We start from the raw sequence: 44,404 nt of genomic DNA, 5'->3' as shown, positions 1-44,404 counted from the left end.
ATGAGATTGTTCATGTATTTAAGTGATTGGTAGTCAGGTAAATATACGATTTTTTAATCAAATGAACAATCTTTTTTCCTATATTTCTAAATGCACAACGGGTTAGAAAATATTTATTTTAGCGTCCTAAATTAAAATAAATTTTATGAAAAAAATCTTTACCATTTTGGTTCTTACAGCATCATTAAATGCCATTGCACAGAAGCAAATTTTTGAAGCACCAAAACTAAGTGAAAAAATTGCAGCGCAAAAAACGGTCGCAATCATTCCATTTGAAGTAACAATCAATTACAAAAAGCAACCTAAAAACTTCAGTGCTGAAGCAAATAAGGAGCAAGAAAGAAAAATGTCTCAAAGTATCCAAGCGAGTATGTATACTTTTCTCTTACGAAAGCGTGATAAATACAGCGTTTCTTTTCAAGATGTGGATAAGACAAATATTTTATTGAAAAGAGCAGGTTTATTAGATAAATTAGATGAAACAACTAAGGATGAACTTGCTGCGATTTTAGGGGTTGATGCAATTGTAGGTGGTAATTATGAAATAGAACAAACAAAATCAGAAGCAGGGGCTATTGCAACTGCCGTTTTATTTGGTGGCTTTGGTGGAAAGACAGGAACTGGAACTTTAACTTTAACGATTAACGACGGAAAAGATGGAGAATTACTTTGGAGATTTTTCAAAACCTTGGATGATAGTATTGCTACATCAACTGATGACGTAGTAGAACGTATGATGAGAAAAGTTTCTAGAAATTTCCCTTACGATAAAGAGAATTAATGAAAATTCATAAATACTCTAAAAATATTAGTTTAAGTCGGATTTTAGTCCGACTTTTTTATATCGTAAAGAATCGAATGAAAAGCTTTTTATAGTATTAAAGCATGTTAAAAATATATAATGTTTGAAACCATCAGAAATAATTACCCTAAATTTGCCAATGGTTTCTAAAAATAGAAAACTTTAGAAATCGACTTTAAATGAAATGCAGAAAAATCAGTAAATGAAAAAATTCACAGCCCTTGCGCTTCTTGCTATAACCCTAGCTGCCTGTAAAAAAGAAACCAAAACCATTTCCAAAATAGATCCCGAAACCGGAAAAACAATGACGATAGAAGTTCCGGTAGGAAGTCCTTCAGATTCAGTAAAAATGGAGAAAGCTCCAGAACAGGTTTTGGCGATTAAAGATTCTTTGGGAATTTACAAACAGACTTTTAAACTAGAAAAAGGGCAAACTTATCCTTTAGTTACGTTTCAAAAAGATGTACAAACCATGACGGCTCCGGATGGGAAATCCCAAAGTGGAACCAGCGAAATGACCGATGAAATGTCATTTACCGTGAATGATTTTAAAAATGGTATTTATGATATCACGATTAATCTATCTGGGAAAAGAAATTCGCAGTCTGCCAATGGAAAAACAGTTGCAGTTGACACCAAACAAGCGGAACCAAAAGATGAGCAATTGAAAATGATGTGGAAAGTGAACAAAGCTTTGGTGGGAAATAAATTAAATTTAAAAATGACCGAAGCCGGAAAAGTAATTTCTATTACAGGTTTCGATACCGTTTATAATAAAATTGCAGCGTCTGTTGGATCAACAATTAAAGATACTAAAGATAAAACTGCTTTTATCAATAGTTTCAAACAGAGTTTCAACGAGAAAATGTTGAAAGATCAATTCACGAAGAACTTGGTTTTGATTCCTGCAAAAGGAGTGAAGATTGGCGACAAATGGTCTGCAAGTGAAAATGCAACGCCAGACGGAAAAATTAAACTGACCACCACTTATACTTTAAAAAGTGTAGCCAATGGACTAGCGGAAATCTCAGTCGCCGGCGGAATCCCAAAAAAATCGGATAAACAAACTCAGGAAGGCGTCACCAGATCGATGAGCTCTGAATTATCACAAAATGGAACCATCACGTTGGATCAAAAAACAGGCTGGGTAAAGAATCAAAACATCGCCGTGAAAACAACCCAGATTGAAACGCTTTCCGATGGAAAACAATCACAGACCATGAAATCAGTATCGAATTCTACGGTGGTGGTAAATCCTGTAAAGTAGTATTGCTCAGGAGTTTAAAAATAAAACTTTATCCTTTATCAAAAATAGAAAATGAAATATATATTAGAATTAATTCTAACAACGGTAATCATTTTTTTTGTTTGGAATTTTTTAAAAAGAATGTTTTTTACGAAAATTTTTAAATTTCCAAGGCCAAGAAATGAAGAAAATGTAACCCAGCAGAAAACCAATAAAAATTTGGATTCAAAAATTAATTGGGATGCAGAAACCGTGGATTACGAGGAAGTAAAAGACCCGAAAGAAAAGTAAATAAGTGTAAATCCTTTGACGATGTCGAAGGGTTTTTCTCAATAATAAACCTTAAGAATGTTAAAAAATAAAAATTTAATTTTCATTATCGGAAGCTTAATCGTTTTCGTTTTGCTGGCCGTGATTTACGCCAATCCTGTCTTAACCGGAAAGCAACTTTTTCAACATGATATTGTGCAGTATAAAGGCGGCGCAAAGGAATTGTTGGATTATCGTGCTGAAAATGGAAAAGAAACCTACTGGAGTGATTCGATGTTTGGTGGGATGCCGACCTATCAAATGGGTTCGCAATTTCGCGGGGATATTATTAAAAATATTGATAATTTACTGAACTTTTTACCCAAGCCAGCCAACTATATTTTTCTGCTTTTTTCTGGGTTTTTTCTTTTAGGTTTAGTTGCGGTAAGAAACTGGAAATACGCACTTTTGGGAGCGACTTTTTTCGGACTTTCCACTTATTTCTACATTGCACTTGCTGCGGGACATAACGGGAAAATCCATACGGTTGCTTATTTTGCACCACTTTTGGCCGGAGTACTTTTGGTGTATATCCGCAAAAAATATGTGTTAGGATTTATTGTCACCACACTGTTTATGGGTCTTCAGATTGCAGCAAATCACCCGCAGATGACATATTATCTGTTTCTAGCGTTGGCATTTTTATTCTTGTCAGAATTGATCCGTGCTTTTCTAGGAAAAACCGACTGGAAACATTTTGGTATTTCTACCGGAATTTTAGCTTTTGCTTTTGTTTTAGGGATTGGAATGAATTCTCAGCGAATCATGGCCAATTCAGAATATATCACCGAAACCGTGCGCGGCAAGCAGATTTTGGATAATGAAAAACATTCGGCCGATAAATCCGGCATGGATAAAGAAAGCATGTTGATGTGGAGTTATGGGAAATTAGAAACTCTGAATTTGTTTATTCCACGCTTAATGGGAGGCGCAAGCAACGAAGAGGGTTCAGAAGAGATGATGGCGAAGTTGCAACAGTTGGTACAGGAAAATGTATCTTCTCAACAAGAAATGGATCGAATTTCAAAAGGATTCGGTGGGTTAACATATTGGGGTGAACAACCGGGAACTTCTGGACCGGCTTATCAAGGTGCAGTAGTTTGTTTCCTGGCTATTCTAGGGTTTTTCTTCGGTTGGAAGAAATATAAATATTGGATTTTAGGAGCCTCAATTTTAACCATTCTGTTAGCATGGGGAAGTAATTTTATGGTGGTTTCCGATTTATTCATCGATTATGTTCCTTTCTATAATAAGTTTAGAGCCCCGAGCTCTATTTTAGTTGTGGTAGAATTATTATTTCCACTCATTGCGATTGTTGGATTATACCGTTTCTTTAACTCAAATGAAAAAATAGAAACCGCTACAGGAAATATTTTGGCAGAAGATTATAAAAAGAAAATCCTAATCTATGTAAGTGCTGTAGTCTTAGGAATTACCATCTTGCTATTGCTTTTTGGAAAATCGATTTTAGGTTTCTATACGCCAACAGAAAAAACATATCTACCGCCGTTTTTACTGGATTTTCTAGTGGAGCAGCGATATAAAATGTTCAGCATCGATGCCATGAAGGCCATTGCTTTTGTCACCATTACGGCTGGGGTTTTATTTTTGAGTTTAAAGAATAAAGTCACGCAAAACACAGCAATCATCATCATTGGTTTGGTGAGTTTCTTTGATTTATGGAGTGTTAATAAAAGGTATTTAAACAATGATAATTTCATTGATAAAGCTTTTACTGAAAATCCTTTCCAAACAGAAAATTCAGAACTGTTGATGCAGAAAGTAGGCGATAACACCAATCTAAAATCACTTTTGGATAATACCAATATGAACAAAACATTGGAAACCATCGCAGAAAAAGACAAAGGCCATTACCGAATTTACAATCAGGTTTTAGGTGCGTTTAACGAAACCAATACCTCTTTTTTTAAATCCTCGGTTGGCGGTTATCATGCGGTGAAATTAAGAAGATATGATGATCTGATCAATGAATATTTTGGTAAAATGGATACGGTAAAAGTTCCGCGAATTCTGAATTTGCTGAATACAAAATATATGATCTTCGGATCTCCTGATAAGCCAGAAGGGTTGACCAATGCTGATGCAAATGGAAATGCCTGGTTTGTTTCTGAGCTCAAATTTGTAAACACGCCCAACGAAGAACTGGATCAAATCGCAATTGTCAACAATAAAAAAGTGGCCGTAATTGCCAAAGAAGATCAAAAATATTTTGTGGAAAAACCCTTGAAACAAGATTCAACTGCTTTTTTAGATTTAAAAAAATATAAGGCAGACGAACTAGAGTTTACCTCCGAATCAAAGACGCCACAATTGGCAGTGTTTTCAGAAATCTATTATCCCAAAGGTTGGAAAATGTACGTTGATGAGGTCGAAGTTCCCTACATTAAAGCAAATTATTTGTTAAGAGCAGTATACGTTCCGGCCGGAAAACATAGCATTAAAATGATTTTTGCTCCAAAGGTGATCGCCCAAGGAAAAATTATTTCAATGATCGCCTTTGGATTGTTTTTGTTGTTGAGTGGCTTGGGAATTTATTTTTTATACCGCGAAAAAGACAGGAAAAATTTGGCTGTGTAAGAAACTCATCAGGTGCAAAACGTTTGTGGGATTTTCATGCTTTTAATTTTCTACCCAAAAAAGAGACAAAAGAAACGTGGCTTTTTAAGTAAATCAAAAGATTGCAAAATTGTAATTTAGCATTGATGATAACACAAAAATTTATCACCGATTTAACTTATAAAACTAACGGAGTCTGCATTGAGGTGCATAAAATTTTAGGTGCGGGTATAGCAGAAATTGTTTATCATAAAGCGTTAGAAGAAGAATTTAGGATGAGAGATATTCAATTTAAATCGGAGTTTGTTATTCCGGTATTTTATAGAGATAAAAATTTAGAGTGTGATTTTATATGCGATTTTTCAGTTGAAGATTTAATTGTCTTAGAAATAAAAGCAGTTAATCAAATCATAGATATTCATAAATCACAAGTATTAAATTATATGAATTTACTAAAAGTACCAAAAGGAATATTGATCAATTTTAATGTCAAGAATATTTATCATTTCGGACAAGAAACATTCATTAATAAATACTTTGATCAATATGATTAACTAAAAATGTATATTTTGCCATCTTTTGAATATCCTATTTTCGCATCAATCTTTTGCTTCTTTTGCGGTTAAAATTTATAATGAAACCAACTAAAAAAATATTAATCATCACGTATTATTGGCCCCCAGCAGGTGGGCCAGGTGTTCAGCGCTGGTTGAAATTTACAAAATATTTACCTGAATTCGGTTGGAATCCGACTGTTTTTGTCCCCGAAAATCCAAGCTATCCCATTGTTGATGAAACGCTGGAAAACGAGGTTTCTGATGATTTAGAAATCATTAAAACCAAGATTTGGGAACCATATCAAATCGCAGAGTTTTTCGGCAAAGACAATAAAAAATTCAAAGCCGGACAATTTGATGTTGGTAAAAATCAATCCTGGAAATCTAAGCTATCAATTTGGGTTCGAGGAAATTTCTTCATTCCGGATGCACGCGTTTTTTGGGTAAAACCATCCGTTGAATATTTGAAAAAGTATTTGAAAGAAAATCAGTTTGAGGCTTTTGTTACGACGGGTCCTCCTCACTCTATGCATTTAATTGGTTTGGAATTAAAAATGGAATTTCCTGATCTAAAATGGATGGCCGATTTCCGAGATCCATGGACGGAAATTTCCTATTACAAACATCTGAAACTCACCAAACCTGCGGATCAGAAACACAGAAACCTGGAAAAGCAAGTTTTTGAAACTGCCGATATTACCTTAGCCACCAGTTTTTCTGATGCTGAAAATTTAAGAAAAAAAGGTGCAAATGCGTTTTGTATTACCAATGGTTTTGATGAAAATGCAAATCTGAAAATCCGACAATTGGAGAATTTCAAATTTGAAAATTCGAAATTTACACTTAGTTATATCGGCGTTTTAGAACAACTTAGAAATCCCGACGTTTTATGGAAGGTTTTAAACGAACTTATTTTAGAAAACCAGGATTTTAAAAATACTTTTCAATTAAAGTTGGTCGGTAGAATTGATCATAAAATCCTGACAGAAATCGAACAATCTGCTCTTAAAAATTGCGTCAATAATTTAGGTTATCTTTCTCATGCTGAAGCGAATAACGAAATGCAAGACGCTGATCTACTCTTAATCACCAATTTTCCAGACGAGAGTTCAAAAGGAATTATCCCCGGTAAAATTTTTGAATATTTAGCTACAGGCAGGCCAATTGTTTCTTTTGGACCGAAAGAAAGTGATGTAAAAAAAATTTTAGAAGAAACCAATGCAGGAAAGCATTTTTCGTATGATGATGAATCAGAATTAAAAACATTCTTCCTTGAAAAATATGAGGAGTGGAAATCGGGAAAGTTGTATTCTCAAACTCAAAATATTCAGCAATTTTCTCGTAGAAACTTGACTAAAAAACTGACTGAATTTCTCTGAATCCTTCAAGGATTTTAAATCCTTGAAGGATTAAAGTTAAAACTTTTACAACCAACCCATTTCCTTCATCCATTCATCATTGTAGATTTTCCCTACATAACGCGAACCGTGATCGTGTAACAAAACAACAATCACATCATCTTTGGTGAACTGGTCTTTCATTTGAATCAAGGCAGCAATCGCACTTCCGGCAGAGTAACCACAAAAAATCCCTTCTTCTTTAGCGAGTTTTCTTGCATAAATTGCACCGTCTTTATCGGTCACTTTTTCGAAATGATCGATGACCGACATATCATAATTTTCGGGAATAATATCTTCGCCAATTCCTTCTGTAATGTAGGAATGAGCATGGTCTGGATGAAATTCACCCGTTTCGTGATATTCTTTTAAAATGGAACCGTAGGTATCTACGCCAATCACTTTAATTTCTTTATTTTTTTCTTTAAAGAAAGTTCCGCAGCCGGTGATCGTACCGCCTGTTCCTGCTCCCGCAACGAAATGGGTTAGTTGACCAGCTGTTTGCTCCCAGATTTCTGGGGCAGTAGATTCGTAATGCGCCAATCGATTTGATAAATTATCATATTGATTCACATACCAACCGTTTTCTACTTCTTCGCCCAATCGCTTTGAAACGCAGTAATACGACCTCGGATCATCTGGGGTTACGTCGGTTGGGCAAACGATTACTTCGGCTCCAACAGCTCTTAAAATGTCATTTTTTTCTTTCGACTGTTTGGCGTTGGTTACAAAAATACATTGGTATCCTTTTACGATTGCAGCCAATGCCAAACCCATTCCCGTGTTTCCGGAAGTCCCTTCGATAATTGTTCCTCCCGGTTTTAAGCGTCCGTCTTTTTCTGCGTCTTCAATCATTTTCAAAGCCATTCTGTCTTTTACAGAATTGCCCGGATTAAAGGTTTCTACTTTTGCTAAAACCAAGGCTGGAAAATCATCACCCAAAACTTTGTTCAGTTTTACGAGCGGCGTATTGCCGATGGTTTCAAGAATATTTTGTGCGTATTTCATAAGAGTATTTTTAATCTAATGCTCACTTTCGTCATCTATTTGTGTGTTTTTAAATGAAATCAAGTGCTGTTTTTGTCATTATTAATTTCGTAAAAATCGATAAGAAATTTACGAATTTGCAAAGATATAATTTTAAATGTTAATTGTATTTAATGGCTTTCACCGGAGATATTTTACTGATCAAATAACTGGGAAGAACCAAGGAAATGCCAGATACGATGAGTATGCCCAAAGAGATGAGTACAATATGCACGATGTTGATTTCAACGGGAACCACACTTAAATAGTAATTTTCTGGATTTAAGGTGATAAGGCCAAAATATTTTTGAATAAATAAAAATGCCAATCCAATTAAGTTACCAAAGAGTAAGCCCGGAATCATAATCATTAATGTATAATTAATGAATATCGTTCGGATTTGTCCGTTGGTGGCACCTAAAGTCTTCAACATTCCGATGGAATTGGTTCGTTCGATAATTAAAATCAACAAAACCATGATGATATTGATAATGACCACGATGAGCATAATGGTAATAATCAATGCAATATTGGTATCGAAAATCGCAATGAAATCCATGATTTGCGGATATTCGTCGGTCGCTTTCACGGTATAGTTTTTATAACCCACTAACTTTTCGACGAGGGGAGCATCTTCATCAATATTGTTAATATTTTTTAGGAAAATATCAATGCCACCGATTTCAGACTTTTCCATTCCTTGAATTTTGCGCGCATGATTGATGCCACCAATTACGAACAGGTCATCAATCAATTTAATATCGGTTTTATAAATGCCTACGATTTCAAATTTGCGATAAAGCGGACTTTGATTTTCTTTAGAAAAAATAGCGACAATACTGTCTCTTACACCCAAATGAAGATCGGTTGCAATTTTTTGGGAAATACAAATCCCATTGTTAAATCCATTTTCTGAAATTTTTGGTGCGCGACCCGCCACTAAAAATTTACGGAATCGAACGGAGTCAAAATCTTTGCCAACCCCTTTGAAAATAATTCCTGCAAAATTATGCTCGTTGCGCAAAATTCCGCTTACAGCCACGTACTTTTGGGTAGTTGCCACATCGGGCAGCGCCTTTATTTTTGGGAGTTCCAGTCCTTCATTGCTTAAAATAGAGGAGTTATAAGAATTATTGGATTGTTTTGATTTTACCGAAATATGACCGGAAAAATCAGCCATTCGTTCTTTAATCGCTTTTTTGGAACCCACCCCAGTTGAAACCGTAATGAGCGAAACAATCACACCTAACGCAACGGAAAGCCGACCAATAAAGACAATAACCCGTGAGAGATTATTTTTATTATCTTTGGAAAATGCAATTTTTTTAGAAAAATATAACGGAAAATTCAATCGTATGATTTTAAGCCTCAAAAATAAAGATTTACTTCTGATTGTGCTAATTTATTTTGGTTTTTACCAAATCAGTTTTGCCCAAAACCTTGATAAAAACTGTTTCGAAACCGGTGCAGACCGCCCAGAATTGTATCTTCCTTTATTAAAAAGCAAAACGATTGGAATCGTCACCAATCAAACAGGCTTACTGAAAGATCAAACTTTCCTGGTTGATTTTTTGGTTAAAAATAATATTAAAATAAAATCGATTTTTGCACCTGAACACGGTTTCCGTGGAGATGCTGATGCCGGTGAGCATGTGAAAAATGGAATTGATACCAAAACGGGAATTCCAATTGTTTCTCTATATGGATCGAATAAAAAACCAAAGCCAGAGCAATTAAAAGGAATTGATATTGTTCTTTTTGATATTCAAGATGTGGGGGTGAGATTCTATACTTATATTTCTACTTTGACTTATGTAATGGAGGCCGCCGCTGAAAATAATGTGGAAGTAATCGTTCTCGATCGACCGAATCCTCACGATGGATATATTGATGGACCTGTACTTAAAAACCAATGGAAAAGTTTTGTCGGAATGCATCAAATTCCCGTAGTTTATGGATTGACCATTGGCGAATATGGAAAAATGGTCAACGGTGAAAAATGGTTGGAGAAGGGTATACAGGTGAAATATACTTTAATTCCGATGAAAGGTTATCATAAAAAACAACGGTATGAAATGCTGGCACCACCCTCGCCAAACTTGCCGAATGACCAATCCATCAATCTTTATCCAAGTTTATGTTTTTTTGAAGGAACACAAGTTTCCGTCGGACGCGGAACTCCTGTACCTTTTCAAATCTATGGTTCTCCGTGGACAAAAAATTTGCCGTATGCGTTTACTCCGAAACCTTCTGCGGGAGCAAAAGATCCATTTCTAAACGGGAAATTATGTTATGGTGAAAACTTGGCAGACTATCCGGAAGATTTACGAAGTTTGAATTTAGACTGGCTTTTAAAAGCATTTAAAGATTATAAAAATCCACAACAGGATTTCTTTTTAAAGAATCTGTTTTTTGATAAATTAGCGGGAACTGATGAATTGAGAAAGCAGATCATCGCTGGAAAATCTGCGGCTGAAATCCGATCATCATGGAAAAATGATTTGGAGAACTTTCAGAAAATCAGATTGAAGTATGTGATATATGAAGACTAAGAAGAGCCAAAAAAAAAGTAAAAAGAGGCAAGGGGAAAAAGTGAATGGTTAATGGTCAATGGTGAATTCTGAATTCTCAACTTGTTTTTTAATCTAAAAAATCAGAAAATTTTTGCGCAGTTCAATTTCCGAAGGAAATCTTAATCCTCTTAATTCCTCAATGAACGTTAATGGTTAAATTTTAATTTGTGCAATTTCTGTCTCAAATTTTGGAGTGTTTTTTTGAAGGTTTCATTGAAAAGTTTAGAAATATCCGTGCATTCGTGCCCAAATATTCATACTTCTAAAAACTCGCTTTCACCTGCATTGATCCCATGTGAATCGTTCGTTCACCAGAATTTCTTCCTTCATAATTTACGTTCAGTTGAATAAATGAATTCAAGGCCTGTTGTAAAAATACTGACCACACCTGATTTTTCCCCGGTTTCAAACCATCGAGCATTTGGTTACCGACAATCGAAAAATTATTTCCGATGAAATCATTTTTAATAAAGGAGAAATTGCCGCGAACCGAAGTTTTCCGCCAATCCCATTGTAAACTTCCCGTAAGGTCGAACGTCTTTAAAAACTCGTCGCCATCAATTCTTTTTTTCTGACGAAAGGCCAAAGAAAGTTCAGACTGAATCGCTTCTGTAAACTTATACGTTGCTTTAGGTTTGGTTTCCAAATTTTGCAATTGGTAATCCCTGCTCTTAAAAAGTTGCGATGAATTTTCAATTGCATGAACCAAATTTTCCCAATCAATCCGGAAATCTTTCCCAAACCAATGTCCGATATTCAGGAAATGAGAAACTTGGGTTCGTTTTTCATTACTAAAGTTCGCATTGATCAAATTATTGTTGGCGATAAAACGGTAATTTCCGTTCCAGCCCGATTTGTCGGTAGGATTAAATTGCGCCGAAGCCAGAATATTTTGATTTTTTAGAATCTGATCTTCATTTTTTTCGAACGGATTCAAAACAAAAACCTTTTCTTTTTTCAAATATGAATTTTGAGAATTAATGGAAAGATTAAAGTTCCATCTTTTCAGAAACTGATTTTCAGAATCAAAAATTACGGAAGGATTGACGAACAAAGCCAACTGCATTTTATTTTTATTGGATGGAATATAATTTACGGTATTCGTGTAAATCCTGATATACTGCGCCAAATCTGCATATTCTGCAATTTCAAATTCGTCTAACTGTTGAATTCCATCCCCGTTATAATCCGTCCATTTATAAACGCCCTGTCCGTCGGTCACCTTGATATACTGAAATTCCCGTTGCGCTTCTTGGCCATTTCCCAATTCATAAAAAGCCTGCAAACGGATTCCGTTATTGAATAATTGTTGCTGATAAGTCATATTTCCAACGATGAAGTCCTGATTAAACTTGGCCTGTGAATCATCGGTTTTTTCAAAGAATTTTCGATAATGGAGCAGAGCAGATAAAGTGGTTTTTTCGGTTTTAATGATTTGACTTTCCGCCATAAAACCCAGAATTTGATTTCTGTTTTGCAAGGTATTATTTCTTACGGAATCATTATCTCTCAAATACATTTTTGCCAAAAGTTTAGTTCTCGCAGAGTCACCCACTTTTTTCTGAACGAAAACCTCTTTCCAGCGGTAACTCGTCACATCGAGCACCTTGGTTTCATTAAAGTTTTTTAAATTCTGCTCCATACTCGCACCGATTCCCCAACTTCCTTTTTTGGCAGCATATTCTGTGGCAATGGCAGCTCTTGTAAAGTTGGTATTCTGAAAAGTTGACTTCGTATCGAGATAAGAGAAGTTTCCATTGGTGCTGAATTTTCCTTTTAGCCAGCCGAAATCCAGATCATTTTTTATCCCGGAATAAGAATCTGTTTCATCTAAATAATTGATTTTATAATTCAAAAAAGAACGGTTTTTCCATTGATTCAGAAAACTAAAAATTAAGCGGTTTTGGGTAATTTGATTAAACTCCTGCGCTAAATTAAAATCTCTGGAAAACTCAACATCATTGATTCGGTCTAGAATATGAAACTGCGAATTGATATGTTGATATTCAAAACTCGGCGTTCCTTGCCAGTTATTTTTACTAAAGGTTTTATATCCAAAAACCCTTCCGGCATAGCCGATATTTTCACTGGAATCTTTAGAAGAAAAGAGATTCAGGTCGAAATTACTTAAGGAAAAGTCTGCACCCACTTTTCCCTCCGTCAAAAGAACTTCAGCATTGGTAGAGAAAACCTGTGATTTTTGTGGTGATGGCAATTTGCGAACAGCTTTGTACGCGCCAGCATTTGGACCTGCATATTCAAAAACGCGTCCGTTATTCGTGGTTTGCTTTAAACGATAATCTCCCAAATTGTCTCCAAAATAGGTAAAGGAAACCTGATATAAAGTTTGCGTTTGATCATTCGAGAATTCATAATAATTCCCGAGCGGATTTTGAATGATTTGGTAGAGGATTTTATTTACATCATATTCTGAAACAGTTCCTGAGGGTGCGTACATCAAATTCTGATCATTTCCGGCATTGGCTAAAATCTGCTCGTCTTCTTTGGATAGATTTAAAGAAAGAGGCGCATTTTTATTATCGTTTTCCATAAACCAGTTGAAACCAAACTTTACTTTTTCTCTTTCGTGTTGAACGCGGCCGGTTACTAAAAAGCGCGAGTAATTTCGATTGGTATAATTGTACGAAATGGTAATATAATTTTGCTTAAAAATCGGCCGGAAACTGGTAAAGGTAATTTCGCCTGTATTGTAATTAATGGTGTAATCCTGACTTTCACCACGTTTCATCAAAATACCGTCGATGAAAACCTGTTCAGATCCGGAAATAATGGTAATAAACTGTTCGCCACTTTTTCCGTGGAGTCGATAGGGACCTTGGTTACCTTCGACCCCTTGAAACCGGATCCGGTGAAATTCGCTTCGGGCTACACCAGCAGAAATATTGGTAAAGGTTTTATTTGTTGTTCCAAATTGTGTTTGATATTCCAAACCCATACTCCGTCTTTGAAAACGACCGAAATAGGTTTTTTCATCCATTAGATCCAAATGACCGGCACGCAAAATCGAGTTGTCTTTTATATTGAGTTGAAGATAAATCTTGTCGAATTCCTCAAGCGTTTGCGTATAACCATCTGCTTGAATCGGCAGATTATGATCGGAAATCGAAGCCAGAATTGAAACATCGTTCGAGAGTTTTCCGGTAATCTGCAAATCCATGGAACTCTGCACGCTTTGTCCCTGATTATTCCCAAACGTGATTCCTCTGATAATAGAACCTTTAGAATTTAGATCGCCTAGAATTTGAGACCGTGTATTTTTAACCAAAACACCTTCATCAATAATGGTTTTATTCGGCATTCTGATAAAATCCAAAGTGTCTTTCGAGAAAATATCTTTTTCAATTTTCGCTGTAAGGATGGAATCTTTTTTTAAAGAGTCTTTTGAAATATTAGGATTTTGCCACGTAAAAATCTGAGCATTAAATAGGCTTAATGCAGTTACATAAATGAATAAGAATAGTATTTTTTTAATCAAAACGCTTTAGAAACAATGGTGTAAAAGTAACGAAAAAGTCTTTTTAAAATTGTTGTTGCATATTTAATATATAATTCATGTTGGAATTAGGGAATTAGCAAAATAGTTCTTATTTTTGCGCTAATAATTATTAATAATTTAAATTTTCAAACTATGAAAAAAATCTATTCTTTATTCGCAGCTGTAATTTTGGCTGCAAGTGTTAATGCACAAACAACTGTAAACTATGTGTTTGGTGATCAGGGTTGGGCAAATTCTACGATTTTGAATGCGGGCTCAATTGATTCAAATATCAATTTCACTGCAGCAAAAAATGAGGCATCAAATCCACCTACTTATTTCACAAGTGGTAATAATGTACGATTGTATTATTCCGCAAATGGTAATGGATGTTCAATGACACTCTTGCCAATTAATGGAGCGAAAATTACTGATTTGGTAATTAATGCAGTTTCAGGGAATACACCTTTAGTTAAATTTAGTGTTGATGGCCAAACAAGTCAAACGGCTACACTAACTGGAACTACTTATACAATTTCGGGTATAGAAGCGGCAAATTCTCTTACTTTCCAAAATGCAAATACTACATCTGCTCAATTAAGAATTACATCTATTTCGGTAACTTATTCTTTGCCTACAATGGCGGTGGTTGACGTTAATTCAGCCAAAACGAACTTGGTTAAAAATACCGTTGTAGGTAATACCATGATGTTCACTGCAAAAGCTGATATTCAAATTCTGAACATGAACGGTCAAGTTGTCAAAACTGCATCTGTTAATGAAAACACTTCATTAGACGTTGCAACTTTAACAAAAGGAATGTATATCGTAACGGCAATCGTAAACGGAAAAACAATTTCTCAGAAAATTATCAAAAAATAATTCTCAGATTACTTTAAAACGAAAGATTGCCAGCAATGGTAATCTTTTGTTTTAAACATGATTTATATTTTGAATTGGGTTTGCTAAAAAACAATTTCGTAAATTTGTAGTATCAAAATAGAATATTAATTTTTAAATTTCAATACAATGAAAAAGATCTTTACAATTTTAAGCGTACTTGCAATAAGTACAACGGCATTTTCTCAGGAATTATTAACAAATCCAGGATTTGAAGCCGGTTTAGCACCTTGGGCTTCTGGTCCTACAGGTTCTTACACTGCTCCTGTAATTTCTACAAGCGATGTTCATTCTGGAACGCAGTCTGCAGGATATCCTGGGGCAACTGCAACAACCGGTTTCTTCCAAAATGTTCCTGTAACCGATGGTAAAACCTACGTAATTTCTTTTTGGTATAAATCTGCCGGTGATGATACAGATACCAGATTATGGAGCGTTTACAAAACCGCAGCAGGAGTACCAGTTTACACGACAGCAAATGCTGATACAGATGCTTTCCGTACCAACAACGGATATTTGCCATCTGCAGCAGTATGGACTAAACATACTGCAGAAATGCCTGCTGGTACTGGTGCTACCAATCTTGATGTAGCCGTAAGAGCTTACAATAATGCAACCGTAGCTCAGTTTGATGATTTCTCTTTAATGGATAAAGCGACAATGGCAGTTACCGATGTTACTTCTTTTGACAAAGCCATTAAAATGAATACCAATGTTAAAGATGCTTTGACCGTAATTCTTCCAGCAAGAGCAACGGTAAACATCTACACGGCTGAAGGAAAATTGGTGAGTTCAAACAGAATTAACAGTGGTGAATCAATCAACACTTCTTCTTTAACAAAAGGAATGTACATTGTAACCGTAGATAACGGTTCTGCAAAAGTGAGCAGAAAAGTAATGAAGAACTAATTATAGTTTTATTATTTATAAAATTGAAAGCGGCTCCAATTTGGAGTCGCTTTTTTTTATGGGTTGAAATTTTTTACACGATCTAATTTCCAGAGGAAATATTAATCTTCTTAGCTGCTTAATGGATTCTTAATGGTTAAATGATAAAAATATAACTGCTTCGTTTTTAAAAAGTTTTAAAGGACTTTGGAACTGTTTTCTAAAACCAACCTCTTCTAAAATAACTGGTAATAGCATTGAAATTCAGAACCAGGGTAAACCGTATTCTTTTTCCGTAATCTTTAAATGAAGGTTCGAAGCCCAACGAACTTTGAACGGGAAAATAGACTTCTAGAAAATCGGGAATTACTTTTACCTTGATGCCAGAATCCCAAATAAATTCTGCGCTTTTATTTTTATTTTTATTTTTATAAACACCGGCATCCGCATACATATTGAACCAACGCCACACATGAGAATCTACATTCACCGAGGTAATCCACTTATTCGCAGTGGTACCCAAATAGGATTTAAAACCACCCTCGGCAATGATTAACTGTTGCGCAAACAGTCCAGAGGTAGCACTTTGTCCCAACAAACCATACGAAAAAGCATAATTAGAAACCCGCGAAATACCATAATTAAAAAGGTTGTTTTTGGTAGTATTGGTCAGGAAGTACCCGCCGAAAACGCGCATGCTCAGCTTTTTATCTTTTGCATATTCCCATCGATAAGAAAACTCACTTGATATTTTTTGAAAATCTTCCATCCATTGGAAATTAGCGCTGTATGATTTTTCATGAATTAAAGTTCGATCAGAAAAACCGTACCCCAGATTCCATAAATTATATTTACCATATTCGCTTTGTGCTTTTAGTGGTGCCAGCTCTTTGTCTAAATAATTGTAGGAAAAGGCAAGGGATCTGCCAATATCCGTCCGTGGGTTTTTTGCAAAATTCATCCCGACATACGCGCCAATTTTTCGGTAAGTCAAGTCAAAATCATAATGGAAGTGGGAGGTAGAAACGCCAAAGTCTAAACTTCGGTAAAAGCTGTTGGCTGGTTGAAACGAATAGGAAATCCCACCAGATCCTGCCAATTGTCCTGTACCTGAACTGAAATACGGGGTGAAGGAATATTGAAACTTGCGGTCAAACAGGGAGGCATTTTTAAAGTTAATTCCAAACAAAACTTTATCATAGGCGTTAAAGTTCAAACGCGGATTCACATATATTTCATTGTATTCGGGATTCGGGATGTCTTTAAAAACCTTGAACTTGATTTTTTTGGTATTGGCAAAAAAGCCTTTGGTATATAAATAATTATCTCGAAAGTTTTTTTCTGGGAAAATATAACCATCATTAATAATGATTTTATCGGCCTGTGCTTGAGGAATAGTGTAGGGCACTACTTTTTGAGAGTCATCTGTGTCAAACCAAAACGTCTGTTTTTTTCCAGATTTTTCTTCGGTTTCAATTTTAAATGGAATGGTTTGCGCCGTATTTTTAACTACTTTAACTTGAAAATCATCACCCAATTTTTTATATCTTTTCAACTTAAAGTTGACCCTGTTCTTTTGTTGAATAAAAGGTTCTAAAAAGTCGGAAGAGTAGGCGGAAGCCACTGAAAGCTCCTCTAAAAATACCTTTTGATCCACCGGTTTTTCGGCATACTGAGCCAGATAATGAATGAGAAAATCATCGAATTTTTCCTGACCCATCTTGTCTGCGATAAAAGAAAAGAGACTTCCCGTTTCAAAGTGGCTGATGGCTGTAGCATTGAAGTTACTGAGGTTTTCAAAAGGCTCACTGATCTTTTGATCTAAATTTTGGGTCACAATATATTGATATGCAAGACCATATCTTTCGCGAAGCTGCAATTTTGAAAGTTGGAATAATTTCAACGGTTTTAGCCCAAATAACTTCAGGTGGTCTGGTAAATCGCCTAAGAGTTTTCGATCGTTGTAATACCGGTTGATATACTCGATTTCGAGATAAGTTTTTAAACCATTCATCAACCAATGATCGCTGCTTTTTTCGAATATAGCCGCCCTTTGAACAATTGCTTTTGCTAGAATACTAAAATAATGAAGGTCGGTTTGTTCATGATTTTCAAAGAGTTGATATTGAAATTTCCAGAATTTTAAGTCATCAATACCGGTGAAGTTTTCATCGTTTTTAAATTTTTCAGTGATGAAAATTTTAGTGGGTAGCTTGCCAATTTTATTTTTAATAAAGTGAAGTTGCAAAGGGAGATAAAACTCGAGACTTTGTTTTTCTGCAAAGCTCAAAGGATAAGCAAAATTGATTGCAATGTTTTCACCGTCGATTTGCGTCAGCATCTGTGTTCCTTTATTTTTAGAAATAAAAAATTCGGGATCTTTATTGAGGGTTCCTTCAAAGGTGTTGTATTGCGTTTTTTCTAAGTTGCTTTCTGCAAAATACGCCGGAGGTAAGTCGAACTGAACTTTCCAGTAATTTCCTGGACTTTGGTTTTCTTCAATATTTAAATAGTATTTGGGCGTTTGATTTTCATCCTCAAACCCATCAGGAACAATGAAAAAATACTTTAGTGAGAGCTGTTCTTTGCCCATTCCATACGTGGTAAATTTCTGGTCGGGAAGATGGAGTTGATATCGTAAAGAAATTTTAACTTGTTTTCCAGGTGCTAAGGTCTCATACAGTGGAAAATAAATATTTTCAACATTGCCAGAGATATATTCCCAGTCAGAGTCATTAATTTTAATTTGTAATTCGTCGGTATCGCCTAATTCTTTGCGCTTGGCAAAATACATATCGTTGCTGCGATCTTGAATGCTGCGTACAAGAAGCGGCGTTTTTCTGTTTTTATAAGCGGCAACCCAATTAAAGAGTTTTATTTTTTCTAAAGGTTGCGTGCTCTTATTGTAGTAAATAATTTCCTGCTGAACTGAAATAACATTATTATTTTCAGTTATTTTCGCAGTGATGTGAATAGAATCCTGCTGAGCAGAAATCCCAACATAGAGTAAAAGAAATAAAAGGGCGGTGGAATATCTTTTCATGGTCAAACGTAGCTCAAATATAACGATGTTTTTTAAAAATTAGTGTTATTTTTCAGTATTTAGAAATAATAAGTAATTTTGATAAACCCTATAAAAATAATGCCACTTGAGACGACTAAGCGTCATACTGTTGTTTTTATCTTTTCCAAAGATATACTCGCAAGTGATTGAGACCACGCTGCCATTGGTGATCGATACCTCCAAATCCACCATTCGCGCACGCTTTGTACCGCCAAAAGGTTTTTCGTGGGTGAATCAACCACCTGGAAGCTTTAGCGAATTCCTCAGCAATTTTCCGCTTCACCCATCTCATTTTCCGGTGAGAGATTTCTCCGGAACGCTCATCGAACAGCAACAGCACCATAGTGCAATTTTAAGAATTAGCGTTGGCAACAAAGACCTACAGCAATGTGCAGATGCCTGGATTCGCCTGTACGCAGAATATCTTTGGCTTCATCAACGGTTTGACGAGATTGGTTTTGAATTTACAAGTGCGCAATTCCTGTCCTGGAAGGATTATAAAAACGGACTCCGAACGCAAGAACTCAAGAAAAAAGTACGGTTTGTAGACACTGGAAAAGTTGATGATTCTTATGAAAACTTTCAAAATTATTTACAACTTATTTTCAGATACGCGGGTACGATTTCCTTGGATCGGGAATCGGTGGCCGTTCAAAATAATGCAGACATCAAGCCTGGTGACTTTTTAATAAAACCCGGAAGTCCAGGCCACTCGGTGATTATCGTCGGTGTGGCGAGAAATACAGCGGGCAAAAAATTGTATTTGTTAGCCGAGAGTTTTATGCCGGCACAGGATATTCATATTTTAGTGAACCATAAAAATCTACAATTTTCCCCTTGGTATGAACTCGATGTAAACGCACCGGAAACCATTACTGCAAAATATACTTTTAAACCAACGGTCATTAAAAGATTTCGCCGTTTACAGTAATTCTAAGAGCTAATTATCTTAACAGAAAAATGAGCTTTATTCTCTTAATATTCAATCTTCAAAATTTTAAAAGTACTACGCTTGGCTCCTAAATCTAAGATGCCGTGGTCACCTGCTTTTTTATGAAGCAGCGCTTTTGCCAAAGGCGTTGTAAAAGACAGTTTTTTTTGAGCAATATTGGCTTCATCCACACCGACTAATTGAAAAGTTTGCGTTGAATTGTTTTCTACATTTTTAAAGGTCACCGTGGCGCCAAAATGAATTTCATCTTGTGGGAGTTTTTTAGAATCGACCACTTTTGCCGAGGTGATTCTTTCAGTGAGCAATTGAAGTTTTGCGTTGAGGTGATTAAAGGAGATACGATACTCTTTTTCTTGTGAAGAATCCAGATTTTCCTGTTCACGTAATAATTCTTCTTTTTCTTCCAATAACAAATTTAATCCAATTTGAGTCACGAAATTATCAGTTCCACTTGGTAAATCGGCCCTGGGTGGTACTAATGGAATGTCTTCCTGGTCGTCTTCTTTTACAAATCCTCTGCTCATATCTTTTAGATTTAATGAAAATTAAGATTATTTTAATTTCACAATTCGCATTTCATTAAAGATAAAAAAAACTTCCGAAATAAATATTCCGGAAGTGATCTTTTGTCGCGTGGAACTTTTTTAATCGCAGTTACCGTCAACATCGCAACTTTCGCCGCCATGAATAATTTGCAAACCTTTATCTCCGGCCGAAAACTCTTTCCATGAATTTTCTAAAACCTCGCTAAAAGCGGTTGTTGGTTGTGCACCCGAGACGCCATATTTATCATTAATCACAAAAAATGGTACCCCGCTGATGCCCATTTGTCGCGCCAACATCATATCACGCGTAACTTCCATACCGAAATCATCAGATTGCAAAGCCTGTTTGATGTCGGTTTCCGTCAAAGAAATTGATTTTCCAATTTCAATTAAAGTGGCTTCATCATCAATATTTTTACCATCGACCAGCTGGGCTTTAAACAAAGCTTCCTCTGCTTCATTGGCAAGGTTTTTTGTTGCAGCCAATTGCAGTAAAAGGTGCGCGCGGTAAGAATTGGCAATTTTTTGATGCTCAAAATTAAAGTTGATACCCGCTTCTTTTCCTGCCTTAGAAACGTGGTCATGCATTTCTTTGGCTTGTTCTGGGGAAACTCTTTTTGCTTCAGCAAAATATTCTAGCGAATTTTTTTCCGGTTGTGTTTTCAAGTCGGGATCCAGTTGAAAGCTGTGCCAAGTTACTTCAACTTTATCTTTATGGGGAAACTGGTCCAAAGCTTTTTCAAAATTCTTTTTTCCAACATAACAAAACGGGCAACGGATGTCGCTCCAAATATCTACTTTCATAATGTATTTTTTAAAGCAACAAATTTACGAATCTTTAAATTGATGGGTCTTGAGCCAGGATAAGAAAGGTATTTTTCTTAAAAATAAATCGAAGCTTTTTAATTCGCCATCATTCCTGAATAGTGCAAAATCAGGTACCAAACCGCCAAAGTCACCAACGATAGCGGAATACCTATACCCAGAATTAGATTGCACAATTTAGGTTCCAAGCGATGTGCTGAAGCGATAATCACCGCAGTCACCATAGGACCCATGGCAGATTCTAAAAAAGCGATCTCAATCATGGTTCCTCTTTGTTTTAATACCAGAAAAAACAATACGAATATAAAGGTGGGGAATACAATCAGTTTGAACAGCAATGCCCAAAACAAAGGCTTGGCATCGTGTTCTAATTTTTGCCATTTCAGCTGGCTGCCAACCGAAACCAAGGCCAGGGGAACCGTGGTGGCGCCGAGTTTTGCAAAAACATCGTCAATGACGAAGGGTACGTCAATGTTAAATATGTTCAATACCACTGCAACCGAGAAGGCAACAAATGGTGGGAATTTCAAAATCTTTTTTAGAATTTCTGTAACCGAATTTTTTTCGCCTGAATAAAAATTAGCAAGCGTAATTCCCAAGGTGGAAAGTGCTACAAAAGAACCCGGTTGATCAACCAGCATCACGGTTTCTAAACCGCTTTCGCCATACAAAGACTGAATTACCGGAATTCCTACAAAAGAGGTGTTTCCGAAACCTGCACAAAGAATTAAGGCTCCAATTACGGCTTTCGACCAGTTCCTGATTTTACCCCAAAAACTAAAAAAGACAAAGGCTAAGATCACATTCAGCCAAGGAACCATCACCGGAAAAATCACTTGAAAGTTTAACACGATTTTCGGAATATAATATAGTGACAAGGCCGATAGTGAAATATTAATCACAAAAGAATTTAAGGCAAGATGTCCGTTTTCTGGAAACAGTTTTGTTTTCCGAAGAAAAAATCCCAGAAATAAACAGAGAAATAATAAGATTAAATTAGACAAAGTTTAGAGCCTGTTTAGATTTACAAATATATAATTTACAACATTTTACCAGTAAGATTTTTAAGCAATTGCTCTTAAAAACCTTAACCAAAATCAATTTACAAATTTCTGAACCCATTGATAAAAACCCATTACCTTAATTCTTATTACCTAAAATGATGGAACAAACAAAATTTACTCAAATTAAGAGTAAGAAGTTTTAGAGGCTTTTGGTTTATCTAAAGTTTTCTTTACGTGAAAAATTACGAGAACAATCAGCAACTGAAAATCAATATATTTTGCAGCTTAAATGATTACGATTTTCAAGAGGGTGTACCTGGATGATCTGCCTAATCTGCGAGCGCTTATTTTATTGAATTGAAGAAATTTACAAACTTGCTTCGTAGGCATTCCAACCTGCTATTCTATAATTCAGGGCCGCTTTTTCAGCATCATCTGCTTTGTAAATGCCACGCCCCACGATAATGAAATCTGATTCTAGTTGTGAGAAGGCATGCTCCGGCGTATTATACTGTTGGCCTTTGCCATCACCTGTTTCCGCCAGATTAATGCCGGGGGTGAACAGAAGCAGCTCATTTGGAATTTTATATTGAGAAACACCGCCGAAAACGTTGGGATGGGATAAAGCGATATTGGTTGCTTCTTCCCGATAGTCTGCTGTAGTCAGCGTTCCTTTAGAAGACATGCCTATGATGGCAACTACGCCTACATTTCTGAAACAATCGAGCGATTCATAGCCCGCAATTACTTGCGCCGTTACAAAATCTGCCCAGTTCGAAATTTTATAAATTCCATATGAAAACTGCAATTCTTGGGTGTTTCCGATGTCTGCAAATTTACGGTCTTCCATCAACAGGAAATTGTATTTGGTTGCTAAATCTTTTAAAGGTAATATCGTTTTGTCTGCATCAAAATCCATCAAAATATCCATATGCATTTTGAGCGCTACGATATGCGGACCTACTTTTTCTGCCAGGGCCAATAACTCAGGTGTTGAGGTTACATCTGCAGAGACAATGAGGTTTGATCTTTTCTCCAGAGCAATTTCTAATAATTTTTGTGCCACCGAGTGCTCGCAAAGTGCCAATTTATCCTCATAAGAAATTCTTTTTTCTTCTTTGAACTTCACCACATTCCCGGCTAGAAAATCATTGATGCGTTCTACTTCATCATCGGCAAGGTGTCCTTCTTCTTTCAACATGGCGCATACTTCAGAAATCGTAAAGAGGGTATGCACGCGGAATCCCTTTTGCTCCAGAATTTCTTTGCCGCCTTGCTGTCGGTCCAAAACAACCACAATGTCAGAAACGGTAATTCCTTCGTTTTCAATCTCCGGAATGGTTTCGAGTAGGGAAGCTCCCGAGGTGACTACATCTTCTACCAACAAGCAGTTTTGGCCGGAAGTATAGATGCCTTCCAGAATTTTTTTGGTGCCGTATTGTTTGGCTTCTTTTCGTTTGATGATAAGGGGCAAGTAGCTTTCCAGGGACATGGCAGTCGCCATAGGTAGTGCCGCGTAGGGAACACCGCAAATCAAGTCGAAGTTATCCAGAGGAAGCATATCCAGCATATAATTGGCCAGCTTTTTCAGGATTTTAGGATCAGAGGCCAGTGGACGTAAATCCACATAAAAAGGGCTTTCAATTCCCGATTTTAGGGTAAACCTGCCAAACTTGATAATGCCGAGTTGATAACACTCGAGAAAAAATTCTTTCTTCGTTTCCATATACTTTTTACTTTATCACAAAGTTATGATTTTTGAGTGGAATGAGTGAATCTCTTTTGGTTTGTTAATACTATTTTTAGTCTGTTTTTAATTTTAAATACTAAAAACATACTATTACCTATTGATTAGTATATTTTTCAATAATTACTTTTATAATTCCAATAGCAATAAACGATGATAATCCGAATATGTATTGGTAGAACGTTGTAAAAATTTTAATTTCATCAATAAATGTACAATTAGTTGCTTCTGTAAATTGCAGCTAAGTAAGGCATGCTTCACCAAATCGAATTATGACAAATGATGAATAGAAGATAAGAGGAGTAATTATCACATCGTAATATTGTGTTTTCTTTAGAAAATTAATTTTATCAAATTTATAAAAAACTGCCAAAAAAAATGGAATATTATCAAAAAATAAATTTTAGGATTTTAAAGATTCAATTCTATTATTTATCTTTGTAAAAATTCAGCTTTTATGGAAACCACTTATATTGAAACACAACAAATTTCTTTTCAGGATTTTAAAAATCAAATTTTAGAAGATTATAAGCTGGGGAGGATTTCAAGAGAAATGTCTTACCTCGGAAGAAGAGAAGTGTTGACCGGTAAAGCAAAATTTGGCATCTTTGGCGATGGTAAAGAATTGCCGCAATTAGCCATGGCTAAGGTTTTCAAAGATGGAGATTTCCGTTCAGGCTATTATCGCGACCAAACTTTTGCTTTAGCAATTGATGCCGTAACTGTAGAAAGTTTTTTTGCACAACTGTATGCAGATACCAATATTGAGCGTGAACCAGCTTCTGCTGGAAGACAAATGAACGGGCATTATGCCACCAGAAGTCTAAATGAAGATGGCAGCTGGAAAGATTTAACCAAACAAAAAAATATTTCTTCGGATATTTCTCCCACAGCCGGACAAATGCCTAGATTATTAGGCTTGGCCCTGGCTTCCAAAGTGTACAAAACCGTTTCATTTGAAGGTTCAGAGAAATTTTCAAACAACGGAACTGAGGTTGCCTTCGGAACGATCGGAGATGCCTCCACCGCTGAAGGACATTTTTGGGAAACTTTAAATGCAGCTTGTGCGTTGCAGGTTCCTATGATTACTTCCATTTGGGATGATGGGTACGGGATTTCTGTGCCTACTCAGGATCAAAGAGCAAAAGCCGATATCGCAGAAATGCTATCAGGTTTCCAGAGAAAAGAAGGTGAAAGTCAAGGTTGCGAAATTATTCAGGTAAAGGCCTGGGATTACCCCTCACTTTTAGATGCCTACGCCAAAGCAGAGCATTTTGCGCGAACAGAATGCGTTCCGGTCGTTGTTCATGTTATCGAAGTTACGCAACCACAAGGTCATTCAACCTCAGGTTCGCACGAGCGGTATAAAAATGAAAAGCGCCTAAAATGGGAAGACGAGTTTGATGGTTTGCTGAAATTTAAAGAATGGATTTTGGATTATTCCATTGAAATTGATGGACAGGAACAAGAATTAGCCTCGGCTAAAGACTTGGAAAAAATAGAGTCAGAAGCCAAAAAATTTGTAAAAGAAGGTCAAAAAAAATCTTGGGAAAACTACCAAAAAACCATTCAAGATTTAAAAGAAGTTGTACTTCCGTTGGTGGAGGATTTAAAATCACAAAACCAAGAAGTTGCAACAGAACTAGATCAATTTAAAGCCGTAATTTCTATCGCTAAAAAAGATGTTTTCCATCTGGTGAGAAAATCTTTATTGTTGACCAGAACCAATCAAACTACAGAAAGACAAAGCCTTCTAAAGAAATTTGAAGAAGTCTTCGCTATTGAAAAAGATAATTATTCCTCCCATTTATATTCGCAATCCGAATGGAAAGCAACCAATGTTAAAGAAGTAGCTCCGGTATATTCTGAGTTCTCAGAAGTCCTGGACGGTAGAGTAGTAGTCCGAAATAATTTTGATAAAATTTTTGAAAAATATCCTGAAACGTTGATCTTTGGTGAAGATGCCGGTAACATCGGCGATGTGAACCAAGGTCTGGAAGGGCTTCAGGAAAAATATGGTGCCCTAAGAATTGCCGACACCGGAATTCGCGAAGCCACCATTCTCGGACAAGGAATTGGGATGGCTATGAGGGGTTTACGACCGATCGCCGAAATACAATATCTCGATTATATTTTATACTGTTTGCAAGGAATGAGCGACGATTTAGCAACGGTGCAATACCGAACTCGCGGTGGTCAAAAAGCACCGTTAATCATCAGAACACGTGGTCACCGGTTAGAAGGAATCTGGCATTCAGGTTCACCAATGGCCGGTATTCTTAACTTATCCAAAGGTATTTTGGTGCTCGTTCCCCGTAATTTAACCAAAGCGGCCGGCTTCTATAACACAATGCTTCAAGCGGATGAACCCGCCTTGATTATCGAATGTTTAAATGGTTACCGACTAAAAGAAAAGCAACCAGATAATATAGGAGAATTCACCGTGCCAGTGGGTAAAATTGAAATAACCAAAGAAGGAAGGGATGTAACTTTAGTCACCTATGGTTCTACCTGGAGATTGGTAATGGAAGCCGCTCTGGAATTAGAAAAAATTGGTATTTCTGCGGAAGTAATCGATATTCAGTCTTTAATCCCTTTTGATTTGAGCCATGAAATCGCGGAAAGTGTCAAAAAAACCAATCGCTTGGTTGTCATCGATGAAGATGTAGAAGGCGGAGCGTCTGCCTTTATTCTGCAACAAATTTTAGAAAAACAAAAAGCCTTCAGATTTTTAGACTCTGATCCCTTGACCATTTCTGCCGAAAACCACCGGCCGCCGTATGCGAGCGATGGTGATTATTTCAGTAAACCAAGTGTTGATGATATGATAGAGAAAATTTATGCACTTTTTCATGAGATTGATCCGGGGAAATTTCCTGCGATTTATTAAAATTAGCGTAGCAAACCTCGTTTTTATTGGGGCAACATGATCCGCCTTCCGTTCCCGCTTTTTTGCTCCGCTGCGCTGCGCAAAAAGAGCTCCACTCAAGTCGGGTTGCGGCGTGGGTGACTTTACAAGACTATTTTTAATTTGGGGAACTTATAGGTGTTTTAGATTTACGCCTAATTTTATAAGCAACGATTAAGTATCTGCATCAGACAAAAAAGAATTTATCAACAAGCTGAACAAGATTAAAATTGTAACTTCGCTTTATGCAGTTAAAAGAAAAAAAATAAATATAAAAAAGAGTTCAAAAAGGCACTAAACATCTTTACAAAAAAACTCGAAAAATACGTTTCCACAGAAAACGGTGATTGGTCTGTAAAAGGATTTATTGACGTTTATAAGAATATTTACACCATTTTTTCATCAGACACGAAAATTGTTTCAAAAATCCTTGAAATACATATTTTTCCGCAGATTTTACAATTTGCAGAAGAAAACTCATACAATATTATTCTGACCGAGCATCAAAACTATTATCCAGACCTTACTTTTATTCATAAAAAAAACGAACATGTAAAATTTGCAGTTGATTTAAAAACAACTTATCGTAAGAAAAATGGAATTTCGAGTTTTACTTTGGGAAGTCACGGAAGTTACTTTAAAGAAAGAGATAAAAAGAAAAACATACAATTCCCTTACAACCAATATTTAGCACATTTTTGTTTAGGTGTAATTTACACAAGAACTGATATGACAGAGGATGTTTCTGAAACAGAAATATTTCAAGTTCAAAACCTCCAAGAAGATTACGAAACACCTAATAAAAAAGTAGGTGATAGAGAAGTTACAACAGTTGATAACCTAAAATCAATCACTTCAGTAATTAAAGATTTTGATTTTTTTGTAGCAGAAAAATGGAAAATTGCCAGCGACAAACAAGGCTCTGGAAATACTGCGAATATTGGCTCGACTTTAAGCATTGATGATTTAAGAAACGAGAACGGGATTTTCAGCCAATTAGGCGAAGAATGGTTTGACGAATATTGGATAAATCACGGCTCTGCAACAATGGTAAAAGATGGTAAGCCAACAAAAATTACGACTCTTAAAGACTTTTTAGAATTTAAGGGTAGAAAAGATTTATGGGACAAAATTGTAACAAGAACAACTTATAAAAAAGAGGCAAAATGAAAGTAATTGTTCCACCCATAAAAAGTCAAGGCATAAAAACAAAGCTCGTTCCTTGGATTATGGATCTTGCTCCAAAAGTTCATGGAAGATGGATAGAACCATTTTTAGGTACTGGTGTTGTGGCTTTTAATTCGGGTTACAAAAAAGCAATTTTAAACGATACAAATCCTCATATTATTAATTTCTACAAAGGTATTCAGCAAAAGAAAATTACAGCACCTTTGATGAAACAATATCTTGAGCAAGAGGGTGCACTTTTAAGTAAAGCAGGAAATAATGGATATGAACATTATTTAAAAGTTCGTTCACGCTTTAACTCAGGAGAGTTTTCACCTTATGATTTTATTTTCCTTTCCCGGGCTGGTTTTAACGGAATGATGCGATTTAATAAAAAAGGACATTGGAATATACCTTTTTGTAAAAAACCTGAACGATTTGCACAAGCTTATGTAACCAAAATTACAAATCAAGTTTCTAGTGTTTCGCAAATTATTCAAGTTGAACCAGATTGGACTTTTCATAATAAATCGTTTGCCGAAATTATTCCATTGGCAACCGAGAATGATATTATGTATTGCGACCCACCGTACTACGGCAGGCACGTTGACTACTTTAATGGTTGGACAGAGGAAGACGAAGAACTATTATTCAACTTATTGAGTGAAACAAAAGCGAAATTTATACTTTCAACGTGGCATCATAACGATTGGCGACAAAATGAAATGATCGAAAAGTATTGGAGTAAATTCAATGTAGTTACAAAAGATCATTTTTATCATAATGGCGGTAGTATTGAAAACAGACGAACAGTTGTTGAAGCATTAGTTTGTAATTTCAACACAGACCATTTTATATTACATAATCACGGTTTAAAAGAAAAAACAAAACTTGAACAATTAGAAATTGATTGGGCAACGTGAAAGATTCTGCTGCGCAAAGTCTGCGACTTTGAGTTCACCGCTGCCGCACGAATCCTTTCGTGGTCAAGATAATACCAACGCGATGTCTCATATTTGTAAGCCTCATCTTCAAGAATTTGGTTTCCAATATTTTAACATTAAGAATAAATATCTAAAATCAACATTTCCTACATTTGTGTAAACTAAAAACACAATGCCATGAGATTTTTTGATTTTCATTGCCATCCGATTTTAAAGCAGTTATTCAACGATTCGCCGAACATCGATTCCCTGATTTATAAAAATGATGTCGCTTTTATTCCGAAATTTCTTTCAGATTTACCCAATATCATTGAGTCCCAACTCCACCAATCCCAACTCGCACAGTTCAATGAAGAAGTGGTCGTTGGCGCGGTTCTTTACAGTCCCGAACGTTATGTTGCAAAAGCAGTGATTCCGTTAATTCCTTATTTAAAGGCGAGTTCGCGCTACAAACTTTCTAAAAATCTGTTAGAAAAAATAGAGCAAAATCAGTACAAAGCATTCAGTGATTTCCTGATGAATCGAACATTGCAACCTTATATCGAAGCGTCCCGATCTTTCAATATTTTAACGAAAGACAGTTTCAAAATCGGACTTCCAAAAAATAAAGTCAATGTGTTTTTTATTATTGAAGGTTGCCATTCTTTGGTCGATGAAAACAATTATTGCGATGCCAATCATCGGTATAATCCAGATTCTATTCTAAAAAATATAGACAAGGTTCTGGCAAAAGTAAAGGTTCTTGCAGTTAACATCACCCATTTACAGCAGTCGAGTCTGTGTAATCACGCTTTTGGAATGCAGCTTTCTAATTCAACGGATTTCTTACCCACCGGAAATGGTTTTGAAAATGAGGGTAGAAAGGTTGTTCAAGGTCTATTTGATCGTAAAATTTGCGTTGATGTAAAACACATGAGTTACCAATCGAGAAAAGACATCATGGCGGAAATGGAGGCTGGGAAATTTAAAAACAAACAACCTTTGGTGTGCACCCATGCAGGATTCATTGGAACGAATTTTAAAAATTGGCCAGGTTATATGCAAGTCAAAAAAACGGTGTCGGGTGCCATTTATGTAGAACATACCAAACCTTTTTTTCCTGAAAATAATCCCCGAAAACCAGGATTCCCTACTTTTAATTTATCAACCATTAACTTATTTGATGAAGAAATTGCCTGGATTGTAAAAAATAATGGGGTCATTGGTATTTCGCTGGATCGTAGAATTTTAGGATACGTTGATCGCTATGATGAAAATCCTACCGGACAAAATGCCATGGGTGACAGAATTGTTGACAAAGAATATTTCTCTAAAACAGAGTGGCTTGCTTTAGGAATTAAAAATCAAGATATTGGAAAAAAAATTAATGATGATAATTGTTTGACACTGGCAGAACTAGAGGAATTAACAGAACATTCAATTCCACAACGGGATGAATATTTTTACGATCATTTTTTAAATCATTTATTTCATTATTTTAAAGTCTGCAAAGCCTACGGAATCGACCTTAAAAAAGCGCAAAAGCAGATTACCGTTGGAAGTGACTTTGACGGGCTTATTAATCCTTTTCTTAATATTTCTACCGTTGATAAGATGGTTAACTTGAAAAGTTATGTACGAATGAATTTTTCTTATTTTTTAGATTCCATCGATGAGGCACAATCCTGGTCCAAAGACCTGAATATAGATACTTTCGTTGAAGATCTTTTTTATAATAATGGAATTGCCTTTGTGAAATCGCGTTTTCAATAGTCCTGCGTTTGCCTATTTTTTCTTCTGCAAGGTTGCAAAGTCTGGTTACTTTAAATTTTTGCCAACAGACCACCAAAAATTTATGGTTTTTTTATTCCGAAAAATTACTATCTTTCCTTTAAATTATTACCAATGAAAATCAATTATTTTTTACCGGTTTTTCTTATCGCCGGTGTTGCTTTATTTTCACAAAAAACAGGGGATATTGTGGTGCCGAATGAAAATCTGATTACCGAAAATATTCCGGCCATCCCCAAGAGTTTAAACGAGAAAATCAAGAAATATACGGAAAGCAGAAGTGCCAACTTTACCGCAATTCACCCGAACGGAAAAGAATTGATTATGGTAACCAGATTTGCGTCTACCAACCAACTGCATCATTTAAACCAACCTTTAGGAAACCGAAAACAAATTACCTTTTTTGACGAACCTGTGAATTCCGCAGATTATGAGCCAACCGAAGGTAAATATTTAGTGTATTCCAAAGATATCGGTGGAAATGAATTTGGTCAATTGTTCCGCTTAGATTTAAAAACCATGGAATCTACACTTCTCACCGATGGCGGAAGATCCCAAAATGGTGGAATGCGCTGGAAAAAAGACGGCTCTGGGTTCTACTTTTCTTCAACCAAAAAAAATGGAGGCGACCGCGATATTTATTTCATGAATCCTTTAAAACCAGCAGAAACGCAATTGATTTTGGAAGTAAAAGGTGGCGGCTGGGGAATCAGCGACATTTCTGAAGACGGTAAAAAACTCATCATCGGAGAATATATTTCGGCCAATGAATCCCACATTTATCTTTTTGACACCGAGACTAAAAAATTGGAATCTATCACTGATAGAAAAGATAAGCAAATTGTGCAAGGTGGTGCCAAGTTCGCAAAAAATTCTGATGAGATTTTCTACATCACAGATCGTGATAATGAGTTTAATCGTTTAGCACTGATGAACTTAAAAACCAAAAAAATCACTTATTTCACAACAGATATTCCTTGGGAAATTGAAGATTATACGCTATCTAAAGACAAAACTAAACTTGTTTTTTCTACCAATGAAGGTGGTTTGGTCAAATTGTATTTGATGAATACCGAAACTAAAAAATATAATGAGATCAAAGGTTTATCTGTTGGCATCGTTTATAAAATGGAATTTACGGATGATGGAAAATCCCTCTTCTTCACGCAAACAACGTTCGACTCTTCCTCGGATATCTACCGTCTAGATTTAGCCACCAATGCTATCGAAAGATGGACTGATAGTGAGCAGGGGGAAATGCAGAAAAGCGATATGGCACAACCCAAACTCATCGAATGGACGAGTTTTGATAAAATGAAAATCTCTGGATTTTATTATCCTGTTTCTAAAAAGTTTACCGGAAAAAGACCCGTGCTGATTAATATTCACGGCGGCCCGGAAGGACAGTCGATGGCATCGTCATTAGGATCCAATAATTATTATACCAATGAGATGGGCGTGGCTTTAATTTACCCGAATGTTCGCGGTTCCTCAGGTTTTGGTAAAACGTATATTGCGAGCGACAATGGTTTTAACCGAATGAATTCTGTAAAAGACATCGATGCTTTGTTGGATTGGATCGCCAAGCAACCAGAACTCGATAAAGACCGGATCATGATTATGGGTGGAAGTTATGGTGGCTTTATGACTTTGGCAACCGCCTATGAATATGCCGACAGAATCCGATGTTCGGTTGATGTGGTCGGGATTTCTGACTTTAATACTTTCCTTAAAAATACGGAAGAATACCGACGTGATTTAAGAAGAGCAGAATATGGCGACGAACGAGACCCCAAAATGAGTGCCTTTTTTACCAAGATTGCACCGCTAAATAACACGGAGAAAATCAAAAAACCCATGTTCATTATTCAAGGAACCAATGATCCAAGAGTTCCCGTTACCGAGGCGATTCAAATGCGTGATAAGTTGAAAGCCCAGGGAAATACAGTTTGGTATTTAGAAGCTAAAAATGAAGGTCACGGTTTCCGGAAGAAAGAAAATGTAGACTTTCAAAGATTAGCGGTGATTAAATTTATGCAAGAGTTTTTGCTAAAATAATAAGCCTGTTCTTAAAATATTATTTCATGAAACCACAGAATTGTCTCTGTGGTTTCTTATTTTTGAAAAATTTTTAACCATGAAAAAATTCGAACTCGGACTTGTGCTTTCCGGTGGAGGAACCAGAGGTTTGGCACATGCCGGAGCCTTACAATTTTTAGCTGAACAACAGATCAGGCCAGATGTTTTGGCTTGTTGCAGTTCGGGCTCCATTGTTGGGGCGCTTTATGCCGCAGGGAAATCGCCGCGAGAAATTCTAGATTTTTTTAAATCTGTTTATTTTTTCAATTGGCGGCATTTTACTTTTAATAAACCTGGCTTGGTTTCTTCTATGATTTTTTCCAATTATTTACTACCCGTTTTTGGTGAGATGACAATTGGTGATCTTGACTTGGATATCAAGGTGGTAGCGACCGAATTGGTTTCTGGTGAGCAGAAAATCTTCGAGGGAAAAGATAAAGTTATTGATGCGGTGATCGCTTCATGTTCAATTCCAGGGATTACGGTACCCTATATTGTTGGTGATAAAATGTACAGCGATGGTGGTGTTTTAAATAATTTTCCTGCCGACCTCATTAATCAGGATTGTAAAAAGTTGATCGGCATCTATGTTTCTCCGGTTCAGGATGTGGTAATTGATGACCTTAAAACCATAAAATCAGTAACTAGCAGAGCGTACGAATTAATGTCGCATCGAACAGAAATCTACAAATTCTCGTTCTGTGATTGGATTATTACTTCTAAAAAATTAGCCAGTTATGGAACCTTCGAGCGAAATGCGGAGCGATTAGAAGAAATTTTTGAGATCGGTTATCAAACTGCGAAATCATCTTATGATGAAAGCGTTTTTAAAAAAGATATTTAGCATAAACTAAAATCCCTATGAATACTGATGCAACCGCCATTAAAAATACAGAACCTGCCGCTAAGTCTTTTATTATTTTAATGCGAATATCATATTCTGGTTGTATCAGATCGCAGATTTTTTCCACGCATGTATTCAGTATTTCTAAACTCAATACCGCAAACGAGACGATTAAAATAATCGAAGCTTCCACAGGTGTTACTTTTAAATAAACGATTAAAAGGAGATTGATGAGCAAAGCTAAGACTTCAATCTGAAAATTGCGTTCTGAGTTCAGCATCCAAATCACGCCCTTGATGGCGTTCCAAAAACTTTTATGAAGTGGTGGTTTTCTCATTACCAGTTTTTATCAATCATATAAATAAGCTGTCCCATCGCGGCAGCTCCCAATAGTAATTCTCTCCGATTTACTTTATCAAAAGTATCCTCTTCAGAGTGATGAATGTCGAAATATCTTTGGGAATCGGGGATTAAGGAGGCCAGCGGAACACTTAAAGTTTCCATGGGTTCAATATCTGTTCCGGCATATTGAATGTCGAAATTATGAAGTCCGTAGGGTGAAAAAAGATTTTTCCAGGATTGTATTTGCGCTCTTTTTTCAGCGTTCATTACCAACCCAAAACCACGCGGCGTATAACCGCCACCGTCGCTTTCGATTGCGAAAAGATGTTTTTCATTATTTTTTTTGATATTTTCGGCGTATTGATTTCCTCCTTTTACACCGTTTTCTTCGTTGGCAAAACAAACCACTCGAATGGTATGGTTATTTTTGATTCCCAGCTTTTTAAAAGTTCGCAGTACCTCGATGCTTTGTACAATCCCAGCGCCATCGTCTTGCGCGCCTTCACCCACATCCCAGGAATCGAGATGGCCGCTTACTACAATCACACTTTGGTCTTTGTTGCCTGTAATCTCGCCAATAACCGTATATGAAAGTTTTTCACCTTTCATGGTAGCGTTAGAATTTAGCTTTGCGGTTACTTTTTGTGTTTTCAATGTTTTTTCGAGCGCATCTGCACTTTTTGGTCCTATAGCTACGGCGGGAATTTTTGCATGATCGTCTTCATCGTATCGCATCATTCCCGTATGTGGAACATCATCAAAAGCAGAGGAGAGCGAACGAATGATCACGGCTTTTGCTCCTTTTTTTCCGGCCCAAGATGCAGATGCACGTCTGTAAATGCTTGCGTCTCCATAAGCCATGCCTGTCATGATGAATTTTTGATTAAAAGCATAATTAAAGAAAACGATTTTTCCCTTGACTTGTGCCGGCGTAAGTTGATCAAATTCGGCCTTCGTTTTTACGAGAATAATTTCAGCTTCTACGTCTTTTCCATTTGTTCCTTCAGAATTCCCGAGGGACAGCATTTTTAAAGATTTCCAGTTTCCATTTCCTTCTTTTATTTGAAGCGATTCTTTGCCTCTTTCCCACACGGGAACCATCACTTCTTCTTTCCACACCTTATCGGCGCCAGCTTCTTTTAATTTTAAAACAGCCCAATCGGTGGCCTTTTCATACGCTGCAGAACCGCTTAATCGCTGACCGATATTTTGGGTTAAATCCCAAAGGTTTTCATACGCTGTTCCATTCACCAATACTTCGTCAGAAATATTTTTAAACTGGAGGGAATCTTGTTGAGTTTGCGCAAATAAAAATCCGCCCAAAAAGAGCGGAAGTATTTTTATAATAGAGTATTTCATAGGGTTTCAAAAATTGATCGACCCAAATTTAAAAAAAAATTATTACAATAAGTAGCTTTATTGTTTCATATCATACATCACCAAGGCAGTAACCAATTTAGGTTCAATATAAGTGCATTTTGGAGGCATAATGATTTTGTTATCAGACACTTTTAACAAATCATTAAAACTGACGGGATAGATCCCAAATCCTACTTTGTATTTCCCCGAATCTACACTTTCTTTCAGACTGTTGATTCCCTCAATGGTAGAAGTTCCTTTGATATAAGTGATTTTATCGGTTGTTTTAGGATTGTCGATCCCGAGAATGTCTTTTAAAATATAGTCTTCTAGTAAAATGTGATCAAGATCATTTTTTTCACTCTGAAGCTTTCTGAGTTCATGTTTTACATGAAGCGAATAAAATTTTCCGCCCAGATACATTGAAATATGAAATTTTTGGGAAGGATAATAGGGTTGGTTCCCTTTTTCGTGAATAAGGAAATTTTCACCGATCTTCTTAATAAATTCTTTTTCTGTTAAATCATTTAGATTATCTAAAAGTCGATTGTAATCATGAATTTTTATCGACTGGTTCGATACCACAAAGCTAAAAACGTAATTGTATAATTCTGTTCCGGTGTGCTTTTTATTTTTACTTTTTTGATTGGCTGCATTCAAAGCGGCTGAGCCAATTCTATGGTGTCCATCAGCGATATAAAAGGAATCGATTTGCTCTAAGACTTCTTTAAACTGAAGCATTTTCAGGCGGTTATCAATTTTCCAAACCTTATGTCGGGTGCCATTATCATCAAGATAATTAAGAATAGGAACATTTTTTTCCTCATGATTCATGAGCATCTCTACTTTAGGATTGGCCATGTAAGTCAATAAAACCGGCTCTGCTTGTACATTGACTTTGTCTAAATAATAAGCCAGTTTTTCTTTTCGATGGGTGAGGGTAGATTCGTGTTTTTTGATTTTTCCAGCTCGAAAATCTTCTACACTTACCAATCCCAGTAAACCACGGAATACGGCTTTAGTGGCCAAAATCTGCTCATATAAATAATAGGAAGAATTGTCTTGTACCAGCTTGCGATCTTCCAAAAGTTCTTCGAAATTTGTTCGGATTTTCCGGAGATTTCGATCAACGTCTTTGGACTTACTCACCACGTAGGGTTTAATCATCTGGATGTATGAAGAGTCGACTTGGGCTTTTTTATTGATTTCATCCTGCGAATAATTATCCAACGGATGGGTTGGGAAAATATCTACAAAATCTTCGCTTGGTCGGATTCCCCGAAATGGTTTAAATGTAGGCATAGGATTCTAAAGTTTCTTTTTAATCTCAATGATTTGCTCCGCGAGTTCTCTACCAATTTTCATTTGCGCATCTTGGGTGTTGCCACCTAAATGCGGTGATAGTGACAAATTTGGATTCATTAAAAGAGCAAGTTCTGGGCTGGGTTCATTTTCAAACACATCGAGTGCGGCACCTGCAATTTTTCCGCTTTCTATCGATTCGAGCAAGGTAACTTCATTAATAACGCCTCCTCTGGCCGTATTAACAATGAAAATACCATCTTTCATTTTTTCGAATTGGGTTTGATCTAAAATATATTCGCTTGATTTCGGTGTATTGATACTCAGAAAATCCAGATCGGTTAGGAATTCATTCATATCTGTTTTAGAAGAAATATCGAATTGAACTTTTTGTCCATCAAAAAATTCCAAGGTGATTTTTTCAGTTTTGGGATTTCTGGTGAGAACTTTTACTTTCATTCCTAATGAAATCCCGATTTTTACCACTTCTTGTCCGATGCCACCGAAGCCGATGACGCCTAAAGTTTTTCCTTCTAATTCAACCGCAGTTGAAAAAGATTTTTTCAAAGCTTTAAAATGCGTTTCACCTTCCAGCGGCATAAGTCTGTTGGATTCATGCAGAAATCTGGCTAAGGAGAAAAAGTGTGCAAAAACCATTTCAGCAACCGAGCGACAAGATGCTTTTGGTGTATTAATGACGTAAATACCCTTTTCAATCGCATAGGCAACATCGATATTGTCCATTCCAATACCACCACGCCCAATAATTTTCAATCCCGGACAAGAATCGATTAGGTCTTTTCTTACCTTGGTAGCACTTCTAACCAACAAAACATCCACCTTGTTTTCATTAATGAATGTGATGAGGTGTTCCTGTGAAACTTTTGCATCTAACATTTCGATTCCTGCGTCGATCAGCAGCTGTTCTCCGGCTTTAGAAATACCGTCATTGGCAAGAACTATCATTTATTTTAAATTTTGCATTACGTCAACTAAAATTTGAACACTTTCGATGGGCATGGCGTTATACAAACTTGCGCGATAGCCTCCTAAACTTCGGTGACCGTTTAGACCACTAATTCCGGCCGCTTTCCAGGCGTTATCGAATTCTTCTTTTTTAGTGTCATCAATTAATTTGAAAGAAACATTCATAAGTGAACGGTCTTCTTTCATACAGAATGTTTCAAATAGGGGATTGCGGTCGATTTCACTATATAATAAGGCAGCTTTTGCTTCGTTTCTAGCTTCTGCAGCAGCTATTCCGCCCGTTTTTTCTAAATGTTGTAAGGTGAGAAGCGAGGCATAAATTGGGAAAACCGGGGGCGTATTGTACATGGATTCTTTAGCGATATGCAAGGCGTAATCAAGCATTGAAGGAATATCTCTTCCTGTTTTGCCTAAGATTTCTTTTTTTACCACGACTAAAGTTGTTCCGGCCGGACCCATGTTTTTCTGCGCACCAGCATAAATCAAATCAAATTGAGTAAAATCGATGGCGCGGGAGAAAATATCTGAACTCATATCACAAACCAACAAAGTATCAACTTTTGGGAATTGTTTCATTTGCGTTCCATAAATGGTATTGTTTGAGGTGCAATGAAAATAATCATATTCATTTCCAACGGTGTAATTTTTAGGGATAAAGGCGTAATTTTCTTCTTTCGAAGAACCTACTATATCGACCGTTCCGAATTTTTTTCCTTCTTTGATGGCAGAAGCAGCCCACGTTCCCGTATTCAAATAGGCCGCTTTTCCATTTTCAGAGGGCATTAAATTATAGGGAACCATTGCGAATTGTAAACTGGCGCCGCCTCCCAAATATAAAACTTCGTACGCATCGCTTAAGTTCAGGAGTCTTTTCACGATTGCTCTGGCTTCGTCCATTACAGCAACGAAATCTTTGCTTCGGTGAGAAATTTCTAAAAGTGATAATCCGCTACCATTAAAATCGAGAATTGCTTCTGCAGATTTTTGAAAAACTTCTTGAGGTAATATGCAGGGTCCTGCACTGAAGTTGTGTTTTTTACTCATACTTTTTGATTTTTATAAGAACTCGAGCGGCAGCAAAGTCGTTGATATTCTTGCGTTAAAATGATTTAAAAAAGATGGAAAAAAAACGCCCACATTTTGTGAGCGGTTTAGCTTATTCTCCGTGTAAAAATGCTTTTTTCTCCAGTAAACTCTCCTCCGATTCCACATGGTCATCATCTGGAATACAACAGTCAACCGGGCAAACGGCCGCACATTGCGGTTCTTCGTGAAAGCCGATACACTCGGTACATTTATCGGTGACTATGAAATAAACATCATCACTTACGGGTTCTTGTGGGTCATCAGCATCAACGGTTAAACCTGATTTCATGACCACTTTTCCTTTGAGTGATGTTCCATCTGAAGCTTTCCAGTCTACTGCTCCTTCATAGATTGCGTTGTTCGGGCATTCTGGCTCACACGCACCACAATTAATACATTCGTCTGTTATTTTAATAGCCATTGCTACTTTATTTTTTTAAATTTGTACAAAGTTACAAATAATTCCGTGCATCATACAAGTTTTCTCTAGTTTGCTGATGAATACACGAATTTATTTTTTTAGGTAACAAAACAAAAGCATCAAAAAGCAACCAAATTAAGAGTTTGTTGTACTACTTGTTGTACTTTTATGTCATACTAAAATCATCCAGAAAAGTCCCTTTTCAGCACATTTTACAGAAAATTAGTAGTCGTTTCCCTAAACATTACTAACCTTAAATTGTTTTACTATGGCATCGTTAAAATTTGTACTAAAAACGCAGCAACTGGATAAAGCCGGAAATTGCTCTCTTTACATCAGGCTCATTAAAGACCGAAAAACTAAATTTATTTCAACTGGAGTAAAACTTAAACCTAATCAATGGGATGGAGACAGTCAGAAAGTCAGAAAATGTTATCCCAACAGTACCAGAATGAATGCTGTTTTGGCGGTTAAGATTGCTGATGCTACAATGATGGTTTTAGAAGAAGAAAAGAAAACCCAAAACATTACAGCACAGCAGATAAAACAAGCGTTAAAAGGCGAAGATCGAATCAATTTTTTCGATTATCAGCAAAAAACTTTTAATCGTTTACGAAATACATTAGCAGCGGCAACAATGTATAATTATGAATCATTGATTAAAAAATTCAAAGAATTTATTGGTCATGATGATCTGACTTTAAACGATATAACCGTATCACTTTTGAAAGACTACATTAATTTTCTCACTGTGGTGAAAAAAAACTCTAACATTTCAATCAAAACTTGCCTAATACCTCTTGCTAAAATTTTCAACTCTGCGATAGAAGATGGTATTATTGACAAAAACATTTATCCCTTTGATAAAATAAAAATTAGAACAAATGCTCACAAGAGAAATTTTTTATCATTAGAACAGTTCGAAAATTTCAAAAACTATAACAAGGAAAGAAAATGTAAGGTTAAACTTTGCCAGGATATGTTCATCTTCGCGGTGTCCGCTGGAGGTTTACGATTTTCTGACGTCGCCACTTTGCGGTGGGAAGAAGTGGATATGGAAAAGGGTATTATTGAAAGGAAAATTAGTAAAAGTGGTAGAGTACACCGCATAAAAATTGGTGCAACTGCGGCTGAAGTTCTTTTGAAGTACTATTCCAATAATGTTGAAAAGCAAGCCTTTATATTCCCGATTATTCTAAGAGGTAAGTTTGATCTTGGAAATCCGGAATTCAAAAGAAAAAAAATAGCATCTGCAAATGTGATTTGTAATCTGCATCTGCGTAAAATTGGCCAAGAATTAAAATTTCCTTTCCAGTTACATTTTCATTTAAGTCGTCATACTTTCGCGACGCAAGCACTGAGTAGGGGAATGCGGATCGAGTATGTCAGCAAGTTAATGGATCATTCCAAAATAAGTACAACTCAAATTTATGCTAAAGTAATCGATGATGATTTAGATAAGGCAGTTGATCAATATGTAATGTAGATTTCATATGAATTGCTATTCATTGGATATGAATTTTTGCCAATTAACACTTATTTATTATCATATTTATTAAAAAATGGCTCTGTTTTGAAAATGGAGTCATTTTTATGCTTTACTTTTCATAGTTTAGCATTTGCTAATAAATGAAATTTCGGTGACTGATACCTGAATTGTTATGAAATGGGAGAAAGCGACCTAGTATAAAACACACAATGACTGAAAATATTCTCTGACAATTAGATTTAAAATACATTATAAGGATGTTAGTAAACCATATCATTAAAGAGTCTGTGCCGTTCGCACAATTTTCGTCTGTTAAGTTGACGGAAACTTTTAATCCGTTATTTGATGTTGAACAAGACACTGACCGTGGTTCAGAATACTATTGCCAGCAATTAATATCAAAAGTCTTTTCAATAACCCACTCTCAAATTCCCGAATTTATTTGTCATCATTGCAAACAGGTATCAGAGTCCATGCTTTGGTTAAATAAATTCGAAAAACTCATTTCTGTTAATGATGAATTATTTAAAGGCGAGCGGGGTCAGAGCAGATTGGTCAAACTTTATACATCTATCGAATCGAAACGCAATACATTAAAGTCTTTAGATCTTAATGTAAGTCTGTTAAGACCAAATAAGAAGCAAATTAATGCAGAATCAGAAGAACGTTATTTCTCATTTTGGGAATTAAAGAATAAACTGGCTACCTTAAGCAGTGACAATGAAAAAATCCTTCTTTTAATGGAAGAGAAATTTGAATATCTACAGGCCAATATTGAATTTGTCAACAGAAATCTTCAGGATTATAATCTGCAATGCAAAAAAGAAATTGAGCATTTATATGCCTTAAAAAAGTTGAAAGAAGAAATATCGAAAACTGATAGTCCGGAAGTTGTACAAAAGAGTTTTCAGGGAAAAATAAAACTACATGGTCCAACAAATATTTTAGTCCATGCTTTTAAACAGATGATGTATGGTTTAAAACCAAACGGCAATTTTTATATTCAAATGACAAACAGTGAGTTAGCAGATTTTATCTGTGATAGTTTTCTGGATCAACACGGAAAGCCGCTTTCAAAATCCACAGTGCTCACATACCTGTCTCCAACCAGAACCGATAAAGATCCAAATAATGACAGTGCTGTTACTTGGAAGTCTGATTTGTAAATTTTAGAAAATCTTATAATACTATTGATAATTAAGCGGTTACAAAAAACTTAGTCCGATCAGACTAAAAAAGACCAATCAGACTTCCGGAACCTTTATTCCTTTGCTTCATAATCTTAAAACCAATAGTATTATGGAAGCAATTATTTTAACCAAAGAACAATTTGAAGGTTTAATCGCTAAAATCGATGACCTCTCAAGGAACTTCAATTCTCGGAATGGTTCAAAACAGGACCAGTTTCTCGATAATGAAGAATTCATAACCATGATGAAGATCTCCAGAAGAACCGCCCAAACTTGGCGTGACGAAGGCAAGATTTCTTTCTCTCAAGTCGGTAACAAAATCTACTACAAACTTTCTGATGTAGAGAAAACGATGCAGGAGCATTACAACAAATCCTTTGCGAAATAGTAATTCATTTCCCGCTTTTTTGTGAAATCTAAAAGCCCTCTACATTTCAGAGGGCTTTTGTCTAAGACTCAATGTCTAAAGTCCAGTATCTACCATCTAACCTCCAAAATCTAATCAAAATGAAATCAACCATATTTATAAATTTCAATGAAGTTGTTGAAAACAAAGACATCCTGAAAATATTAGATGATATTAAAACGGGCGTATATATTAACCCGATTACTTATCTCAGAAAATCACTCGCCGATAATAAAATGGAGGCTGCAGAAAGAGCCAAGAAATCACTTCCGGCATTCACACCCTCTGCAACTTTTAAAGGGGGCCGTAAAATGGAATTTCTTACAAAGTATAATCCTTTAGTGGTTTTGGATATTGATAAACTGCCAAAGGAAAAACTAAAGGAGTGCCGGAAAACCTTACTGGAAGAACCTTTAGTATTTGCCTCATTTCTAAGCCCCTCTGGCAACGGTATAAAAATTCTGGTCCAAATAGAAACCGAAAAAGAGAACCACAAAGAAACCTTTCTGGCTTTACAGAAACACTTTGAAGAACTTCTCCAGGTTGAAATCGACAAATCAGGAAAAGACATCACCCGTTTATGTTTCGTCTCCTTCGATCCCGAATTATTCCTGAACGAAAACTCCACGATCTTTACTACCGCACCAAAGCAATCTTCCACTGTAAGTAATCACAACCATCCTTCATCCAGCATCAAACATCAAACACCCATTACTTACGACGCAGTCTACGAACACACCGTCCGTTTTACCGAAAAAAAAGAATTATTCATGGATGGCAACAGAAACAATTTCGTTTTCCAGCTCGCCAACAACCTGAACCGAAAAGGTATTCCGGAAGCCATGGCTCTGGGCTATATTTTAGCTGATTATGATTACAATTCCCAGGAAGTGGCCACGGCTGTTAAAAGTGCCTATGCAAATACTTCAGACTTTAATACCGATGATTTTAAACCTCAAAAGCAAACTGCAAAATCGGCGCAATCGACGAGCCATAAAAAAAATAATGGTGAATCATCCGAGCAGAAAACAACAGATGGGAATTTCAGTACCGATGATGATGAAGAACCGTCATACATCGACAAACTGGAAAACTTTCTGAATAACAGATACAAATTTCGTTACAACAATGTTCTGGGAAAATTGGAATATAAAACCATTCGTGCCACCAAGTGGAAACACATGACCGACTTTGCAGAAAATTCTTTGCTTCGTGAAATCTTAAAAGCAAAAGTCCGCTGCAGCATCAATTCTCTCCGGAATCTTTTGCACTCCGATTTCTGCGAAATCTTTGATCCTTTCTTAAACTATTTTGAGAACAATCCGGAAATTACAGACGAATTTGACTGGATAGAAAAACTCGCTGATACCATCACCACGACAAAACAGGATCTTTGGCGAATCTGTTTCAAAAAATGGTTCGTCGCAATGGTAGCTTGCGTTTTAGATGAAAAGCAGGTCAACCAAACCGTTATTGTATTTTCAGGCAAACAGGGATTAGGAAAAACAACCTGGATCGAAAAACTAATGCCTGCACCTCTAAAAGAATATATTTTTTCAGGTACGATCAATCCGAACAACAAAGACACCTTAATCCATTTGGCAGAATGCATGCTGATCAATCTGGACGAACTCGAAAATTTAAACCGTACTGAAATCGGTTCACTCAAAGAACTCATCACCAAAACCCATATCAGAATGCGAAAAGCCTACGGCCATAATAACGAAAACATGTCACGTCGTGCCAGTTTCGCCGGCTCCGTCAACACCGCTCAGTTCCTGAACGATACCACTGGCTCACGCCGCTTTCTGTGCTTTGAAGCGGAACACATCGAATACACGCACGAAATTGATATCAATAAAGTTTATGCCCAGGCTTTAAAACTGAAAAAGGAAGGCTTTCGACATTGGTTCAACCAGGAAGAAATCAAAGAAATCAATGCCAATAATGAACAGTACCAGTTAATGAGTCCCGAAGAAGAACTGTTATTGACATGGTTTGAGCCGGCAACAAGAGAAACGGCAAATGCCTTTTTTAATGCCTCTCAAATTGCGGTTCGGTTATCGACCGTAGCAAATGTAAACGTCACAGACGGCACAGTAAACAAACTGGGTAAAGCATTAAAAAAACATGGCTTCCTGCGGATTGCTAAAAACAAAAGCTATGTTTATGCCGTCAAAGTTCTGGATATTGATGAAGTCG

Annotated in this window: 34 protein-coding genes (1 of these 34 only partly in view); 20 read left to right on the top strand and 14 right to left on the bottom strand. The window is 36.4% G+C overall.

Features of this window, described 5'->3' with window-relative positions:
* Window positions 1-145 precede the first annotated feature (145 nt).
* The 6 genes from QWY78_RS03130 to QWY78_RS03105 all read left to right on the top strand — a co-directional run bounded on the left by QWY78_RS03130 (window position 146) and on the right by QWY78_RS03105 (window position 6,870).
* Window positions 146-781 carry a hypothetical protein gene (locus QWY78_RS03130; RefSeq protein WP_290216484.1) on the top strand — a complete coding sequence of 212 codons (636 nt, stop codon included), beginning with the start codon at window positions 146-148 and terminating at the stop codon, window positions 779-781.
* A 223-nt stretch (window positions 782-1,004) separates the two neighbouring features.
* Entirely contained in the window at window positions 1,005-2,069 is a 1,065-nt protein-coding gene (locus QWY78_RS03125; protein ID WP_290216483.1) for a DUF6263 family protein, read from the top strand.
* A 51-nt stretch (window positions 2,070-2,120) separates the two neighbouring features.
* Complete coding sequence (locus QWY78_RS03120; protein WP_290216482.1) at window positions 2,121-2,339, top strand: hypothetical protein; 219 nt, start codon at window positions 2,121-2,123, stop codon at window positions 2,337-2,339.
* Window positions 2,340-2,396: 57 nt separating this feature from the next.
* Window positions 2,397-4,955 carry a YfhO family protein gene (locus tag QWY78_RS03115; protein ID WP_290216481.1) on the top strand — a complete coding sequence of 853 codons (2,559 nt, stop codon included), beginning with the start codon at window positions 2,397-2,399 and terminating at the stop codon, window positions 4,953-4,955.
* A gap of 125 nt (window positions 4,956-5,080) precedes the next feature.
* Window positions 5,081-5,488 carry a GxxExxY protein gene (locus QWY78_RS03110; protein ID WP_290216480.1) on the top strand — a complete coding sequence of 136 codons (408 nt, stop codon included), beginning with the start codon at window positions 5,081-5,083 and terminating at the stop codon, window positions 5,486-5,488.
* Between the two features lie 80 nt (window positions 5,489-5,568).
* Complete coding sequence (locus QWY78_RS03105) at window positions 5,569-6,870, top strand: glycosyltransferase (protein ID WP_290216479.1); 1,302 nt, start codon at window positions 5,569-5,571, stop codon at window positions 6,868-6,870.
* A gap of 45 nt (window positions 6,871-6,915) precedes the next feature.
* On the opposite strand, the gene QWY78_RS03100 is transcribed toward QWY78_RS03105, so the two are convergent.
* Together QWY78_RS03100 and QWY78_RS03095 are read right to left on the bottom strand one after the other, a co-directional pair.
* A complete protein-coding gene (locus tag QWY78_RS03100) occupies window positions 6,916-7,896 on the bottom strand; it encodes a PLP-dependent cysteine synthase family protein (protein WP_290216478.1) in 981 nt (326 codons plus the stop codon).
* Window positions 7,897-8,035: 139 nt separating this feature from the next.
* Entirely contained in the window at window positions 8,036-9,265 is a 1,230-nt protein-coding gene (locus QWY78_RS03095) for an ABC transporter permease (RefSeq protein WP_290216476.1), read from the bottom strand.
* Between the two features lie 4 nt (window positions 9,266-9,269).
* Between QWY78_RS03095 and QWY78_RS03090 the strand changes: the two genes are divergently transcribed.
* Window positions 9,270-10,466, top strand: a complete 1,197-nt coding sequence (locus QWY78_RS03090) for an exo-beta-N-acetylmuramidase NamZ family protein (RefSeq protein ID WP_290216474.1) — start codon at window positions 9,270-9,272, stop codon at window positions 10,464-10,466.
* 283 nt (window positions 10,467-10,749) lie between these two features.
* Here the strand turns inward: QWY78_RS03090 and QWY78_RS03085 are convergent, their stop codons facing one another.
* Window positions 10,750-13,806: a DUF8818 domain-containing protein gene (locus tag QWY78_RS03085; RefSeq protein WP_435389040.1), complete on the bottom strand. Its 3,057-nt coding sequence runs from the start codon at window positions 13,804-13,806 to the stop codon at window positions 10,750-10,752.
* 330 nt (window positions 13,807-14,136) lie between these two features.
* Here QWY78_RS03085 and QWY78_RS03080 point away from each other — a divergent pair, with 330 nt between their 5' ends.
* Entirely contained in the window at window positions 14,137-14,865 is a 729-nt protein-coding gene (locus QWY78_RS03080) for a T9SS type A sorting domain-containing protein (RefSeq protein WP_290216472.1), read from the top strand.
* A gap of 147 nt (window positions 14,866-15,012) precedes the next feature.
* Complete coding sequence (locus QWY78_RS03075; protein ID WP_290216470.1) at window positions 15,013-15,792, top strand: T9SS type A sorting domain-containing protein; 780 nt, start codon at window positions 15,013-15,015, stop codon at window positions 15,790-15,792.
* Window positions 15,793-15,991: 199 nt separating this feature from the next.
* On the opposite strand, the gene QWY78_RS03070 is transcribed toward QWY78_RS03075, so the two are convergent.
* Window positions 15,992-18,814, bottom strand: a complete 2,823-nt coding sequence (locus tag QWY78_RS03070) for an aminopeptidase (RefSeq protein WP_290216468.1) — start codon at window positions 18,812-18,814, stop codon at window positions 15,992-15,994.
* A gap of 106 nt (window positions 18,815-18,920) precedes the next feature.
* Between QWY78_RS03070 and QWY78_RS03065 the strand changes: the two genes are divergently transcribed.
* The gene (locus QWY78_RS03065) at window positions 18,921-19,766 is read left to right on the top strand and encodes a DUF4846 domain-containing protein (protein ID WP_290216466.1); all 846 of its coding nucleotides are present in this window, start codon (window positions 18,921-18,923) and stop codon (window positions 19,764-19,766) included.
* A gap of 44 nt (window positions 19,767-19,810) precedes the next feature.
* Here QWY78_RS03065 and QWY78_RS03060 read toward each other — a convergent pair whose 3' ends face one another.
* The 4 genes from QWY78_RS03060 to pyrF all read right to left on the bottom strand — a co-directional run bounded on the left by QWY78_RS03060 (window position 19,811) and on the right by pyrF (window position 23,887).
* Window positions 19,811-20,311, bottom strand: a complete 501-nt coding sequence (locus QWY78_RS03060; protein ID WP_290216464.1) for a GreA/GreB family elongation factor — start codon at window positions 20,309-20,311, stop codon at window positions 19,811-19,813.
* 120 nt (window positions 20,312-20,431) lie between these two features.
* On the bottom strand, window positions 20,432-21,136 hold the full coding sequence (locus QWY78_RS03055) for a DsbA family oxidoreductase (protein WP_290216463.1): 705 nt from the start codon (window positions 21,134-21,136) through the stop codon (window positions 20,432-20,434).
* Between the two features lie 98 nt (window positions 21,137-21,234).
* Window positions 21,235-22,161, bottom strand: a complete 927-nt coding sequence (locus QWY78_RS03050) for an AEC family transporter (RefSeq protein WP_290216461.1) — start codon at window positions 22,159-22,161, stop codon at window positions 21,235-21,237.
* A gap of 367 nt (window positions 22,162-22,528) precedes the next feature.
* The gene (gene pyrF, locus QWY78_RS03045; protein WP_290216459.1) at window positions 22,529-23,887 is read right to left on the bottom strand and encodes an orotidine-5'-phosphate decarboxylase; all 1,359 of its coding nucleotides are present in this window, start codon (window positions 23,885-23,887) and stop codon (window positions 22,529-22,531) included.
* A 478-nt stretch (window positions 23,888-24,365) separates the two neighbouring features.
* Between pyrF and QWY78_RS03040 the strand changes: the two genes are divergently transcribed.
* The 6 genes from QWY78_RS03040 to QWY78_RS03015 all read left to right on the top strand — a co-directional run bounded on the left by QWY78_RS03040 (window position 24,366) and on the right by QWY78_RS03015 (window position 33,620).
* Complete coding sequence (locus QWY78_RS03040; protein WP_290216456.1) at window positions 24,366-26,798, top strand: alpha-ketoacid dehydrogenase subunit alpha/beta; 2,433 nt, start codon at window positions 24,366-24,368, stop codon at window positions 26,796-26,798.
* Between the two features lie 318 nt (window positions 26,799-27,116).
* Window positions 27,117-27,986, top strand: coding sequence for a type II restriction endonuclease (locus QWY78_RS03035; RefSeq protein ID WP_290216491.1), 870 nt, complete (start codon window positions 27,117-27,119; stop codon window positions 27,984-27,986).
* Window positions 27,983-28,906 carry a DNA adenine methylase gene (locus QWY78_RS03030; RefSeq protein ID WP_290216454.1) on the top strand — a complete coding sequence of 308 codons (924 nt, stop codon included), beginning with the start codon at window positions 27,983-27,985 and terminating at the stop codon, window positions 28,904-28,906. The genes QWY78_RS03035 and QWY78_RS03030 overlap by 4 nt, the downstream gene beginning before the upstream one ends.
* A 198-nt stretch (window positions 28,907-29,104) precedes the next feature.
* Complete coding sequence (locus QWY78_RS03025; protein WP_290216452.1) at window positions 29,105-30,679, top strand: amidohydrolase family protein; 1,575 nt, start codon at window positions 29,105-29,107, stop codon at window positions 30,677-30,679.
* A gap of 132 nt (window positions 30,680-30,811) precedes the next feature.
* Window positions 30,812-32,755 (top strand): S9 family peptidase, encoded by a 1,944-nt coding sequence (locus QWY78_RS03020; RefSeq protein ID WP_290216451.1) that lies wholly within the window; start codon window positions 30,812-30,814, stop codon window positions 32,753-32,755.
* 79 nt (window positions 32,756-32,834) lie between these two features.
* Window positions 32,835-33,620 (top strand): patatin-like phospholipase family protein, encoded by a 786-nt coding sequence (locus QWY78_RS03015; RefSeq protein WP_290216449.1) that lies wholly within the window; start codon window positions 32,835-32,837, stop codon window positions 33,618-33,620.
* On the opposite strand, the gene QWY78_RS03010 is transcribed toward QWY78_RS03015, so the two are convergent.
* From QWY78_RS03010 to QWY78_RS02985, 6 genes are all read right to left on the bottom strand, one after another.
* A complete protein-coding gene (locus tag QWY78_RS03010; protein WP_290216447.1) occupies window positions 33,604-33,957 on the bottom strand; it encodes a diacylglycerol kinase family protein in 354 nt (117 codons plus the stop codon). The genes QWY78_RS03015 and QWY78_RS03010 overlap by 17 nt on opposite strands.
* Window positions 33,957-35,321, bottom strand: coding sequence for a M20/M25/M40 family metallo-hydrolase (locus QWY78_RS03005; protein ID WP_290216444.1), 1,365 nt, complete (start codon window positions 35,319-35,321; stop codon window positions 33,957-33,959). Before QWY78_RS03005 ends, QWY78_RS03010 begins: the two co-directional genes overlap by 1 nt.
* A 57-nt stretch (window positions 35,322-35,378) precedes the next feature.
* Window positions 35,379-36,623 carry a DUF1015 domain-containing protein gene (locus tag QWY78_RS03000; RefSeq protein ID WP_290216442.1) on the bottom strand — a complete coding sequence of 415 codons (1,245 nt, stop codon included), beginning with the start codon at window positions 36,621-36,623 and terminating at the stop codon, window positions 35,379-35,381.
* A gap of 6 nt (window positions 36,624-36,629) precedes the next feature.
* Complete coding sequence (locus tag QWY78_RS02995; protein ID WP_290216440.1) at window positions 36,630-37,589, bottom strand: D-2-hydroxyacid dehydrogenase; 960 nt, start codon at window positions 37,587-37,589, stop codon at window positions 36,630-36,632.
* The gene (gene serC / locus QWY78_RS02990; protein ID WP_290216438.1) at window positions 37,590-38,654 is read right to left on the bottom strand and encodes a 3-phosphoserine/phosphohydroxythreonine transaminase; all 1,065 of its coding nucleotides are present in this window, start codon (window positions 38,652-38,654) and stop codon (window positions 37,590-37,592) included. It abuts the gene before it with no gap.
* 112 nt (window positions 38,655-38,766) lie between these two features.
* On the bottom strand, window positions 38,767-39,117 hold the full coding sequence (locus tag QWY78_RS02985; protein WP_290216436.1) for a 4Fe-4S binding protein: 351 nt from the start codon (window positions 39,115-39,117) through the stop codon (window positions 38,767-38,769).
* 268 nt (window positions 39,118-39,385) lie between these two features.
* Here QWY78_RS02985 and QWY78_RS02980 point away from each other — a divergent pair, with 268 nt between their 5' ends.
* From QWY78_RS02980 to QWY78_RS02965, 4 genes are all read left to right on the top strand, one after another.
* Entirely contained in the window at window positions 39,386-40,603 is a 1,218-nt protein-coding gene (locus QWY78_RS02980; RefSeq protein ID WP_290216434.1) for a site-specific integrase, read from the top strand.
* Between the two features lie 320 nt (window positions 40,604-40,923).
* Window positions 40,924-41,772: a hypothetical protein gene (locus QWY78_RS02975; protein ID WP_290216433.1), complete on the top strand. Its 849-nt coding sequence runs from the start codon at window positions 40,924-40,926 to the stop codon at window positions 41,770-41,772.
* Window positions 41,773-41,905: 133 nt separating this feature from the next.
* A complete protein-coding gene (locus QWY78_RS02970; RefSeq protein ID WP_290216431.1) occupies window positions 41,906-42,184 on the top strand; it encodes a helix-turn-helix domain-containing protein in 279 nt (92 codons plus the stop codon).
* Between the two features lie 119 nt (window positions 42,185-42,303).
* Window positions 42,304-44,404, top strand: the 5' portion of a protein-coding gene (locus QWY78_RS02965) for a VapE domain-containing protein (RefSeq protein WP_290216429.1). 80 nt of this gene lie beyond the right edge of the window; only the first 2,101 of its 2,181 coding nucleotides appear in the window; its start codon is at window positions 42,304-42,306; the stop codon falls past the right edge of the window.

Source organism: Kaistella yonginensis (genome assembly GCF_030409525.1).
In the GTDB taxonomy this organism is placed as follows: Bacteria; Bacteroidota; Bacteroidia; order Flavobacteriales; family Weeksellaceae; genus Kaistella; species Kaistella yonginensis.
Note: the sequence above shows the minus strand (reverse complement) of the source record. Positions and strands in the feature narration are given on the sequence as shown.

What these genes read in the sequence shown, in the direction of transcription:
- QWY78_RS03055 (WP_290216463.1), bottom strand. Translation starts at nt 21,136, where the DNA reads ATGAAAGTAGATATTTGGAGCGACATCCGTTGCCCGTTTTGTTATGTT.
- QWY78_RS03070 (WP_290216468.1), bottom strand. Translation starts at nt 18,814, where the DNA reads ATGAAAAGATATTCCACCGCCCTTTTATTTCTTTTACTCTATGTTGGG.
- QWY78_RS03105 (WP_290216479.1), top strand. Translation starts at nt 5,569, where the DNA reads ATGAAACCAACTAAAAAAATATTAATCATCACGTATTATTGGCCCCCA.
- QWY78_RS03025 (WP_290216452.1), top strand. Translation starts at nt 29,105, where the DNA reads ATGAGATTTTTTGATTTTCATTGCCATCCGATTTTAAAGCAGTTATTC.
- QWY78_RS03005 (WP_290216444.1), bottom strand. Translation starts at nt 35,321, where the DNA reads ATGAAATACTCTATTATAAAAATACTTCCGCTCTTTTTGGGCGGATTT.
- QWY78_RS02995 (WP_290216440.1), bottom strand. Translation starts at nt 37,589, where the DNA reads ATGATAGTTCTTGCCAATGACGGTATTTCTAAAGCCGGAGAACAGCTG.
- QWY78_RS02980 (WP_290216434.1), top strand. Translation starts at nt 39,386, where the DNA reads ATGGCATCGTTAAAATTTGTACTAAAAACGCAGCAACTGGATAAAGCC.
- QWY78_RS03090 (WP_290216474.1), top strand. Translation starts at nt 9,270, where the DNA reads ATGATTTTAAGCCTCAAAAATAAAGATTTACTTCTGATTGTGCTAATT.
- QWY78_RS03110 (WP_290216480.1), top strand. Translation starts at nt 5,081, where the DNA reads ATGATAACACAAAAATTTATCACCGATTTAACTTATAAAACTAACGGA.
- QWY78_RS03115 (WP_290216481.1), top strand. Translation starts at nt 2,397, where the DNA reads ATGTTAAAAAATAAAAATTTAATTTTCATTATCGGAAGCTTAATCGTT.
- QWY78_RS03130 (WP_290216484.1), top strand. Translation starts at nt 146, where the DNA reads ATGAAAAAAATCTTTACCATTTTGGTTCTTACAGCATCATTAAATGCC.
- QWY78_RS03080 (WP_290216472.1), top strand. Translation starts at nt 14,137, where the DNA reads ATGAAAAAAATCTATTCTTTATTCGCAGCTGTAATTTTGGCTGCAAGT.
- QWY78_RS03100 (WP_290216478.1), bottom strand. Translation starts at nt 7,896, where the DNA reads ATGAAATACGCACAAAATATTCTTGAAACCATCGGCAATACGCCGCTC.
- QWY78_RS03085 (WP_435389040.1), bottom strand. Translation starts at nt 13,806, where the DNA reads ATGCCGAATAAAACCATTATTGATGAAGGTGTTTTGGTTAAAAATACA.
- QWY78_RS03015 (WP_290216449.1), top strand. Translation starts at nt 32,835, where the DNA reads ATGAAAAAATTCGAACTCGGACTTGTGCTTTCCGGTGGAGGAACCAGA.
- QWY78_RS03125 (WP_290216483.1), top strand. Translation starts at nt 1,005, where the DNA reads ATGAAAAAATTCACAGCCCTTGCGCTTCTTGCTATAACCCTAGCTGCC.
- QWY78_RS03040 (WP_290216456.1), top strand. Translation starts at nt 24,366, where the DNA reads ATGGAAACCACTTATATTGAAACACAACAAATTTCTTTTCAGGATTTT.
- pyrF (WP_290216459.1), bottom strand. Translation starts at nt 23,887, where the DNA reads ATGGAAACGAAGAAAGAATTTTTTCTCGAGTGTTATCAACTCGGCATT.
- QWY78_RS03030 (WP_290216454.1), top strand. Translation starts at nt 27,983, where the DNA reads ATGAAAGTAATTGTTCCACCCATAAAAAGTCAAGGCATAAAAACAAAG.
- QWY78_RS03010 (WP_290216447.1), bottom strand. Translation starts at nt 33,957, where the DNA reads ATGAGAAAACCACCACTTCATAAAAGTTTTTGGAACGCCATCAAGGGC.
- QWY78_RS03000 (WP_290216442.1), bottom strand. Translation starts at nt 36,623, where the DNA reads ATGCCTACATTTAAACCATTTCGGGGAATCCGACCAAGCGAAGATTTT.
- QWY78_RS03060 (WP_290216464.1), bottom strand. Translation starts at nt 20,311, where the DNA reads ATGAGCAGAGGATTTGTAAAAGAAGACGACCAGGAAGACATTCCATTA.
- QWY78_RS03120 (WP_290216482.1), top strand. Translation starts at nt 2,121, where the DNA reads ATGAAATATATATTAGAATTAATTCTAACAACGGTAATCATTTTTTTT.
- QWY78_RS02970 (WP_290216431.1), top strand. Translation starts at nt 41,906, where the DNA reads ATGGAAGCAATTATTTTAACCAAAGAACAATTTGAAGGTTTAATCGCT.
- QWY78_RS03020 (WP_290216451.1), top strand. Translation starts at nt 30,812, where the DNA reads ATGAAAATCAATTATTTTTTACCGGTTTTTCTTATCGCCGGTGTTGCT.
- serC (WP_290216438.1), bottom strand. Translation starts at nt 38,654, where the DNA reads ATGAGTAAAAAACACAACTTCAGTGCAGGACCCTGCATATTACCTCAA.
- QWY78_RS02985 (WP_290216436.1), bottom strand. Translation starts at nt 39,117, where the DNA reads ATGGCTATTAAAATAACAGACGAATGTATTAATTGTGGTGCGTGTGAG.
- QWY78_RS03075 (WP_290216470.1), top strand. Translation starts at nt 15,013, where the DNA reads ATGAAAAAGATCTTTACAATTTTAAGCGTACTTGCAATAAGTACAACG.